At 68.5% G+C, this 55983-nt stretch carries 51 protein-coding genes, 1 rRNA gene and 3 pseudogenes (1 of these 55 only partly in view); 19 read left to right on the forward strand and 36 right to left on the reverse strand.

Going from position 1 to position 55983, the window contains the following annotated elements; translation table 11 throughout:
• The 3 genes from EV643_RS26255 to EV643_RS26265 all read right to left on the reverse strand — a co-directional run.
• Positions 1-94 (reverse strand): 16S ribosomal RNA (locus EV643_RS26255); the annotation flags it as partial.
• A 555-nt stretch (positions 95-649) separates the two neighbouring features.
• A complete protein-coding gene (gene tyrS / locus EV643_RS26260; protein ID WP_133802822.1) occupies positions 650-1954 on the reverse strand; it encodes a tyrosine--tRNA ligase in 1305 nt (434 codons plus the stop codon).
• A gap of 52 nt (positions 1955-2006) precedes the next feature.
• Positions 2007-3044, reverse strand: a complete 1038-nt coding sequence (locus tag EV643_RS26265; RefSeq protein WP_133802823.1) for an App1 family protein phosphatidate phosphatase — start codon at positions 3042-3044, stop codon at positions 2007-2009.
• A 76-nt stretch (positions 3045-3120) separates the two neighbouring features.
• Here EV643_RS26265 and EV643_RS26270 point away from each other — a divergent pair, with 76 nt between their 5' ends.
• On the forward strand, positions 3121-4068 hold the full coding sequence (locus EV643_RS26270; protein ID WP_238165813.1) for an LLM class flavin-dependent oxidoreductase: 948 nt from the start codon (positions 3121-3123) through the stop codon (positions 4066-4068).
• A gap of 40 nt (positions 4069-4108) precedes the next feature.
• Here the strand turns inward: EV643_RS26270 and EV643_RS26275 are convergent, their stop codons facing one another.
• The 8 genes from EV643_RS26275 to argC all read right to left on the reverse strand — a co-directional run bounded on the left by EV643_RS26275 (position 4109) and on the right by argC (position 12141).
• A complete protein-coding gene (locus tag EV643_RS26275; protein ID WP_133802824.1) occupies positions 4109-4828 on the reverse strand; it encodes a DNA-3-methyladenine glycosylase in 720 nt (239 codons plus the stop codon).
• A gap of 71 nt (positions 4829-4899) precedes the next feature.
• Entirely contained in the window at positions 4900-6351 is a 1452-nt protein-coding gene (gene argH / locus EV643_RS26280; RefSeq protein ID WP_133802825.1) for an argininosuccinate lyase, read from the reverse strand.
• A complete protein-coding gene (locus EV643_RS26285) occupies positions 6348-6875 on the reverse strand; it encodes an arginine repressor (RefSeq protein ID WP_133802826.1) in 528 nt (175 codons plus the stop codon). Before EV643_RS26285 ends, argH begins: the two co-directional genes overlap by 4 nt.
• A complete protein-coding gene (argF, locus tag EV643_RS26290; protein ID WP_133802827.1) occupies positions 6872-7804 on the reverse strand; it encodes an ornithine carbamoyltransferase in 933 nt (310 codons plus the stop codon). Before argF ends, EV643_RS26285 begins: the two co-directional genes overlap by 4 nt.
• Positions 7801-9003 (reverse strand): acetylornithine transaminase, encoded by a 1203-nt coding sequence (locus EV643_RS26295; protein ID WP_133802828.1) that lies wholly within the window; start codon positions 9001-9003, stop codon positions 7801-7803. Before EV643_RS26295 ends, argF begins: the two co-directional genes overlap by 4 nt.
• Positions 9000-9893, reverse strand: a complete 894-nt coding sequence (gene argB, locus EV643_RS26300) for an acetylglutamate kinase (protein ID WP_133802829.1) — start codon at positions 9891-9893, stop codon at positions 9000-9002. Before argB ends, EV643_RS26295 begins: the two co-directional genes overlap by 4 nt.
• Before the next feature lie 17 nt (positions 9894-9910).
• On the reverse strand, positions 9911-11113 hold the full coding sequence (gene argJ / locus EV643_RS26305) for a bifunctional glutamate N-acetyltransferase/amino-acid acetyltransferase ArgJ (RefSeq protein WP_133802830.1): 1203 nt from the start codon (positions 11111-11113) through the stop codon (positions 9911-9913).
• The gene (gene argC / locus EV643_RS26310) at positions 11110-12141 is read right to left on the reverse strand and encodes an N-acetyl-gamma-glutamyl-phosphate reductase (RefSeq protein WP_133802831.1); all 1032 of its coding nucleotides are present in this window, start codon (positions 12139-12141) and stop codon (positions 11110-11112) included. Before argC ends, argJ begins: the two co-directional genes overlap by 4 nt.
• Positions 12142-12538: 397 nt before the next feature.
• Between argC and EV643_RS26315 the strand changes: the two genes are divergently transcribed.
• The 3 genes from EV643_RS26315 to EV643_RS26325 all read left to right on the forward strand — a co-directional run bounded on the left by EV643_RS26315 (position 12539) and on the right by EV643_RS26325 (position 14628).
• Complete coding sequence (locus EV643_RS26315; RefSeq protein WP_133802832.1) at positions 12539-13090, forward strand: carboxymuconolactone decarboxylase family protein; 552 nt, start codon at positions 12539-12541, stop codon at positions 13088-13090.
• Positions 13087-14043, forward strand: coding sequence for an RNA polymerase sigma-70 factor (locus EV643_RS26320; protein WP_133802833.1), 957 nt, complete (start codon positions 13087-13089; stop codon positions 14041-14043). The genes EV643_RS26315 and EV643_RS26320 overlap by 4 nt, the downstream gene beginning before the upstream one ends.
• Before the next feature lie 63 nt (positions 14044-14106).
• Entirely contained in the window at positions 14107-14628 is a 522-nt protein-coding gene (locus tag EV643_RS26325) for a GNAT family N-acetyltransferase (RefSeq protein WP_133802834.1), read from the forward strand.
• Between the two features lie 92 nt (positions 14629-14720).
• Here the strand turns inward: EV643_RS26325 and EV643_RS26330 are convergent, their stop codons facing one another.
• The gene (locus tag EV643_RS26330) at positions 14721-20567 is read right to left on the reverse strand and encodes an Ig-like domain-containing protein (protein ID WP_238165814.1); all 5847 of its coding nucleotides are present in this window, start codon (positions 20565-20567) and stop codon (positions 14721-14723) included.
• Positions 20568-20718: 151 nt separating this feature from the next.
• Positions 20719-23019 carry a hypothetical protein gene (locus EV643_RS26335; RefSeq protein WP_238165815.1) on the reverse strand — a complete coding sequence of 767 codons (2301 nt, stop codon included), beginning with the start codon at positions 23017-23019 and terminating at the stop codon, positions 20719-20721.
• Between the two features lie 29 nt (positions 23020-23048).
• Between EV643_RS26335 and EV643_RS45905 the strand changes: the two genes are divergently transcribed.
• Both EV643_RS45905 and EV643_RS45910 read left to right on the forward strand, forming a co-directional pair.
• Entirely contained in the window at positions 23049-23216 is a 168-nt protein-coding gene (locus EV643_RS45905; protein ID WP_238165816.1) for a hypothetical protein, read from the forward strand.
• 27 nt (positions 23217-23243) lie between these two features.
• A complete protein-coding gene (locus EV643_RS45910; RefSeq protein WP_238165817.1) occupies positions 23244-23567 on the forward strand; it encodes a hypothetical protein in 324 nt (107 codons plus the stop codon).
• Here the strand turns inward: EV643_RS45910 and EV643_RS45915 are convergent.
• The 6 genes and pseudogenes from EV643_RS45915 to EV643_RS26365 all read right to left on the reverse strand — a co-directional run.
• Positions 23537-24004: pseudogene (locus EV643_RS45915) on the reverse strand (glycosyltransferase family 2 protein); the annotation flags it as partial. The gene EV643_RS45910 and the pseudogene EV643_RS45915 overlap by 31 nt on opposite strands.
• A gap of 118 nt (positions 24005-24122) precedes the next feature.
• Positions 24123-25661 (reverse strand): gamma-glutamyltransferase, encoded by a 1539-nt coding sequence (locus EV643_RS26345; protein WP_166665586.1) that lies wholly within the window; start codon positions 25659-25661, stop codon positions 24123-24125.
• 16 nt (positions 25662-25677) lie between these two features.
• Positions 25678-28260 carry a phenylalanine--tRNA ligase subunit beta gene (gene pheT / locus EV643_RS26350; RefSeq protein ID WP_133802836.1) on the reverse strand — a complete coding sequence of 861 codons (2583 nt, stop codon included), beginning with the start codon at positions 28258-28260 and terminating at the stop codon, positions 25678-25680.
• Positions 28260-29369 (reverse strand): phenylalanine--tRNA ligase subunit alpha, encoded by a 1110-nt coding sequence (pheS, locus tag EV643_RS26355; protein ID WP_133802837.1) that lies wholly within the window; start codon positions 29367-29369, stop codon positions 28260-28262. Before pheS ends, pheT begins: the two co-directional genes overlap by 1 nt.
• Positions 29370-29474: 105 nt before the next feature.
• Entirely contained in the window at positions 29475-29957 is a 483-nt protein-coding gene (locus EV643_RS26360) for a hypothetical protein (RefSeq protein WP_133802838.1), read from the reverse strand.
• Between the two features lie 11 nt (positions 29958-29968).
• Positions 29969-30433, reverse strand: a complete 465-nt coding sequence (locus EV643_RS26365) for a hypothetical protein (protein WP_133802839.1) — start codon at positions 30431-30433, stop codon at positions 29969-29971.
• Here EV643_RS26365 and EV643_RS44290 point away from each other — a divergent pair.
• Positions 30432-30584: a hypothetical protein gene (locus EV643_RS44290; RefSeq protein WP_166665587.1), complete on the forward strand. Its 153-nt coding sequence runs from the start codon at positions 30432-30434 to the stop codon at positions 30582-30584. The two genes, EV643_RS26365 and EV643_RS44290, sit on opposite strands and share 2 nt — an antisense overlap.
• Positions 30565-31188 carry a vitamin K epoxide reductase family protein gene (locus tag EV643_RS26370; protein WP_133802840.1) on the forward strand — a complete coding sequence of 208 codons (624 nt, stop codon included), beginning with the start codon at positions 30565-30567 and terminating at the stop codon, positions 31186-31188. The genes EV643_RS44290 and EV643_RS26370 overlap by 20 nt, the downstream gene beginning before the upstream one ends.
• On the opposite strand, the gene EV643_RS26375 is transcribed toward EV643_RS26370, so the two are convergent.
• From EV643_RS26375 to infC, 7 genes and pseudogenes are all read right to left on the reverse strand, one after another.
• A complete protein-coding gene (locus EV643_RS26375) occupies positions 31189-32178 on the reverse strand; it encodes an MFS transporter (protein WP_238165818.1) in 990 nt (329 codons plus the stop codon).
• Positions 32136-33548, reverse strand: coding sequence for an RNA-guided endonuclease InsQ/TnpB family protein (locus EV643_RS26380; protein WP_202869769.1), 1413 nt, complete (start codon positions 33546-33548; stop codon positions 32136-32138). The genes EV643_RS26375 and EV643_RS26380 overlap by 43 nt, the downstream gene beginning before the upstream one ends.
• A pseudogene (locus tag EV643_RS44295) lies at positions 33545-33718 on the reverse strand (IS607 family transposase); the annotation flags it as partial. The pseudogene EV643_RS44295 and the gene EV643_RS26380, both read right to left, overlap by 4 nt.
• Before the next feature lie 36 nt (positions 33719-33754).
• Complete coding sequence (locus EV643_RS26385; RefSeq protein ID WP_238165819.1) at positions 33755-34540, reverse strand: TrmH family RNA methyltransferase; 786 nt, start codon at positions 34538-34540, stop codon at positions 33755-33757.
• Positions 34541-34599: 59 nt separating this feature from the next.
• Complete coding sequence (gene rplT / locus EV643_RS26390; protein WP_133802842.1) at positions 34600-34992, reverse strand: 50S ribosomal protein L20; 393 nt, start codon at positions 34990-34992, stop codon at positions 34600-34602.
• A gap of 110 nt (positions 34993-35102) precedes the next feature.
• Positions 35103-35297, reverse strand: coding sequence for a 50S ribosomal protein L35 (gene rpmI, locus EV643_RS26395; protein WP_133802843.1), 195 nt, complete (start codon positions 35295-35297; stop codon positions 35103-35105).
• Between the two features lie 76 nt (positions 35298-35373).
• Entirely contained in the window at positions 35374-36096 is a 723-nt protein-coding gene (gene infC, locus EV643_RS26400) for a translation initiation factor IF-3 (RefSeq protein WP_133802844.1), read from the reverse strand.
• Between the two features lie 285 nt (positions 36097-36381).
• On the opposite strand from infC, the gene EV643_RS26405 reads away from it, so the two are divergent.
• Positions 36382-36783, forward strand: coding sequence for a DUF1844 domain-containing protein (locus tag EV643_RS26405; protein WP_133802845.1), 402 nt, complete (start codon positions 36382-36384; stop codon positions 36781-36783).
• Positions 36784-36933: 150 nt separating this feature from the next.
• Here the strand turns inward: EV643_RS26405 and EV643_RS26410 are convergent, their stop codons facing one another.
• The 4 genes from EV643_RS26410 to EV643_RS26425 form a co-directional block, all read right to left on the reverse strand.
• On the reverse strand, positions 36934-38307 hold the full coding sequence (locus tag EV643_RS26410; RefSeq protein WP_133802846.1) for a galactose-binding domain-containing protein: 1374 nt from the start codon (positions 38305-38307) through the stop codon (positions 36934-36936).
• 61 nt (positions 38308-38368) lie between these two features.
• On the reverse strand, positions 38369-39286 hold the full coding sequence (locus EV643_RS26415; protein WP_133802847.1) for a carbohydrate ABC transporter permease: 918 nt from the start codon (positions 39284-39286) through the stop codon (positions 38369-38371).
• The gene (locus EV643_RS26420; RefSeq protein ID WP_238165820.1) at positions 39283-40131 is read right to left on the reverse strand and encodes a carbohydrate ABC transporter permease; all 849 of its coding nucleotides are present in this window, start codon (positions 40129-40131) and stop codon (positions 39283-39285) included. Before EV643_RS26420 ends, EV643_RS26415 begins: the two co-directional genes overlap by 4 nt.
• 29 nt (positions 40132-40160) lie before the next feature.
• Positions 40161-41450 carry an ABC transporter substrate-binding protein gene (locus EV643_RS26425; RefSeq protein ID WP_133802849.1) on the reverse strand — a complete coding sequence of 430 codons (1290 nt, stop codon included), beginning with the start codon at positions 41448-41450 and terminating at the stop codon, positions 40161-40163.
• A 256-nt stretch (positions 41451-41706) separates the two neighbouring features.
• On the opposite strand from EV643_RS26425, the gene EV643_RS26430 reads away from it, so the two are divergent.
• Positions 41707-42723, forward strand: coding sequence for a LacI family DNA-binding transcriptional regulator (locus EV643_RS26430; protein ID WP_133802850.1), 1017 nt, complete (start codon positions 41707-41709; stop codon positions 42721-42723).
• A gap of 37 nt (positions 42724-42760) precedes the next feature.
• Positions 42761-43927: a glycoside hydrolase 5 family protein gene (locus EV643_RS26435; protein WP_133802851.1), complete on the forward strand. Its 1167-nt coding sequence runs from the start codon at positions 42761-42763 to the stop codon at positions 43925-43927.
• A gap of 29 nt (positions 43928-43956) precedes the next feature.
• On the opposite strand, the gene EV643_RS26440 is transcribed toward EV643_RS26435, so the two are convergent.
• Positions 43957-44706, reverse strand: coding sequence for a TetR/AcrR family transcriptional regulator (locus tag EV643_RS26440; protein WP_133802852.1), 750 nt, complete (start codon positions 44704-44706; stop codon positions 43957-43959).
• 452 nt (positions 44707-45158) lie between these two features.
• Here EV643_RS26440 and EV643_RS26445 point away from each other — a divergent pair.
• The 5 genes and pseudogenes from EV643_RS26445 to EV643_RS26465 form a co-directional block, all read left to right on the forward strand.
• Positions 45159-45305: pseudogene (locus EV643_RS26445) on the forward strand (IS607 family transposase); the annotation flags it as partial.
• The gene (locus EV643_RS26450) at positions 45302-46660 is read left to right on the forward strand and encodes an RNA-guided endonuclease InsQ/TnpB family protein (RefSeq protein ID WP_202869770.1); all 1359 of its coding nucleotides are present in this window, start codon (positions 45302-45304) and stop codon (positions 46658-46660) included. The pseudogene EV643_RS26445 and the gene EV643_RS26450, both read left to right, overlap by 4 nt.
• 102 nt (positions 46661-46762) lie before the next feature.
• The gene (locus tag EV643_RS26455; RefSeq protein ID WP_133802853.1) at positions 46763-47194 is read left to right on the forward strand and encodes a hypothetical protein; all 432 of its coding nucleotides are present in this window, start codon (positions 46763-46765) and stop codon (positions 47192-47194) included.
• Positions 47194-47940, forward strand: coding sequence for an ABC transporter ATP-binding protein (locus EV643_RS26460; protein WP_133802854.1), 747 nt, complete (start codon positions 47194-47196; stop codon positions 47938-47940). Before EV643_RS26455 ends, EV643_RS26460 begins: the two co-directional genes overlap by 1 nt.
• A complete protein-coding gene (locus tag EV643_RS26465; protein ID WP_133802855.1) occupies positions 47937-50399 on the forward strand; it encodes an ABC transporter permease in 2463 nt (820 codons plus the stop codon). Before EV643_RS26460 ends, EV643_RS26465 begins: the two co-directional genes overlap by 4 nt.
• On the opposite strand, the gene EV643_RS26470 is transcribed toward EV643_RS26465, so the two are convergent.
• On the reverse strand, positions 50396-50908 hold the full coding sequence (locus EV643_RS26470; protein ID WP_133802856.1) for an SseB family protein: 513 nt from the start codon (positions 50906-50908) through the stop codon (positions 50396-50398). The two genes, EV643_RS26465 and EV643_RS26470, sit on opposite strands and share 4 nt — an antisense overlap.
• Positions 50909-51020: 112 nt before the next feature.
• On the opposite strand from EV643_RS26470, the gene EV643_RS26475 reads away from it, so the two are divergent.
• Positions 51021-51518 (forward strand): hypothetical protein, encoded by a 498-nt coding sequence (locus tag EV643_RS26475; RefSeq protein ID WP_133802857.1) that lies wholly within the window; start codon positions 51021-51023, stop codon positions 51516-51518.
• Positions 51505-52161, forward strand: a complete 657-nt coding sequence (locus tag EV643_RS26480; protein WP_133802858.1) for a uridine kinase family protein — start codon at positions 51505-51507, stop codon at positions 52159-52161. The genes EV643_RS26475 and EV643_RS26480 overlap by 14 nt, the downstream gene beginning before the upstream one ends.
• 46 nt (positions 52162-52207) lie before the next feature.
• Here EV643_RS26480 and EV643_RS26485 read toward each other — a convergent pair whose 3' ends face one another.
• The 3 genes from EV643_RS26485 to EV643_RS26495 are packed head-to-tail and all read right to left on the reverse strand — an operon-like array spanning position 52208 to position 54671.
• The gene (locus tag EV643_RS26485) at positions 52208-53032 is read right to left on the reverse strand and encodes a class I SAM-dependent methyltransferase (RefSeq protein WP_133802859.1); all 825 of its coding nucleotides are present in this window, start codon (positions 53030-53032) and stop codon (positions 52208-52210) included.
• A gap of 30 nt (positions 53033-53062) precedes the next feature.
• Positions 53063-54310 (reverse strand): RNA polymerase sigma factor, encoded by a 1248-nt coding sequence (locus tag EV643_RS26490; RefSeq protein WP_133802860.1) that lies wholly within the window; start codon positions 54308-54310, stop codon positions 53063-53065.
• A 7-nt stretch (positions 54311-54317) separates the two neighbouring features.
• Positions 54318-54671 carry a YciI family protein gene (locus EV643_RS26495; RefSeq protein ID WP_133802861.1) on the reverse strand — a complete coding sequence of 118 codons (354 nt, stop codon included), beginning with the start codon at positions 54669-54671 and terminating at the stop codon, positions 54318-54320.
• Positions 54672-54771: 100 nt separating this feature from the next.
• Here EV643_RS26495 and EV643_RS26500 point away from each other — a divergent pair, with 100 nt between their 5' ends.
• Entirely contained in the window at positions 54772-55662 is an 891-nt protein-coding gene (locus EV643_RS26500) for an aldose 1-epimerase family protein (RefSeq protein ID WP_133802862.1), read from the forward strand.
• Positions 55663-55694: 32 nt separating this feature from the next.
• On the opposite strand, the gene EV643_RS26505 is transcribed toward EV643_RS26500, so the two are convergent.
• Positions 55695-55983, reverse strand: the 3' portion of a protein-coding gene (locus tag EV643_RS26505) for a PH domain-containing protein (RefSeq protein ID WP_238165821.1). 158 nt of this gene lie beyond the right edge of the window; the window shows 289 of its 447 coding nt (coding positions 159-447); its start codon lies off the right edge, out of view — the gene reads right to left on this strand; it ends in the stop codon at positions 55695-55697.

A 55983-nucleotide genomic window follows, 5' to 3' on the forward strand; every position in this document is an offset into this window, starting at 1 on the left:
CGCTCGTGTACCCCGAAGGGCCTTACCGCTCGACTTGCATGTGTTAAGCACGCCGCCAGCGTTCGTCCTGAGCCAGGATCAAACTCTCCGTTGAAATCTATATGTCAACCACGCGTGAGCGTGGATAACAGACTAACGAAAAACGATCCATTGCAATCAGAAACAAATCAAACTGACTTGAATCCAGAAAAATTACAAAGGAATCCGACACGAATCAACAATGAACAGATCAATCAACCTCGAAGAGGCCGACCGACCTACCCACCGAGACCCGTGAACGGGGTTAATGCATATTTCGGCATTGACTTTCGGCACGCTGTTGAGTTCTCAAGAATCGGGCGCACACCGCAACCGAACCTTTCGGCCAGGTTTCCGGGGCAACCTACGCTACTTTACCGGATCCGATCCACCCGGTCAAGTCCGGGTTTTTCTGACCCGCCACCCGCGTCTGACCTGCCGACCCGAGCCCGGAGGCGCGTTTCGGCTGCGGTAGCCTTTGGGGGTTCGGAGCGTCCGGCCGCTTTCGCGTCCCGCGCTCGCTCCAACAAGAAGAACATTACGTGGCCCGGAGGTAGCCGGTCAAATCGGTTCCCGGTGGGCAGCATCACATGGTTGTAATTTGCCTGCGGCATCGACTCTGTGGGATTGGTCAGCCGGCTGCCGAAGCGGCCAGAACCCCTGCAAACGAACGCTTCCCGCGTCGCAGCACGAGCGCTCCGCCGGGCAGCAGATCGTCGGCCGTCGGCACGTACTCGGGGTCGCTCACCTTGGCGTTGTTCAGGTAGCCGCCGCCCTCCGCGACCGTCCGCCGCGCGGCGGACTTGCTCGCGACCAGGCCGGACTTCACCAGCAGGTCGCCGTACGCCGGCATCGGTTCGCCAGCAGCGAGCTCCACATGCGGCGCTTCACGTAGTGCGGCCACCAGGGTCGCCCCGTCGAGTGCGGAGAGCTCCCCTTGTCCGAATAGCGCCTTCGACGCCTCCTGCACGCGTCGCGTCTCCTCTGCACCGTGCACAAGTGTGGTGACGTCCTCCGCGAGCACCCGTTGCGCCTCACGCGCATGCGGTCGCTCGGCAGTCGCCACATCGAGGACGGCGATCTCGTCCGCAGTACGGAACGTGTAGTACCGGACCAGCTGCATCACGTCTCGGTCGTCGGTGTTGAACCAGAACTGGTAGAACGCGTACGGCGTGGTCAGCTCCCGGTCGAGCCACACGGTCCCCGACTCGGTCTTCCCGAACTTGGTCCCGTCCGCCTTCGTCACGAGCGGGGTCGCCAGCGCGTGGGCCTTCCCACCCTCCGTCCGCCGGATCAGCTCGACGCCCGCTGTCAGGTTGCCCCACTGGTCACTGCCACCGGTCTGCAGAGTGCACCCGTGCCGCCTGTACAGCTCCAAGTAGTCCAGCGACTGCAGCAACACGTAGCTGAACTCGGTGTAGCTGATCCCCTGCTCCAGCCGGGCCTTCACCACCTCGCGGCCGAGCATCCGGTTCACCGGGAAGTGCTTGCCGATGTCCCGGAGGAAGTCGAGCGTGTTGAGGTCCTTGGTCCAGTCGTAGTTGTTCACCATCCGGGCCGGGTTCGGCAGCGACTCGTCGAAGTCCAGGAACCGCTCCACCTGGCTGCGGACGCGCTCGACCCACTGCTGGACGACGTCCTTGGGGTTCAGCACCCGCTCGGACGTCTCCTTCGGGTCGCCGATGAGTCCGGTCGCACCGCCGACCAGGCCGATCGGGTTGTGCCCGGCCAGTTGCAGGCGGCGCAGGGTGAGCAACTGCAACAGGTTCCCCATGTGCAGGCTCGGCGCGGTCGGGTCGAAGCCGACGTACGAGGTGATCGGGCCGGCCGCCATCGCGGCTCGCAGGGCGTCGGGATCGGTGGTGTGCGCGATCAAGCCACGGTCTGCCAGGTCGTCGAGCACCTGCGTGCGGCTTACGGTCCCGCTCTCGGTCACTTGGTCTCTCCTCGAAGTACGGCGAAATCAACCTCAAGGGTGCCAGGCTCAGTTACAACGCCTCTGGCCGGGACAGTACTGCGCGGAGTTGGGGCAGCAGGGCGTGTCCGTCGGGGCCTTGCACCGTGGTCGCGGTCGGGCGCTGTGGATCGTGGGCGCCCGGGTCCGCGTTCGGGACCGGGAGACCGTGCGACAGCACCTGTTCGGCCGGGGTGAGCTGGCGGATCCCGATCGCCTGCACGTGATCCGGATGCGTCTGTGCGAAGTCGCCGTACAGCTGGGGGTCGTGCTGACCGTCGTCCCCGACCAGCACCCACCGTACGTTCGGGAACTCCTTGGCCAGTCGCCGCAGTGCGGTCCGTTTGTGCTCCCGGCCGCTACGGAACCACCCGGTGTTCGTCGGCCCCCAGTCGGTCAGCAGCATCGGCCCCACCGGGTACCCGTGCCGCGCGAGGAACCGGGTCAACGTCGGCGCCGTGTTCCACGCCCCGGTCGACAGGTAGAAGATCGGCGCCCCCGGGTGGTCCGCCAGCAGCTCGGCGTACATCTCGGCCATCCCCGGTACTACGCGCCGCGCCTGCTCGTCCCGGACGAACGTGTTCCACGCGGCGATCATCGGACGCGGCAGCATCGTCAGCATCACCGTGTCGTCGATGTCGCTCACCAGGCCGAAGGTCTCCTCCGGATCCGGCACGTACACCTTGCCGCGGGCCTGCTGGTCGCCGTGCATGCCCAGGCTGATCTCGTGCCACCCCGGCGGCAGGACGACCGGTACGGCGAGGTCGACGAAGCCGCCGCGATCCGTCACGGCCTCGAAGCTCTGCCCGGCCACCGTGACCGACACCCGGACCTTCGTCGCCGGTGCGGTCACGAACACCCGCCAGCCACGCACCACCTGGTCCTCGTCGTACCGGGGCTGGTTCCGCGGGTCGCGGCTGAGCACCACGCGCGCGAGCACCCTGACGTACTCGGAGTTGCCGTAGCCGACGTGCGGGATGATCCGCTCGCGCCAGCCGCGCCGGCGCAGGACCGCCGACGCGCCGAGGTTGAACCAGTCCTCCAGCCGGGAGGAGTAGTGCGGACGGGCCATGCTCCGAAACCTACCCGGCTCGGGGGCTGGTACGCCCATCGGCGTGACTGTCGGTGCGGACCTTTACGTTCTCGGTATGACTTCTCTCGGTATGTGCTTCCCACGCACCTTCCCGGCCGCGCTGGTGTCGGACGTGGCCCGCCGGCTCGACCAGGGCGGCGCCGACGACCTGTGGATCATCGAGGACTGCTTCTACACCTCCGGCCCGTCGCTGGCGGCCACCGCGCTCAGCGTCTCCGAGCGGCTGACCGTCGGCATCGGCATCCTGCCCGCCGTCGCGCGGACCGCTCCCATCACCGCGATGGAGATCGCCACGCTTTGCGCGCTCGCACCGGGCCGGTTCCTGCCCGGAATCGGTCACGGTGTGCAGGAGTGGATGGACCAGATGGGTGTCCGGCCGACGTCGCCACTCACCGCCCTGGAGGAGGTCACCGTTGCGGTCAACCGGCTGCTGGCAGGCGAGAAGGTGACGATGGACGGCAAGACGGTCCAGTTGCGTGATGTGCAACTGGACGCGCCGCCGGCCGAGGTCCCACCGATCCTGCTCGGCGTGCAGGGGCCGAAGTCGCTGGCTCTCGCGGGTCGCGTCGCCGGTGGTGTGGTGCTCGCCGAGCCCGCCTCGCCGTCGTACGTGCGGTTCGCGCTGGAGCAGGCGGGGTCGCCGGAGGGGTTCGTGATGGCGGTGTTCAGCGCGTTCTGCGTGCGCGGCGACCGCAAGGCGGCGTACGAGTGGACCGCGCCGTGGTTGGGCGGGCTGATCGACGCGAAGAACCCGGGCCTGCGGACGCTGCCGTTCTACGACGACATGGTCAGCCGGTACGCCGAGTCGGGGGTCGCCGGGTTGGTCAGCATGCCGCACGACTGGTGGTTGGAGCTCGGCCCGATCGGCACCCTCGACGACGCGGCCGCACACCTCGACGCCCTCGATGCCGCCGGAGTACACCACATCGGCCTGTTCCCCGACCCGGAAGTCGAACACGGCCTCCCCCAGCTAGACCACGTCCTCGAACTAGCCAACCGCTGAGCCAGACCCACTCCGGCGACTCGTACTACGGGTCGCCGCGTCAGCGGCCTTTGGGGACGTGGGGGCGGTACGGCGAAACGGTGGGGTCGCCGGGGATCCAGAAGCGCCACGGGCGGTCGGCTGCCTCGCGGAGACCGACGCGGGGGCCGGTGGAGGGTTCGCCGTCGAAGCCCGGGCCGGGAAGCAACTGCACTGCGGAGTCCGATGCCAGTAGATCGATGCCGTTCGCTTCCCGGCCGATCCCCAGCGCGACGCACAGCCGAGCCGGACCCCGGGCCAAGTCGCGATCAGGGTTCACCACAGCACTTCTGCGTGAGGACGGCCCGGGCAAGACACCACCGAGCCGCGCCTTGGACGGTTGCGGTGCTTGGCCGTTGAGGGACTGGTTGAACTTTTCTTGGGTGGGGTTGGGGGTGCCTCGGCGGGTTCGGGCCAGGTCGAGGCCTTCGATGATTTCGCCGGCTCGGAGGAGGACGGCTGAGGGTTCGCCGTCGGGGCCGGCGCTGATGTTCATGCAGAAGTGCATGCCGTACGTGAAGTAGACGTACAGGTGGCCGGCGGGGCCGAACATCACGGCATTACGTGCTGTGCGACCGCGGTAGGCGTGCGAACCCGGGTCGTTCGGGCCGTCGTACGCCTCGACCTCGGTCAGTCGGACCGAGACGGTGCCCTCGTCCGTCGTACTGCGCAGCACCATGCCGAGCACTCTCGGCGCGACCTCGAGGACGGGGGCGGCCAGGAGCGCGCGGCGTACGGGCATGCCGAAACCCTAGGCGACCGCACCGACAGGACGCCGACCAGGCGACGCGGTCCCGGCGGGCCGAGGTGCGGTTAGGTGAGGCGCTCCGCGTGCGTAGCGGCTCGGGTGCGGAGTTCGGTTAGTTGTTCGGTGACTCGGGCTTGGGCGGTGCCGCCTCGGGCGTTGCGGGAGGCGATCGAGCCTTGGACGCTGAGGACCGAGCGGACCTCCGGCGTGAGCGAGGGGGAGATCACGGCCAGTTCCTCGTCGGTCAGGTCCCAGAGCTCGATGCCGCGCTTCTCGCACGCCTGGACGCAGGCGCCCGCGAGCTCGTGCGCGACCCGGAACGGCACCTGCTGGCGGACCAGCCACTCGGCGATGTCGGTCGCCAGCGAGAACCCCTGCGGCGCCAACTCCTCCAGCCGTGAAGTGTTGAACCGCAGCGTCCGGACCATCCCGGTGAACGCCGGCAGCAGCACCTCGAGCGTGTCGACCGAGTCGAAGACCGGTTCCTTGTCCTCCTGCAGGTCCCGGTTATACGCGAGCGGCTGCGCCTTCAACGTCGCGAGCAGGCCGGTCAGATTGCCGATCAGCCGGCCGGACTTGCCCCGGGCCAGTTCGGCGATGTCCGGGTTCTTCTTCTGCGGCATGATGCTCGACCCGGTCGAGTACGCGTCGTCCAGTTCGACGAAGCCGAACTCCTTGGTCGCCCAGATGATCACCTCCTCGGCCTGCCGGGACAGGTCGACGCCGATCTGCGCGGCGACGAAGGCGAACTCGGCCACGAAGTCGCGCGCGGCGGTGCCGTCGATCGAGTTCGGCGAGGAGTCGGTGAAACCCAGTTCGGTGGCGACGAACTGCGGGTCCAGCCCGAGCGAGCTGCCCGCGAGCGCCCCCGACCCGTACGGCGAATCGGCGGCGACCCGCGCATCCCAGTCGGCCAGCCGATCGAGATCGCGGATCAGCGGCCACGCGTGCGCCAGCAACTGGTGGGAGAGCAAGACCGGTTGGGCGTGCTGAAGGTGAGTCCGACCGGGCATCGCCACGCCGAGGTGACGCTCGGCCTGATCGGCGAGGGTGGTCACCTGGTCGAGGACGAGCCGGGCGATGATGCGGCCGTGGTCGCGTAGGTAGCTCTTGAACAAGGTGGCGACCTGGTCGTTCCGCGATCGGCCGGCCCGCAGCCGGCCGCCGAGCTCGGCGCCGAGGCGGTCGAGCAGGCCGCGTTCGAGGGCGGTGTGCACGTCCTCGTCGTCCTCAGCTGCGACGAACCGCCCGGCCAGCACGTCGGCCAGCAGTTCGTCGAGACCGGCCAGCATCTTCGTCAGGTCGTCGTCGGTCAGCAGCCCGGCCTGGTGCAGCACCTTGGCATGGGCCTTGGAGCCGGCGATGTCGTACGGAGCCAGTCGCCAGTCGAAATGCGTCGACTTGCTCAACGCCGCCAGCGCGTCCGCCGGCCCGCCACCGAACCGCCCACCCCACAGCGCCGAACTCTGGGCCGCACCCTGGCCCGCGCTCTGTTGAAGGCCTTCTCCCGTGCTCATGTGGTCTCTTCCTGCTTGTGATCGTTGCGGTCCGCGAGGCTGAGGAACCGGGCCGCGAGCGCCTCGCCGCCGGTCGGGTTGCGGGACACGACCATCACCGTGTCGTCGCCCGCGATGGTGCCGAGTACGTCGTCCAGTCCCACGTGGTCGATCGCCGACGCGAAGTACTGGGCCGCACCCGGCGGGGTTCGCAGGATCACCAGGTTCGCGCTGCCCTCGGCGGACACCAGCAGCTCGGACGCGACCCGGCCCAGCCGTGCCTCGAACGCGGCTGCCTCGCCGGCTCGCGGCGTACGGTCACCACCTTCACCCGGTACGGCGTACACCAGCTGGCCGGCCGAGTCCCGGACCTTGACCGCACCGATCTCGACCAGATCGCGGGACAACGTCGCCTGGCCCACAACGAGTCCGGCGGACGCGAGCAACTCGGCCAGCTCGGTCTGCGAGCGAACCGGTTGCCGCGCGAGCAGGTCGACGATCCGCTGCTGCCGGGCGGTCTTCGTGGTCGGTACGGCGATGGTCATGAGCTGAAATTCCTCGCCAGTAGCCAGGCGAGCAACGCCTTCTGGGCGTGCAACCGGTTCTCCGCCTCGTCCCAGACGACCGACTGCGGTCCGTCGATCACCGCGGCCTCGATCTCCTTGCCCCGGTACGCCGGCAGGCAGTGCAACACGATCGCGTCGGCGCTTGCCTTGGACAACAGTTGCTCGGTCACCGCATACGGGACGAACGGGGCCTCCCGTTCGGTGGCCTCGGCCTCCTGGCCCATCGAGACCCAGGTGTCGGTCGCGACCACGTCCGCGCCGTCGACGGCCTCCAGCGGATCGTCGGTCCACGCTGCCGAACCACCTGTTCCGGCAGCGATGTCGACAGCCTTGGCCAGTACTGCGGTATCCGGCTGGTAGTCGGAAGGCGACCCGATGACCACGTGCATCCCGGCGGTCACGCCACCGAGTAGGTACGAGTTCGCCATGTTGTTCGCGCCGTCGCCGAGGTACGCCAGCTTCAGCCCGGCCGTCGATCCCTTGTGCTGACGGACGGTGAGCAGGTCGGCGAGGATCTGGCACGGGTGGAACTCGTCCGTCAGCGCGTTGATCACCGGCACCCGGGCGGCCGCGGCCATCTCCTCGATCCGGGTCTGCGCAGACGTCCGCCAGACGATCGCGCCGACCTGCCGGTCGAGCACCCGCGCGGTGTCCGCGATCGGCTCGCCGCGACCCATCTGCGAGGTCTGCGCGTCGATGATCAGCGGTACGCCGCCGAGCTCCGCGATGCCGACCGCGAACGAGATCCTGGTCCGGGTCGACGTCTTGTCGAAGATCACCGCGACGGTCTGCGGCCCGGCCAGCGGCTGGTGCCCGAACCGGTCGCCGACCAACTGCTGCGCCAGCGTCAGCACCTCGCCCTGCTCGACCGGACTGAGGTCGTCGTCCCGCAGGAAGTGCCTGGTCATACGCCCTCCACCTGATCCAGCAGCCCTGGCAGAGCCGCGACGAAGCTGTCAGCGTCAGCCTTGCTCAAGATGTACGGCGGCGCCAATCGCAACGCGTCCGGAATCGGATTGTTCACCACGAACCCGGCCTCCAGCGCGAGCTCGGCGACCTGGTCCGACACCGGCTTGGTCAGCTGGATCGCCAACAGCAACCCACGACCCCGGACACCTTGCACCAGCGGGTGATCGAGCGCCTCGATGGCCGACACCAGGTGGTTGCCGATGGCATTCACGTTCGCGAGCAGGCCGTCCCGCTCGATCACGGTCAGGACGGCGAGCCCGGCGATCGCGGCGACCGGGTTGCCGCCGAACGTCGTACCGTGGTTTCCCGGCTGGAGCAGATCCGCGGCCGGGCCAAAGCCAAGACACGCGCCGATCGGGATGCCCGCGCCGAGACCCTTCGCGACCGTCACGATGTCGGGCGTGATCCCCGACTCGAAGTGCGCGAACCAGTCGCCGGTCCGGCCGACACCGGTCTGGATCTCGTCGATCCACAGCAGCGCGCCGTGGTCCGCGGTGATCTGCCGGGCCGCCTGCAGGTATCCGGCCGGCGGCACGATCACGCCGTTCTCGCCCTGGATCGGCTCGAGCACGACAGCCGCCGTCTCGTCGTCCACAGCGGCGGCGAGCGCGGCCGCATCGCCGTACGGGACGAACGTCACGTCACCCGGCAGCGGGGCGAACAGCTCCCGGTACGCCGGTTTCCAGGTCACCGCGAGCGCGCCCATCGAGCGGCCGTGGAACGCCCCGACAGTGGAGACAATCTTGGTCTTGCCGGTCCGCCGGGTGATCTTGAAGGCGGCCTCGTTCGCCTCCGTACCGGAGTTCGTGAAGAAAACCTTGCCATCCGCATCAAAGAGGGACAGCAACTTCTCGGCCAGCGCGATCTGCGGTGCGGAGGCGAAGAAGTTCGACACGTGGCCGAGGGTGGCGAGCTGACTCGTCACCGCGGACACCACGAACGGGTGGGCGTGACCGAGGCAGTTCACCGCGAGCCCACCGAGCAGGTCGAGGTACTTGCGGCCGTCGGCGTCCCACAGGTACGCGCCCTCGCCGCGGACCAGCACCCGCTTCGGGGCGCCAAAGGTGTTCATCAAGGCGGTGGTGTACCGCTCGGTGAGGGCCGACTGGGTGCCGTCGACGGTGAGTAGTTCGGTCATGACGGAATCACCTGAGTCCCATTCCCGGCGTCGGTGAAGATCTCCAGCAGCAGCGAGTGCGGCACCCGCCCGTCGATCACGGTCGCCCGGGACACCCCGGACTGGACCGCCCGCAGGCAGGCCTCCATCTTCGGCACCATCCCGGACGCCAGCGACGGCAGCAGCACGGCCAGCTCGTCGGCGTCGATCTCGGTGATGATCTCTTCGCTGTCCGGCCAGTTCCGGTACAGCCCGGCGACATCGGTCAGCACGACGAGCTTCTCGGCTCCGAGCGCGACTGCCAGCGCGGAGGCCGCGGTGTCGGCGTTCACGTTGTGCGCCAGGCCGTCCTCGTCCGGCGCGATCGTGGAGACGACCGGGATCCGGCCCGCGTCGATCAGGTCGACCACCGCCTCCGGCCGGACGTCCACCACATCACCGACCAGGCCGATGTCGACCGCCTCGCCGTCGACCAGCGCAGTACGGCGTTCCGCGGTGAACAGGCCCGCGTCCTCACCGGACATGCCGACCGCGAACGGCCCGTGCGCGTTCAGCAAGCCGACCAGCTCGCGGCCGACCTTGCCGACCAGGACCATCCCGACGACGTCCATCGCCTCGGGCGTGGTCACCCGCAGGCCGCCGCGGAACTCGCTGTCGATGCCGAGCCGGCCAAGCATCTCGCTGATCTGCGGACCACCACCGTGGACGACGACCACGCGGACACCGCAGTGCCGGAGGAACACGATGTCGGAGGCGAACGCCTGCTTGAGCTCGTCGTCCACCATCGCGTTGCCGCCGTACTTGACCACGATGGTCTTGCCGTGGAACTGCTTCAGCCACGGCAACGCCTCGGTCAGCACGGCGGCCTTCTCGACGGCGGTCTCGTGGGCGGTGGCTGGGGTGATCTTCATGGGCTGTTCCGTCGCGGTCATGAAGAGTAGGCCGAGTTCTCTTCGACGTAGGCATGCGACAGATCTGTGGTCAGCACCGTCGCGGAGGCCGAGCCGGCGTGCAGGTCGATCACGACGTCGATCTCGGTTCCGCTCAGGTCCGCCTCGGACCGGTCGACACCCTTGCCGCCGGCAACGCAGATCGGCGCGCCGTTCAGAGTGATGTCGAGCAGCTGTGGGTCGAACGCGGTGGGCGCGTTGCCGACCGCCATCGCGATCCGGCCCCAGTTCGGGTCGGAGGCGAAGAAGGCGGTCTTGCAGAGGTTGTCCTCGGCTACCACCTTGGCGGCGGCGACCGCCTCGGCCTCGGTGGCGGCATTCTTGACCGTGATGCTGACGTGCTTGGTGACGCCCTCGGCATCCGCCTGCAACTGCTTCACCAGGTCAGCAGCCAGGGTGGTCAATGCGGCCTCGAACGTCTCGGGGGTCACGGTGACGCCCGAAGCACCCGAGCTGAGCAGCAGCACGGTGTCGTTGGTCGACGTACCACCGTCGACGTCCAACCGGTTGAAGGTCTTGCCGACCGCGTTCCGCAGTACGTGGTCGAGATGTGGCTGGTCGATCACCGCGTCGGTGGTGATGACACTGAGCATGGTCGCCATGTTCGGCGCGCACATGCCCGCGCCCTTGGCGAATCCGCCGATGCTCCAGCCGTCGGGGTGAATGAGCACTGCCTGCTTTGCGACGTTGTCCGTGGTCATCACCGCGGTCGCGGCGTCGAGGCTGTGCTGCGGGGTGCTGCCGAGTACGGCGACAGCCGCGTCGATCCCGGGGAGCACCTTGTCCATCTGGAGCCGCTCGCCGATCAACCCGGTCGAACAGACACCGATCTCGGCCGCACCGACCCGCAGTACGTCGGCCAGTTTCTCCGCCGTCTTGTGGGTGTCCTGGAAACCCTCCGGCCCAGTGCATGCGTTGGCGCCGCCGGAGTTGAGGACGACGGCCTTCAACTTGCCGGCGGTGAGGACCTGCTGGGACCACAGGACCGGGGCCGCCTTCACCTTGTTGGTGGTGAAGACGCCTGCGGCGGCGTACTCGGGGCCGTCGTTGACCACGACCGTGAGGTCGGGTTTGCCGGACGGCTTGATCCCGGCGATCACCCCCGCCGCACGGAAGCCGGCCGGCGCGGTGACTCCGGCGCTCCGATCGACTTGGGTGTGCGGGGTGACAGCCAGGGTCACGGTGCTACTCCGATCAGGGGAAGGGCCAGGGTCTCGTCGAGCCCGGTGGCCAGGTTCATGCACTGCACGGCGCCGCCGGCGGTGCCCTTGGTGAGGTTGTCCATCGCGGCCACGATCACGGCGCGGCCGGTGCGCTGGTCGAGGGTGACTTGGAGTTGCACCGTGTTCGCGCCGAGGGTGGCCTGCGTCTGCGGCCACTGCCCGTCGGGGAGCACGTGCACGAACGGCTCATCGGCGTACGCGTCCTCGTAGCTCTGCCGGAGCGCGTCGGCCGTCGTGCCGTCGGTGACGGGCGCGCTGCAGGTCGCGAGGATGCCGCGGGCCATCGGGGCAAGGACAGGGGTGAAGGAGACGGATACAGGCTGGTCCGTTTGGGGGGCCAGGTTCTGCTCGATCTCCGGGGTGTGCCGATGCACGCCGCCCACGCCGTACGCGGTCGCGGATCCCATCACCTCGGCACCCATCAGATGCGGCTTCGGTCCCTTGCCGGCGCCGGATGTCCCGCTCACCGCGACGACCACCAGCTGGCCGGGATCGACGATGTTGTTCTGTACTGCGGGGAGCAGGGCGAGCGTGGAGACGGTGGGGTAACACCCCGGTACTGCGACCCGGTTGGCGCCGCGGAGTTTGTCCCGCTGGCCGGGGAGCTCGGGGAGTCCGTACGGCCAGTGGCCGGCGTGTTTGCCGCCGTAGAACTCCACCCACGCCTCCGCATCCACCAGCCGGAAGTCCGCGCCGCAGTCGATCACGGTGACGTCATCGCCGAGCTGTTCGGCGATCTCGGCGGACTGTCCGTGCGGGAGCGCCAGGAACACCACGTCATGCCCAGCGAGCTTCGCCGCGGTGGTCTCCTCGAGGGTTCGCCCAGCTAACGGTGTCAGATGTGGGTGGTGCTGCCCGAGGGCGCTGCCCGCGTTACCGCCCGCGGTCAGCGCACCGATCTCCACCTCGGGATGCGAGGACAGCAACCGGAGCAACTCACCCCCGGCATATCCACTCGCCCCTGCCACCGCAACCTTCAGCGTCATATGAATGAGTATGTCACACCCTGGAAAAACATCCAACCAAATACCCCCCCACCCCGGCTCCGGCCCACCGGCTCCGACCCCACCGGCTCCGACCCCACCGGCTCCGACCCCACCTCGGGGCGCCCCGCTCCGGGCGCGCCCCGGTCCGGGCCACCAGCATGCCCGCACTCCACCCACCGTGCCCCACCATCGGCGGGTTCACTCACCGCTGGCGGGTCGTTGTGTCGCTGGCGGGTTGCAACAGGTCAGCGGTGATGCAAGAGGCCTGTGGCGTGTCTCCTGGTGTGGGCGGGGGGAGGTGGGGCAGGGGTTGGCTGTCGGGTGTGAGGGGGGTCATGTCACAAGGGGGGTGGTAGGGCGTGTCCGGGTGGGTGAGGACGGAGCTGAGGAGGCGGAGATGGCGCGGGTTTCGTTGGTGCATGAGCGGACGTGGGTTGTTCGGGTGATGGAGTGGGTCAGCCGGAGGAAGTATGGGCAGGTGCTGGATCCGGGGAGGGCGGCTATGCACAACGGGCGGGTGTTGGCTACGAGTGCGGTGGTGGAGTTGACCGCGGCCAGGTGGAACAAGGTGGATCCGACGTTGAAGGCGCTGGCCGGGATGGTGGCGTCGGGGCGGATCGGGTGCAGTTGGTGCACGGACTTCGGGTTCTGGGAGTACCACCACCGGGGGATCGACCCCGTGAAGCTCCGCGCTGTGCCAGGGTGGCGGGACAGTGCGGTCTACACGGACTTGGAGCGTGCGGTGATGGACTACGCCGAGGCGATGACGGCGACCCCGCCGGAGGTGACGGACGGGCAGGTCGAACGCCTCCGCCGCGATCTGTCCGATGCCGAACTGGTCGAGCTCACCGCCCAGATCTCACTGGAGAACTTCCGCTCCCGTACGAATGCGGCTCTCGGCCTGACGAGCCAGGGCTTCAAGGACACCTGCGAATTGAGGCCAGCGTGAATCCGGACCAGCCGAACCAGACGACCGGGACGACCGAGACGAACCACGCCACCGAGACGAACCAGACGACCGCCGAGTTGGCGCGGGAGTTCGCCGAGCATCGGGAGGTGCTGGTCGGAGCGGCGTACCGGGTGGTTGGGAGTGTGGCCGATGCCGAGGACGTTGTGCAGGAGGCGTGGTTGCGGTGGACGGGAGTGGATCGCGCCGAGGTACGGGATGCGCGGGCCTACCTGATCCGGATCACCACGCGGCTGGCGTTGAACCGGTTGCGGCAGCAGAAGTCGCGGCGGGAGCAGTACGTCGGGCCGTGGTTGCCCGAGCCGATCGCGGCTGCTCCGGCCGGCGACGACCCGGCGGCCGTTGCCGAGGTGGCGGACTCGGTGTCGATGGCGATGCTCGTCGTACTGGAGACGCTGTCGCCGTTGGAGCGCGCCGCTTTCGTGATGCGGGAAGTGTTCGACCTGCCGTTCAGTGAGATCGCGGAGACGCTGGGGCGCTCGGAGGCCGCGGTACGGCAGCTCGCGCACCGGGCCCGGGAGCACGTGCACGCGCGGCAGCCGCGGCATCGGGTGGACAAGGCGCAGCACACCGAGGTCACCACCCGGTTCCTCGAGGCAGCGTGGTCCGGGGATCTCGACCAGATGATCTCAATGCTCGCCCCGGATGTCGTCCTGGTGACGGACGGCGGCGGCAAGAAGCGGGCCGCGCTCCGGCCGATGCACGGGCCGGACAAGATCGCCCGTTGGGTGGCCGCGATCGCCGCCGCCGACGCGGCCGGATTCGACATCCGGATCACGACGCTGAACGGCGAGCTGGCCTTCGTCGCCTACGACGGCGAGGAGGTGGACAGCGTCGGCTTCGTCGAGATCAACGCGGCCGGCCTGATCGACCACCTGTACGTCGTCCGCAACCCCGACAAACTCACCACCATCCCACCCAAAGACCAGCTCTGAGCTGCCGTTCGAGGCGTCGAACCAGATAGGCTAGGTGCAACTTAGTCGCATTTGGGAGGGCTTGTGGAGTACGTCGTGATCGAGCCGGACGCGGTCTCGGAGCCGAATCTGAGGGCGGATCTGCTGGACACCTGGATCGCGGCCACCGACGCCGGTGGGAGCGTCGGCTTCACCGCACCGGCTCCGGTTCACCTGGTCGCCGAGACGCTCGATCTCGCGCTCGATCGCGTTGCCGCAGGCAAGGATCTGCTCGGTGTGCTGCACAACGGCGAGCGCTACGTCGGGATGGGCATGCTGGTCAGCAGCAACAGCCCGCTGAACCCGCACTGGCGGACCGTACTGCGGGTCATGGTGCACCCGAAGTACCAGGGCGGCGGCGCCGGGCGGATCCTGATGGACGGTCTCCGCCGATCCGCCGTCGAACTGGGGCTCGAGCAGTTGATGCTGACGGTCCGCGACGGCAACAGCCTGGAGCAGTTCTACGGCAAACTCGGCTACCGGGTCGTCGGCACCCACCCCCGCGCCGTCCGGGTCGCCGAGGACGACTACCGCGACGAACTCATGCTGGTCACCGACCTGACCTGATAACAAGCGGCGACTGGGTCCCGCTCCTCAGCGGGGCCCAGCCGTCGCGGCTCTCCACGCGGGCGCGCGCCGGCGACCCGCAGTACGAGCACTCAATCCGAGCGGTTTCGGCGGGCGATGGAGAGCAAGGCGAGGCCGAGGGCGGCCAGCAATCCGCCCAGAGTGAGCAACATGACCGGCGGCCCTCCTGTGTCCGGCAGGGCGGCGCCGCCCGCCGGGGTCCGGATCGCGGGCGGTTGTCCGCCCACCATCACCTTCACCTGCGAGTCGACCGTCACGCCGTTCGTGTCGGCCACCCGGTACGTCACCTTCGCAATCCCACCGAATCCAGGTGAAGGCACCAGCCGGATCGTCCCGTCCGCGCCAACCGTCCACACCCCCACGGCCGGCGACACCACACGCTTCTCGCAGAGCGCCGGCCCAGTCACGAGGCACACACTCGCCGCATCCCAGCGCGCACCGGACGTCGGCGCGTCGTTCAGCAGCGGATTCACCACCACCGGATTCCCGAAGCTGCCGGTACCGCTGTCCGGGATGGCCTTCGCCCCGGCCGGAGCACCAACGGTGACCTCCAGCCGGGCCGTGTCCGACGTCCCGTTGGCATCGGTCACCCGATAGGTGAGCGATCTGGTCGTACCGACGAACCCCTTGACCGGTCGAAACTCAACCGCCCCGTCCACCACCACAAACGATCCCTCCCCCGGAACCGTCACCGCCTTCTTGTCCACCGCATCCGCCGGATCCCGCAACACCACCGACGACGGCACCAGCGGAGCCGACGCATCGCCCGCCTTGTCGTTCCCGAGCACGCGCACCACCACCGGTACGCCGTACGCCGTCCTCGCCTCGTCATCCGCAGCCACCGGCCGTACCGGCACAACCGTCACCGTCACCGTCGACCGGGCCGCGTTCCGATTGCTGTCCTTCACCTCGTACTGCGCCGGCCGGGCGCTGCCCGTGAACCGAGCCACCGGAGTGAACGTGATCTTGCCGTCGGCAACGGCATACGTCCCCTGCCCGGGCACTGTCACCTTGCCGACCAGCACCCCGGCGCCGTCGACAAGCAACAACGTCGCCGGATCCAGCGAAGCGCCCGGCCCCGGCTCGTCGTTGCCCAGCGGGTCGAACGTCACCGGCCGCGCCTGCTTCGTCTGCGCGACATCGGGCTGCGACACCGGCCGCGCCTCCACCGTCACGGTCAACGTCGCCGTGCCGGTCGTCCCGTTCGCATCGCTGACCTGATACGTCACCGGCGTCCGCGGCCCGCTCGTCCCCTCGTCCGGCGCCAACCGCACTCCCCCGTCGGGCTGCACGGTGTAGACGCCCTGCCCGATCACCCGCAGAGACGCCAGCGCATCACCTGTCGCCGGATCGATCAGCCGAACAGTCCCCGGCACCAGCGGAGCCGAAGGATCACCCGCCTTGTCGTTCCCCAGTATCCGCGCGGTCACCGGGGTGTCGAACGCGGTCGACACCGAGTCGTTCACCACCTCCGGCACGATCGCCGTCACCGTCGCGGTCACGGTCGACATCGCCTTGTTCCCACTCGTGTCCGTCACCTGATACGCGACCGAACTCAGCCCGCTGTACGCCGGCATCGGGTCGAACGTGATCTTCCCGGTCAGCTCGTCGACCCGGAACGTCCCCTGCCCGGCGATCGTCGCAGTCCGCCCCCAACCGGTCCCGAACACCTTGACCGACGTCTTCTCCAACTCCGCCGCCGTCCCCGGCCTGTCGTTGCCGAGCGGATCCATGGCGATCTCGACGTTCTGCTTCGTCGTCACGGTGTCCGGCACCGCCTCCGGACCCTTGCCGACGGTCAGGAACAGCAGCCCCTCGGCGGTCGACCCGTTGTCGTCGGTCACCCGGTACGTCGCGGGAGTGGTCACGCCCTGATAGTCCTTCGCCGGGGTGAACGTGATCGTCCCGTCGTCGCCCGCAACGTAGGAGCCCTCGCCGGCCCGCGTCACCTTCTTCTTGTACGCCCCGCCGGCCGGATCCTTCAGCACCAGACTGCCCGGGACCAGCGGCGCACTCGGGTCACCCGGTTTGTCGTTCGCCAGCACGTTGACGGTGATCGCCCGGTTGTACGGCGTGATGCCGGAGTCGTCCACGGTGAACGGCTGGATCCGGGTCACCGTCATCGTCATCGTCGCGATCGCCGTGCTCTTGTTCGAGTCCGTGACGCGATAGGTCACGGGCCGCGCCCGGCCATGGAAGGTGGGCAGAGGATCGAAGACGATCATGCCGGTCGGCTGCACCGTGTACGTGCCCTCACCAGGCGCCGTGATCCGCTTGACGAACCCGTCCGCTCCCGAAGCAACTGTCGACCCGCTGCCCGACTTGGCGACGACGTCCCGCAGTACGACCGAGGCTGGATCGAGGCGGGCGTCCGTGCCTGGACTGTCGTTGGACAGCACGTTCACGCTGACCGTGACGTCCTGCTGGGTGGAGGCGAGATCCGGCTGGGCGATCGGCGGCGCGCCGACCGTGATTCGCAGTACGGCGGTCGCGACCATCCCGTTGTCATCGGCAACTTGATAGCTCAGCTCGGGCACCGAACCGGTGAAGGACGCGAGCGGATCGAAGACCACCGCACCGGCCTGCACCTTGAACACACCCGTCCGGGCAATCGTGACCGAAGGCTTGAAGACCCCGTCGACCGGATCGCGAAGCAGCACACTCCCTGGGACCAGCGGCGCACTCGGGTCGCCGGCCTCGTCGTTGGCGAGCACGTCGACAGTCGCGGTCGTGTCGTACGGCGTCGCCGTACTGTCGTCCACAGCCGTCGGGGTGATCGGCGTGACCGTCACAGCGACAGTCGAGCGAGCCGCCTGGTCGAACCAGTCCGAGACGCGATAGGTGAGCGTGGTCCCGGTCCCCGTGTACGACGGGATCGGGTCGGCCGTAATCGTGCCGTCCGGGTTGACCTGATAATGGCCCTCCCCCGGGATCACCACGGTCTTCTTCAGCGAACCGTCCGCCGGGTCGATCAGGACCAGGCTCATCGGGTCCAGCCCGGTCCCCTGTCCGGCCTCGTCGTTCGCCAACGGCTCCAGTGTGGCGGTGATGTCCTGCTTGACCGTGACGGTGTCCGGTTTGGCGATCGGGACCGGCGGTTTGGCGATCGTGACGGTCAGGACCGCCTGCGCCAGCGTGCCGTTCACGTCCGTGACCCGATACATCACCGGCGTCGCGACACCTGTGAACGTCGGCACCGGGTCGACCTCGACTGTGCCGTCAGGCTTCGCCGAGAACGTCCCCTCACCGTCAACCGTCACGACCTGCTGAGGCTTCTGAGTCCTGGGATCGACGAGCCGCACGCTGCTCGGCACCAGTGGTACGGCGGGGTCGCCGGCCGAGTCGTTCGACAGCACCGAGACCGTAGTGGTCGTATCGAAGGCCGTAGACGCAGTGTCGTCGGTCGCGTCGGGCTGCACCCGGGTGACCTCGACCGTCAGCGTCGACCGGCCGATCGCCCCGTTGCCATCGGCAACCTGATACGTGACCGGCGTGGCCTTGCCGTGGAACGACAGGATGGGCTCGAAGAGGATCCGGCCGTCCTGCTTGACGGTGTACCTGCCTTGGCCGGGGATATCGATCGACGGACCGGGCTCGCTCCGCGGCGCGGCCGGGACCAGGCGAACGCTGTCGGGAACGAGCGCCGAGCCAGTCGGGCCGGGCTTGTCGTTGTCCAGCACCGCGACCAGGATCGGAGCACCTTGCAGGGTCGTCACCGTGTCGGGGTTCGCCACTGGCGGACCGGGTGCGTCGACCGAGACGACCAACTGCGCGCGGGCCGCAGTGCCGTTCTGGTCCAGCACCTGATAGGTCAGCGGTTTGGTGCTGCCCTGGAACCCGTCGTTCGGCGCGAAGGTCACCTTCCCGTCCGACACCTGGTAGACGCCTTCGCGGCTGACCGTCACCTTGTCGACGAGCCCACCGGTGACCGGGTCGACCAGCTTCAGGGTGTCCGGATTCAGTGGTGCATCTGGTGAGCCCGGCAGATCGTTGTCGAGCACCGGGACGACGACGTTGGTGTCGAACGGGGTGCTGACCGAGTCGCCGAGCGCCTTCGGGACGACCGGTGTGACCGTCACGACCAGCGTCGATTCGGCGGACTGCTTGGTACTGTCAAACACCCTGTACCCGATGGTCGTCGCGATCCCGGTGAACCGCGGCAGCGGGACGAAGTCGACGCCACCCGACGGCTTGACCGTGTACGTCCCCTCACCGGCGATGACGACCGTCTTCTTGAAGGCCCCATCAGCCGGGTCACGCAGTACGACGGACGCGGGGTCGAGGGTGACGCCTAGGGCAGGCTTGTCGTTGGTGAGCGGCTCGACGGTGAGGCTGACGTTCTGCTTGGTGGTCGCGGTGTCGGGGTTGGCGACCGGCTTGTCGGGCAGCGACACCGTGATGGTCAGGGTTGCCTTGGCCGTTGCGCCATCGCTGTCGGCGATCCGGTACGTGACCGGTTTGCCGCGGCCGACGAATCCGGGCACTGGTTCGAAATCGATCCGGCCGTCGGTCTTGGCGACGTACTTGCCCTGGCCGACGACGTGCACCATCTCCTTGCAGGTCTCCCCCGCGACCAGGCAGAGCGAGCCGGGCTGCAGCGGCGTACTCGGGTCGCCGGGCTTGTCGTTGCCGAGGACATCGGTCGTGATCCCGGTGTTGTACGGCGTGGTGGCGACGTCATCGGCAGCGACCGGCGGAGGTGGCGGCGTGATCGCGACCTGGTAGTCCTCCACCTCACCGGCGTCGGCCGCGCCCGTCGGCGTCTCGACCTGCTCCGCCGTGTACCCGACCCGGACCCGCCCGTACGACGCGCCGGCGACCGGGCGCGGGAAGTCGGTCCAGCTCAACGTGGCTGCGCGCTGCCCCGCGGCGAAGGTCCCGCAGGTCCGCTCGGCCGGCTCGAACTTGCCGTCCCGGTCGAGGTCGATCCAGCCACAGACGCGCCCCGGTTTCGTCACACCAGCGAGGGTGACGGGAGCGGAGTACGTCTTGGTGGTGGTGAGCAACGGCTGGAACGTGACGCCGTCGTCGGCCTGGTCCGCACCGGTCGGGCCGGCGGTCCCGTTGGCGATCGACGTGTTGTCCGCGCTCACCTCGGCACCCAGTTGCACGTCGCTCAGCACGGACCAGGCGGCGCCGTACGACGTGGGCGCGTCGCCGAAGTCCTCGCCGGTCGACGCGACGACCGAGAACGCGTCGCCCGAGGAGGGGGTGTTGAAGGCGGGCAGCGACGGGTTCTTGGTGAAGGCTGCGGTGAGGTCGAAGGCGACGGTCTTGGTGACGCCGTTGACCTGGACCGAACCGCACGCCGCGGTGGCGGTCGAGTCTGGGCCGTCGCCGGTGTCGGTGTTGATGCAGTTCGGGCCCGCATCGGAGTTGGCGGCCGTGACCGTGTCACTGGTGACCTTGAGATTGTTGCCCTGGCCGAGCTTGCGAAGGCTGAGACCGGCGGTGGTGAGCTTGAGCACGGAGTGCAGCTCGGACTGCGCGCGCGGCTTGCCGTTCACCGTCTGGGTGGCGGCGCCGCCGATCCCTGCGAAGTGCAGGATCGGGTCGCGCACCGGCTGCGAGAACGTGATCGTCACCGTACCCCGGTCGCTGCAGCCGCCGGTCGGGGCGCAGGTGCCGGTGTTGACGACGAGATCCTCGCCCGGAGTCGTCCGGGCCAGCGCCGGCTCGTACGTCGTGGCCGTGCTGCCGCGGACACCCGTCGTCGTTGCGTCGAGCAACTCGGTCTGACCGGTGACCGCGATCGTCTGGGTGAGCCCGGATCCGGGCATCCTGGCCGTGGCGGTCTGGCCTTGGCTGAACGGTTCGGCCGGCACCTGGTACGCCTCGGCCGGACTCGTGCCGGACGGACTGCTGACGGCCGCGCCCACGACTGCGAGAACCAGGCCAACACCAACGACGCGGCGCACCCCGGGCAAGCTGCGTGTGACCCGCTTGCCGGACTTCCTCCCCGCCATCCCCCGCCCTCCCGAGCACAGACGTCTCCGCTTGCGTCGGCCTCGGGGCGAATCGGGCCAGCGTAGAGCTAACGTTCCACGCCAGTTCGATGTTACGGGGAAATCAGCGAGTCAGTTCGTAGATCCGGATCATGCCGACGCTGTGTCGCCGGACGGCCAACCGATCGAGCTCGGGCGACACCGGTCCGTCGTGGAGATCGCCGTACAGCAAGCGGACGCCGTACTGATTCCGGAGTCGCTGGAGGACGAGTGGGGTCGGTTCGTAGAGGGCCTGGTTGGTGATCGCGACGCGGTCCGGCCAGGGGGACGGCTGCTGGGTGTACCGCTTGCCGCCGACACCTTGCCGGGCCATCGCCTGCTGGGTGTACGCCCAGCCTTCGATCAGGGTGCGGCGGCCTGCGATACCGCTGACGATGTAGCCGCGCGCGTCGCAGCCGGGTCGTTGCGGCCCGGCCGGACGGCAGTAGGTGTTGGCGGCAACGATGTCGTCGGGATCGGAGTTCTTCGCCAGCCACAGGGCGGCGGCCGCTTCGTCCGGGTGCACCCGCCACTGCGGTGAGCTGAACGTCTGCGCCTGCTTACCTCCGTTGACCTGGAGGCTGAGCACGAAGGTGGACACAGTCGGCACGGCGAGGACTGTCACCACCGCTACGAGTCCGCCCAGCCCGCTCCAGGGAAGGCGTCGCCAAAGCAGTACGAGCACGACTGTCACTGTGAGGACAGCGAACAGAGGAAGCGCAACCAGGACGATCCGATCGAGCTGGTCCCCCCGTGGTCGGATCCTGGTCCCCAGCAGCGCACCGGAGTACACGACAGCAAGACCGACACCCAGTACTGCGACGGTCACGGCCGCGCGTCGCCGGTCGTCGACCTGTCGCATCCACCCCGCTGCCATCCACCCGACAGCGGCCAGGCTGAACGGGACGACACTGCGGACGAAGTACGACTCACTGGCTGACGGGTGGTCGACCAGGAGGTAGCCCGCCCAACCAGCGATCAGTCCGCCGAGCAGGAACCAGCCGAGCGGGTCACGCCGGAGCTGACGGCGGCCGAGTACGCCGTACCCAACCAGGGCCGTCGCCTGACCAACCAGGAGGAGCCCGAAGACAACCAGGGCACCGACGATCGAGAGGAGGCGGCCGGAGCTGAGCGCGGGCAGGATCAGACCGCCCATGCCGCCCGGGGTCGCATCCCTGGTCGCTGCTCGGTACCCCGCTTGCAGTTTGACCACAGCAAGGAGTTGAAGCCCCGAGCCACTGGTGCTGCCCGCGACGCTAACCATCGTGCCGACGCCGGACGCCAGCAGTAGTGCACCGGCCGCGATGAACCGGGCGGGCAGCCGGCGGTCGCGCGCAAACAGGTAGAGCGCCGACAAGCCGACCGCGCCGACCAGGATGGGCAAGATCGTCGGCTTGGAACCGCCGCCGACGAGTGCCGTGGCAATGGCGAGCACCCACAGGGTTTTGGAGCGCGCACCACGGAACAGCAGCTCGACAAGGAACACTGCTGCCGCCGTCCCAGCGAGCATGCCGAATGTCTGCGACGGGCTGACCAGACTCAGCGGCGGCGACAGGTCCACCTTGGTATCGACCAGCAGACCGAGTTGCGGGCCGGCCAACGCGGCGGCGGCCAGTACGCCGGTCCACCACGCGCGGCTGACGGTCCGGGCCAGCGTGGCGCAGACGAGCAACGTGATGACGACCAGTGGGATCAGCCAGAGCCGGTACAGCACAACGATCGGGGACAGCTTGGTGATGTCGACGGCCGCGGCCATGTCGGCGTTCGCGAACCAGTGATAGTCGAGCGACTGTCCGGCCGCCTGCGTTAACTCCGGCGGCACCGACCGGGTCAGCTCGTTCACCATCGACAAGTGATAGAGCAGGTCCGGATAGTACGCCGTACCGTCGGGTGGCATCGGGTGGTATGCGTACACACCGAAGGCGGCACCGGCGACTGTGATCGTCGCGGCGGCCACCAGTCCCCAGGTCCACAGGATCGGCAACGGCTTGGGCTCGCCGATCCGCCAGTGCCCCCGCAACCGCGGTACGGCCGCGAACGCTGCGAGCAGCAACAGCGGCCACAGGACCAGCCAGCTTTGTGCACCGACGAGGGTGAACAGAGCCCAGCCGGCCATCTGGTGGGTGATACCAACAACCGCACCGAGGCCCACGTCCTCGGGCCAGTTGCCGGTGGTCCGCCACAGCGCCCGGAGCAGGAGTACGCCGGGCAGCACCACGCAACCCGCGAAGTACAAGGTGTAGAGCGCGATCGATCCGAATGGCACGTTGACCGTGAGCAGGCCGACCACCGCGACAACCAGTGGGACCGACCAGGGCCAGAGCCGTGCGACCGCCACTGGACTGCGGACCAGTGGGCGGATGGGCGGCATGTCGACGGTGGTCAAGTGCGGACTGGTTCCCGGTCGAGCGGCTGATGCCCGGGGTCCTCCAGGCTGTCGTACCCGACCAGGAACTGCGGCCGCTTCTGGCTCGACTGGAACAACCGGGCGACGTACTCTCCCAGCAACCCGAGACACAGCAACAGATCGCGCCGATCACGCAGACGGCCAGCACGGTCGACGTCCAGCCCGGGATGCTCTGACCGGACGCCTTGATCACCAGCGCGCCGATGACGAACCCGACCGACAGCAGCCCACCGAGCAGCCCGAGCCACGTCGCCAGCCGCAACGGCGCCGCCGAGAACGCGGTCACGCTGTCGAACGCGAGCCGCAGCATCTTGCTCAGGTTGTACTTCGTGGTTCCTGCCGCCCGCTCGGCGCGCACGTACTTCACCTCGGTGCTCGGGAATCCCAGCCACGGGATCACCAGCCGGAAGACCCGGCCGTCCTCGGGCAGGGCGTTCACGGCGTCGATGACCCGCCGGGAGACGAGTCGGAAGTCGCCGGCGTCGAACGGGATGTCCTTGCCGACCAGGCGACACATCAACCGGTAGTAGAGGCGCGCGGTGGTCCGCTTGGCCCAGGTGTCACTCGAGCGGTCGGAGCGGACGCCGTACACGACGTCGACATCCCTCTGGCGCGCGGCGGTCAGCAGCTCGGCGATCACCTCGGGCGGATCCTGCAGATCGGCATCGATGGTGACCACGTACCTGCCCCGGGCGCGACGGAATCCGGCGGACAAGGCGGCCTGGTGGCCGGAGTTCCGGAGAAGGCGAACCAGCCGCAGCTCGGGCCAGTCGACCGCGGCCGCGAGTAGCAGGGAGGCGGTGCCGTCGCGGCTGCCGTCGTCGACCACGAGCACCTCGTAGCCGATCCCCAGCCCGTCGAGCAGTGGCCGCATCCGCTCGAAGAAGATCGGCAGCACCTCTTCTTCGTCGTACATCGGCACGACCACCGAGAGTTCGGGCTCGGCTTCCGGCATCTCGGGCATCCTCCTGCTGGTGCTGGTCTGGTCCGCTACACCTGGTATGAACGCCGCAACCCACCGAAAAGATGCTTCCGCCAACAAATTGGCAGCTTTTTGCCGCAGAGCCGAAACACGCCCTGGGTCAGTCGGGGGAGATCGCGGTGGCGCCGGTGCGGCGGGGGTCGCCGACTGCCTGCAGGCCGTCGGCCGGAGCCCAGAAGGCGGCGGCCACCCCGCCGAAGTACATCGAGTGAGGTGGCATCGGGCGGGCCGGCAGGTTGGTCGAGCCGGAGACGGGCAGGTCGTCCTCGTAGTCGACGACGACGTCCTCGCGGACCCGGACGTGCACGCGCGGGTGCTCGACGGCATCCTCGAGCGACAGGCCGCCGTGGGTGTAGAGCGCGTAGACCTGGGCCAGCGCGGTCGGGATCCGGTCCGAACCGGGCGAGCTGATCGCGAGCACCGCGCCGTCGCCATCCCGCCGGGCCACGCTGGGCGCCATGTTCGAGGTCAGCCTGGTCCCTGGTACGAGACTGTGCGGGCCGCCGGGCAGGAGTTCCTGTTCGCCGAGCGCGTTGTTCAGCCAGATCCCGGTCCCCGGCGTCATCACGCCCGACCCGTAGCCGGACGACACCGTGATCGCGCACGCGTCACCTTCGTCGTCGACCACCGAGACCGTCGCCGTACTGGGTGAAGTCAGCGCCCGCAGATCGCCGGCCGCCGCGAGATCGAGCAGCTTCTGCCCTTCGAGCTGGCGGACATCCTCCTCGTCGAGCTCGGCCAGCCGGCGCCCGAACACGGCGTGCTGCACTTCGACCAGCCGCTGCAGTTCGCTCTGATTCCACCCACCCTGAGCCGGTACGCCGTCCAGCAACGCAAGCATCGCCGCGACCGCCACCCCACCGACGGCCGGCGGCGGATTCGTCGCCAGGGTCCAGCCGTTCTGCTTCAGCACCAGTGCGGGCCGCACGATCGCCTCGTACGCCGCGAGGTCCTCGGCGGTCAGGATCCCCTCGTTGTCCGCCATGTCGCGAACGAGCAACTCGGCCAGCTCGCCGGTGTACATCGTCTCGGCACCCGCCTCGGCGATCAGCTCCAGCGCCTCGGCCAGCTCTGGGATCAGCACCGTCGTCCCGGCCTTGATCACCACGCCGTCCTCGTCGTGCACGACCCGGTGACTCGGCCGGTGCCAGCCGAAGATGATCTCGTGGGTGTAGCCGAGGTAGTACCCCGAGGTCCGGCTCAACGGGAACCCTTGCCGTGCCACGTCGATGGCGGGCTGCACGACCTCCCGCCACGGCGCCTTCCCGGACCGCTGATGGGCCAGGTCGAGCGCCTTCATCCCACCCGGTGTCGCAACGGACCCATGCCCCACGGTCGTGGTGGTCCCGCCGCCGTAGTCGGTCGACACGTCCCACACGGCCCGGCCGAGCCGGTCTGGCGGTAGGCCGCGGCCCGGCATCTCCACCCAGCCGTCGATGGTCACCGGTTCCCCGCCGGCCACCTGCAACGTCACGAACCCACCCGACGCGGGCGACACGACGCCGATCTCGTTCACCATCGTGACGAGCGTCGCGGCGATCGCGGCATCCACCGCGTTCCCGCCCTCGGCCGCAACCCGCACCCCAGCGTCAGCCGCCGCCCGATTAGGCGCCGCAACCGCAACCCTGGGATGCGCCATCAGGACCTCCCGCGACCTAGCCGACTCGCTGGACGGCGCCGAAGCGGTCGACGGTCACCTGGACTGCGGCCTGGCGCGCAGCCGCGACCTCGGTCTCGGTGAGGGTCCGGTCCGTGGCGCGGAAACGCAGCGCGAAGGCGAGCGATTTCTTGCCCTCGCCGATCTGCTCGCCGGTGTACAGGTCGAACAGCCGGATCGACTCCAGCAGCTCACCCGCACCCTCGACCAGCGCCGCCTCGACCTCGGCCGCGGCGACCTCGGCCCCGACGATCAGCGCCACATCCTCCTTGGCCACCGGGTACGACGAGAACGGGCGCGCCACCACCGACGCCGGGCCGACCTCGATCAGGCGATCCAGGTCGAGCTCGATCGCCACCGAGCGCGCGGGCAACCCGTACGCCGTACAAACCTTCGGGTGCAGCTCACCGGCATACCCGAGGACCACGTCGCCCACGAGCACCTCCGCACACCGCCCCGGGTGCCACGGCTCCGGCTCGGCTGCACGCAACACCGGCACCGCGCCGACGGCCTCGACCACGGCCCGCGCGAGCTGGACCGCATCCGACCAGCTGACCGGCTGCGCCTTGCCCCACCAACCGGCCGGAACCCGGGCACCCGTCAGCACCGCCGCGAGGTGCAACGGCTGATCCGGCAACGCCGCATCGAGGGTCGCGATCTCCTCATCGGTCGGCCGCTGCGCCACCGACGGCAACGGCGCGGCCCGCTGATCCGGCTTCGGCAGGAACACCAGTCCGGTCTGGAACAGCGCGAGATCCGTGCTCCCCCGGCCGACGTTCCGCTCGGCGGTCCGCAGCAGCCCCGGCAGCAACGTCGTCTGGAGGAACGGCTCCTCGTCGGACAGCGGGTTGGTCAACCGCACCGCGTTTCGCCGCTCGTCGCCCTCGTCCAGCCGGAGCGCCTCGAAGTCGGCCTCGCCCACGAAGGGATACGACACGACCTCGGTCAGCCCGGCGCCGACCAGCGCGGTCGCGATCCGGCGGCGGCGCTGCTGCGACACCGTCAGGCCCTGACCGCCCGGCGCCTTCGGCAGCACCGACGGGACGTTGTCATACCCGAACAGCCGGATGACCTCTTCGGCGAAGTCGTTGGGGTCCCGCAGATCCGGCCGCCAGCTCGGCGGGGTCACGGTGATCAGATCGGCCGTCGTCGCGGTGCTCGCCCCCACCGCCAGCGGCGCGGCCACCGGACCTTCGGTCGCCGTCGATATGCTCACGCCAGCCGCCAGCGGCGCGGCCACCGCACCTTCGTTGCTCTGGGCAACCTCACAGCCGACCGAGGTCAGGTGCCGGATCGACTCCTCGACCGAGATCGGCGCCCCGGCGACGCGCACGGCATGGTCGGCGCGGATCGTCACCGGCTCGGGGGCCGGGTGCGTGTCGACGACGGTCCCTTCGGTCTCGATCGTGCCACCGGCGTACTCGGCCAGCAGTTCGGCGACCCGCTGGGCGGCGTACCGCGGCAGGGCCGGATCCACCTCGCGCTCGAACCGGCGCGACGCCTCCGACGACAACTTGTGCCGCCGCGACGCCCGGGCGATCACGATCGGGTGGAAGTGCGCTGCCTCGATCACCACGTCGGTGGTGGTCTCGGAGATCTCGGTGGACGCGCCACCCATCACCCCGGCGATACCGATCGGGCCGGAGTCGTCGGTGATCAGCAGGTCCTCGGCGTCCAGCTCACGGCTCTGGTCGTCCAGCGTCATCAGCTTCTCGCCGGCCTTGGCCCGCCGGACCACGATCTCGCCGCTCAGCCGGGCCTTGTCGTAGCCGTGGATCGGCTGACCGAGCTCGAGCATCACGTAGTTCGTCACGTCGACGCCGATCGAGATCGGCCGCATCCCGGCAGCGATCAGCCGGCGCTGCATCCACCGCGGCGACAACGCCTTCGCGTCGATCCCGGAAACCGTCCGGGCGACGAACACACTGCACCCCTCGGCATCGTCGACCCGCACCGGATACCCGCCCTGCCCCGACCCGGTGAGCGCCAGCTCGGCCGGGTCCTTCAGCTCCACCCCGTACGCCGTGGCAGCCTCGCGGGCGACACCGCGGATGGACAAGCAGTACCCCCGGTCGGGCGTGACCGCGATGTCCAGGGTGTCGTCGCGCAGGCCGAGCAACTCGATCGCGTCGTCGCCCACCTTCGCCTCACCCGGCTCGAGCACGACGATGCCACCCAGGCCGTCGTCGCCCAGACCCAGCTCGGCGCTGGAGCAGATCATCCCGTTCGACACGTGGCCGTAGGTCTTGCGCGCGGCGATCGCGAACCCGCCGGGCAGCACCGCACCCGGCAGCACGACGACGACCAGGTCGCCGACCTCGAAGTTGTGCGCGCCGCAGACGACCCACTGCGGCTCGTCCTTGCCGATGTCGAGGGAGCACCAGCGGATGGTCTTGCCGTTCTTCTGCGGCTCGTTCTCGTAGGTGAGGACCTTGCCGACCACCAGCGGGCCGGTCAGGTCGGACTCCTCGACGGTCTCCACTTCGAGCCCGGCCCGGATCAGCTTCTCGGCGACCTGCCGGCCGGTCACCCCGGCCGGGAGCTCGACGTACTCACGAAGCCATGACAGTGGGACCCGCATCAGATCTCCATCCCGAACTGGCGGCTGAACCGCACATCACCCTCGACCATGTCCCGCATGTCCTCGACCCCGTTGCGGAACATCAGGGTCCGCTCCAGGCCCATCCCGAACGCGAAACCGGAGTACCGGTCGGTGTCGATACCGCAGGCCTGCAGGACGCGCGGGTTCACCACACCGCAGCCGCCCCACTCGATCCAGCCCTCGCTGCCACACGTCCGGCAGGGGCGATCCGGGTTGCCCACCGACTCACCGCGGCAGACGAAGCATTTCAGGTCGACCTCTGCCGACGGCTCGGTGAAGGGGAAGAAGTTCGGCCGCAGCCGCGCCTCCAGGCCCTCGCCGAACATCGACACGACGAAGTGGTCCAGCGTGCCCTTCAGGTGCGCGAGCGTGATGCCCTCGTCCACCACCAGGCCCTCGACCTGGTTGAAGACCGGGGTGTGGGTCGCGTCCAGCTCGTCGGTGCGGAACACCCGGCCCGGGCAGATCACGTAGATCGGCGGCTTGCGGGTCAGCATCGAGCGCGCCTGCACCGGTGAGGTGTGGGTCCGCAGCACCGTGCCGGACCCGGCCGGCTCGACGAAGAAGGTGTCCTGCATCTGCCGCGCCGGGTGGTCGGGCTGGAAGTTCAGCGCGTCGAAGTTCAGCCACTCGGCCTCGACCTCCGGGCCCTCGGCGACATCCCAGCCGAGCGCGGTGAAGACATCCGCGACCTGCTCCGAGATCAGCGACAGCGGATGCCGCGCGCCGAGCTGCGGGGCGGTCCAGGGCAGCGTCACGTCGACCCGCTCGGTGACGAGCATCCGCTCCTCGTGCTCCGCCTCGAGCGCGGCCAGGCGGCTCGCATACCCCTCGTTGATCGCCTTGCGGGCCGAGCCGATCCGCTGCCCGGCCTCCTTGCGGCCCTGCGGCGGGAGCGCCCCGATCTCCCGGTTCGCCAGCACGATCGGCGACCGGTCGCCGAGGTGGGCCTGCTTGGCCTCCTGCAGCGCGGCCAGGTCGGCCGCCTTGGCGAAGGCGTCGAGAGCCTCGTCGCGCGTCCGTTCGACCTCGTCGGCGTGCAACGGTGTCACCTCGACGGGGTCGTAGTTCTTGTTGGGACCGGACATGGCTCCCTTTCGGGGTTGCGGAACTGAAACTTGCTGCTGGCAGTCTAGGAACCTCCCGCCCCGGAGCGTGAATCGGTCGTCCACAGGCTGGGTGGACCGGCCGGATCAGGCGATGCGACGCAACCGGGTCAGGCTGGCTGCCAGGCAGAGCAGGCCGATCAGCAGGGCGGCGAAACCGACGGGGTAGGAGACCGTCAGATCGCCGTACATGCTGGGCGGAGGGGGCTCATCGGTCAACTCGACCGGCTCGGCGGGCTCGACCAGGATGGTGCCGACCACCAGGTAGGCCGCGGCCAGCACCGCCATCAACCCACCGGCTGCCACCCCGCTGATCGGCGGAATGGTCTCGGCCGGGATCACGTCCCGGCGGGCCAGGATCGCCAGCGTCACCGACGCGGCGATCGGGCCGAGGACCACGACGTACCACGCCAGCACCTCGATCGTGCTGGGCCCGAAGCCGGGGCCACCTAACAACACGGGGTATGACCCCATCGACAGCACCGTGCAAAACAGCACGGTGGCGATGACCAGGACCGTCTTCACGACACCGCGGTCCGGCCTGATCCGCCCGAGGGCGAAGGAGAGCACGGCGAACGGAATCAGTACCAGCGCGGCCCAGAGCAGGAGGCCGAGAATCGACTGGTCCGGGTGGGCATAGTCGGTTGGATCCGGGCCAGTTCGCGCTTGCTGAGTCCGGATCGGCGGGCCCAGGGGGCGAGGATGACCGGGTCCATGGCGTCGATCCTGGCCAGGTTGGCGGTGGCCGCGATGCGTCGTACCTCGTCGTGGTGGCCGGAGGCGCGCATCAAGTGGGCGACCGCACAGTGGCGGCCGTCTGTGTCGACGAAGTACGGCGTGCTGGGCAGTTCGGTGTCGTTGCGCGGGTACTGCCTGTTCTTGCGGTACTCACGCAGTACGTCGAGGTTGTCGCGGCGGGCCTGCAGTGCGTCAGCGTCCGCATCGGATGGTGAGCGGTGACGGATCTGGAGTTCCGCTGACCAAAGGTGGATCCGGGTCGGCAGGTCGATCAGCCAGCGCCGCATCGGGCTGCACCGTCTCGTCATGAACGACATCGTGGCAGCGACCCGGTCCACCGCTCACTGTTCGTACGGTCGTGCGGACAGGCTGTCAGACAGCGACTACCGGTGGCTGGCAGAATCGGGGGCAGAGACCGAACTCACCGAAAGCAGCGCCGATGACGAACTCGCCGGTTGACCTCACCGACCCGGCAGCGACGCCCGCGACCCCGGCCGATCCCGCGGGCGGCCCCCCGCGTGGCACCTTCGACCGGGTTGTGCCCTGGCTGCTGACCGTCGGCGGTGCGATCGGCTTCCTGGCCGCGTTCGTGCTGACGGTCGAGCGGTTCAAGTTGCTCACCGACCCGTCGTACAAGCCGAGTTGCAGTATCAACTCGGTGCTGTCCTGCGGATCGGTGATGACGACACCGCAGGCGGCGATCTTCGGATTCCCCAACCCGCTGCTCGGCATCGCGGGCTTCGCGATCGTGACGACGCTCGGCGTGGTGCTGCTGACCGGGGCCCAGCTGCCACGGTGGGTCTGGCTCGGACTGCAAGCCGGCGTGACCGCCGCGGCCGTGCTGATCCATTGGCTGATCTACCAGAGCATCTACAGCATCGGCGCGCTCTGCCCGTACTGCATGGTCGTCTGGGCCGTGACGATGCCGACCTTCTGGTACGTGACGCTGGCCAACTTCAAGGGCCTCAGGCAGGCGGTCGGCCGCTACCACCTGGTCGCGATCGCCGCCTGGGCCCTGTTCCTGACCGGCATCATCCTGACCCGCTTCTGGCTGGGCAACTAGTCAGCCGTCGGTCGGGGCGGTCGAGGCCAGCACTTCCTCGGGCGACCCACTGTCGGTCGAGCGACGGGGCAGGGCGACCAAGGCGACCAGTGCACCGGCGGCTGCGCCGACCATGCCGACGGTCATCGCGACCGACATCGCGTCCGTGAACGCCTTGCCCGCCGCCGCCACGAACTCCGGGCCGAGGGCGAGGGTGTCGGCGATCGAGTTGCGGGCCTGCTCCGGGACCGAGTCGGGAAGGGCCGACGAGTAAGCCGCGGCAAGCACACTGCCCACTACGGCGACCGACAGCGCCGCGCCGGTTTGCTGCACCGTGTCGTTCATCGCTGAGCCGACACCACGGTGCTCCGCCGGCACCGACTGCATCAGCAGCGTGTACGCCGGCGGTCCGGCCAGGCCGCCACCGACACCCATCACCAGCAGACCGGCGATGAGCAGGCCGTATCCGGACGAGGCGGACACCTGCGTCAGGATCCCGAACCCGGCGGCGATGACCACCAGACCGGCGGCGATCAGGGTGCGGTCGGCCACCTTCTTACCCAGGGTTGCGCCAAGACCGTTGAAGAGCGTGGCCGAGACGGCGTACGGGGTCAGGGCGAGGCCGGCCTTGAGCGGGGAGTAGCCCAGTACGAACTGCAGGTACTGGGTGAGCGCGAGCAGCAAACCGCCGGCCGTGAACGACAACAGGACGATGGAGAAACTGGTACCGCTGAAGTTGCGGTCCTTGAACAGCGCGAGCGGAACCATCGGATGGGCACTCCGCCGCTCCCAGAGCGCGAAGGCGACCAGGGCGACGACGCCCACCGCCAGTCCGCCGAGCACTCTGGCCGAGCCGAGTCCGTCCACGGGGATGGAGATGATCGACCAGACGACCGCCGTCATCCCGATGATCGACAGCACCGCGCCAAGCGGATCGACATCCCGCGCCGGTCCGCGAGACTCCGGGATCAGCACGACCGTGCCGATGATCGCCAGCACCGCGATCGGCATTCAGCAGGAAGATCGAACCGTTGAGTGAGTCTCGGCGATGTTCTCGCTTCGGCTCTTCCTGCTTCGCTGACCGCTGCCGACTCCGGAGAGTGAGGTCTTACGTGGTCTCCGCAAGCGTTTCGGCTCTCCGGGCAACTTCCCGGCGAGGTCGTACTTGTTCGGTCTGCGAGCATCGCGGCGAGCAGGTTGCCTGCCGCGTTCTCGTCTCGGTCGTGCAGGACGCCGCAACCGGGACACATCCAGGCGCGGTCCGCGAGCACCAGGGCCCGGTTGATGCGTCCACAGTCCCCGCACGTCTTGGACGACGGGAACCAACGGTCGGCCCTCCAGATGCGGGAGCCGTACCAGTCGGCCTTGTAGTCCAACTGGCGAACGAACTCGCCGAACCCGGCATCGGCGATCGAGCGGGCGAGCCGGCGATTCCTCACCATTCCCTTGACGTGCAGGGTCTCCACCGCGATGGCCGACTTGGTTCTCGTCAGCCTCGTGGTGGTCTTGTGCAGGAAATCCCGCCGCCGGTCGGCCACCCTCAAATGGAGTCGGCCGACACGCTTGCGGGCTTTGGCCCGGTTCTTGGAGTCGTCCGCGCTGCGGGCGAGCTTGCGGTTGGCGCGCTTCAACGCGCGCTGTGCGGCCTTCAGTGGCTTGGGGGCATGGACCTCCTCGGTCGTGCCGTCACTGTTCTTGATGACGGCGAACGTCTTCAAGCCCAGGTCGATACCGCATGCGGGAGCCTCGGCGTCGACCTGACGGCGCTTGTTGAGGTCGTCTCGGTCCACTTCGATCTGAAACGAGATCCACCAGCGCCCGGCCTGCTCCCGGACAGTGGCGCCGAGGATCCGCGCCTGACCTGTTGCCATCCGGTCGGTGAGCCAGGACATGTCCTCACGCGTCGCGACGTCGCCGACCGCGGGAAGGCGCACCGTGCGGGCATCCCGCGGCTTGGCCCGATCGGCGTCGTAGCGGAACCGCGAACCGTGCTTGCGCTTGCGCCACGAGGGGAAGCCCATCCTCGCGCCCCGGCGTTCGCCCTTTTTCGACTTGAGGTAGTTGGAGAATCCGGCGGCACGGACCCGGCAGGCTTCCTTCGGGACACGAGACGACAGCTTGTTCTCGGTGAACCACGGGAACCGCACAATGTGGGCGGCGCGCCACTCCTTCTCCAGCGCGGGGGCCGACCACGGCACCGTGGTCAGGTCGTCGCCGGTGATGCCGTAGGACTCCTCCGCCTTGCGCTGCGCCCACTTCTTACGCACCGTCTCCAGGCAGAAGTTCTCCACCACCCGCGACAGGCCACAGTGACGGCCCATGAGTACGGACTGATCGGCGTCCGGAGCGAGTTCAACCCGGATGCCTTGCTTGTGACTCACGCGCCCTCACCCGCCGCAGCGACGAGTACCTTCTTCGCCCGGTTCCGGGCGGCGGGCTCGCCGTAGAGGTGGGCGCAGAACGAGGTGAGCGCGTCGGTCATGTCGCGCACCAGATCGTCTTCGGCTTCGCCTTCATCCACAACCAGCACGGTACGGCCCTGCGCCGACAAAAGCGGCCTCGATATAGTCCACCCCAAACCGCTGAATCAGTCGGTACGGCGTTGGGCGCGGGCCGAGGCGTACAGGCAGACGGCTGCGGCGGTGGCGAGATTGAGTGACTCGGCCCGGCCGTAGATCGGGACCTTCACCGACCGGTCGACGATCGCGTCGAACCCGTCCGGCAGCCCGTGTGCCTCGTTGCCGAACAACCACACCGTCGGCTTGGCCAGCGTGCCGTCGTCGATGCACTCGTCCAGGTCGAAGCTCCCGTACCCGTCGGCCGCGAGCACCTGGATCCCGAGGTCTCGCCACGCCTTCGCGGCCGCGGGGATGTCCACCTCGGTCGCGATCGGCAGGTGGAACAAGCTCCCGACGCTGGCCCGGACCGCTTTCGGATTATGCGGGTCGACCGATTCGCCCGACAGGACGACGGCATCCGCGCCGGCCGCGTCCGCAGTACGGATGAGGGTTCCGGCGTTGCCGGGGTCCCGCACCTGGACGCCGACGGCCACCAGGCGCGCAGTACGGCGTACCGCTTCCTCCAGGGGAACGTCGACCAGGGAGCAGACGGCGACCACGCCCTGGGAGGTGACCGTCTCGCTCAGTACCTCGATCGCGTCCCGGTCGACCTCGTACCACTCGACGCCGGCCACGGTCGCCAGGTCCCGCAGGTCACGGTGCCGGGTGGCGACGTCGGGTTCGGCGTACACCTCGATCACCAGCTCGCGGTGTTCCAGGGCCTCGCGAACCGCCTGCGGGCCCTCGACCAGGAACCGGCCCGACTTGCGCCGGAACGCACGAGTGGCGAGCCTACGGGCCTGCTTGATCCGCATGGATTGTGCGGTCAACAGACCTCGGCTCGCCACTGGTGGTGCTACTGCTGAATGCCGGGTCAGGCCGCGGCGTCGCTCTTGGCCGCGTTCACGTCGGCCGGCAGCGCCGCCTTCGCCACGTCGACGAGAGCGGAGAACGCCTTGGCGTCGTTGACGGCCAGGTCGGCCAGGATCTTCCGGTCGACCTCGACCTCGGCCAGCCGCAGGCCCTGGATGAACCGGTTGTAGGTCAGGCCCTCGGCGCGGACCGCGGCGTTGATGCGCTGGATCCAGAGCTTGCGGAAGTCGCCCTTGCGCGCCTTGCGGTCCCGGTAGGCGTAGACCAGCGAGTGGGTGACCTGCTCCTTGGCCTTGCGGTACAGCCGCGAGCGCTGGCCGCGGTAACCGCTGGCCTGCTCGAGTACGACCCGGCGCTTCTTGTGGGCGTTGACTGCCCGCTTCACGCGTGCCATGAGGTGTTACTCCTTGTATTTCTGCGCCGGAGAGAGGATGCCCACTCGGCGGGGGATGTTCGGGGGAAGGGACGGATGGGGCCAGAAAACAGATGGGGCCCTGGTGCAGCTCAGATACCGAGAAGCTTCTTGGCCTTCTTGGCGTACGACGGCGCGACCTCGACGGTGCCGGACAGGCGGCGCTTGCGCTTCGACGACTTCGCCTCGGCGAGGTGGCGGATACCGGTCTGCTCGCGGCGGACCTTGCCCGAGCCGGTGATCCGGACGCGCTTCTTCATCCCCGAGTGGGTCTTCATCTTCGGCATGGCTATGTACTCCTGGTTTCTTTCGTCTGACTCGACCGGGCGGGATTGCTCCGGCCTCGTGGGCCGGAGCGCTCCATCACTCCGGGTCGAGGTTGTCTGCCGGACCCTTCGGCTTCTTCGCCGAACCGGCTGCGCGGGCGGCCTCGTGCGCCTGGGCCTGCTCGGCCCGCTCGGCGCGCTCCGCCTGCTCCTCGGCGTCACGCTCGGCCTGCCGCTTCGCCTTCTCGGCTTCCACGTCGACGCGCGCCTCGGACTTCTTCTTGTGCGGTCCGAGCACCATGATCATGTTCCGGCCGTCCTGCCGCGGCGACGACTCGACGAAGCCGAGCTCCGTGACGTCCTCGGCCAGCCGCTGCAGCAACCGGAACCCGAGCTCGGGCCGGGACTGCTCGCGACCGCGGAACATGATGGTGATCTTCACCTTGTCCCCGGCCCGCAGGAACCGGACCACGTGACCCTTCTTGGTCTCGTAGTCGTGCGGGTCGATCTTCGGCCGCAGCTTCATCTCTTTGATGACGGTGTTCGTCTGATTCCGGCGCGACTCACGGGCCTTCTGCGCGGTCTCGTACTTGTACTTGCCGAAATCCATCAGCTTGCAGACCGGCGGACGTGCCGTGGCCGCGACCTCGACCAGGTCGAGATCGGCTTCCTGGGCCAACCGCAGTGCGTCTTCGATCCGGACGATGCCTACCTGCTCACCGTTCGGTCCGACCAGTCGCACTTCGGGAACGCGGATGCGCTCGTTGACGCGCAAATCAGTGGTGATGGGTCCTCCTGGGTTGTTCGTTACTGGTGCCACCTCGTGGCCGCCCGTTGGCTTCTCGCCGGAAACGACGAAAGGCCCCCGTGCGTCCACACGAAGGCCCAAATCCCAGATCGACGGCAGCACCCTCGCGGGTACGCCGTACGCTCGTCTCGATCGCCGGCACTGAGCCGGAGACCTCGACGTGACCGGGACCCGCCGACTACTCATCGGCCGGGTGGGAGGTGGCCCTCCGCTTAGACCTGAACCACCGGCTTCCCCGTCGTATTCCGCTCAGGGGTCACCATCAGACCAGGTCGGTCGCCGTGCAAGAGTAGCAGCATGACCGACCCAGTCTCCACTCCACAAGATCCCGCCGCCGAACAGCCCGGGGTGGACCCGTTGTCGGCGGTGTCGCGCGACATCGCCGAGGTGCCGAGTGTGGAGATCATCTCGACCGCCGCCCTGCACCTGATGAGCGCCGCCGCCGTCAACCTCGGGCTGGCCGAGGACCTCCCGGACCACAAGGACCTGGACGAGGCCCGCTCGCTGATCACCGCCCTGGCCGGCCTGCTCGACGCCTCCGCCCAAACCCTCGGCCACCACCACGCCGCCCCGCTCCGCGACGGCCTCCGCACCCTCCAACTCGCCTTCCAGGAAGCCTCCACCATCCCCGACACCCCAGGCGAAGGCCCCGGCGAGAAGTACACCGGCCCCGTCCACCCCACCGCCTCCCACCGCTGACCCTCGCAGCCGCCCTGCACCCGCTGACCCGAACAATTAGCACGGAAACTCTTGGCCGCTGTGTGGCAATTTGTCGCCGTGTAGATGCGGCACGACGACCGCGCGTGGCGGCAGCCCCGGCCAGGAATCCGGCCGGGGCTGCTCTTGTGACTAGGCGAAGACCTTCAGTTCGTAGATTCGGGTTGCTGGGTCGGTTCCCTGGGTTGGGGTCGTGATGTTCAGGCGGATGTACCGGGCCGTGACCCCGCTCAACGAATGCGTGGTGACGGCTGCGGTGTTGTTGGTGACGGTGGCTCGGGTGGTCCAGGACGAGCCGTTGGTGGAGGTCTGCACGGTGAAGGCGCGGGTGTTGTACGACGCCGACTCACGGCCGGCCGAGGCGTGCGAAATCTCGGCGCTGCCCAACGCCTGCGACGACCCGAGATCCACCTGCAGCCACTTGGACGAAGCCAGGGAGCAGAACTTGTCCGTGTTGCCGCCGGACACGCTCCCGTTGACCGCCTTCGCCAGGCCCTCGTTCGCGTTGCAGGCCGTCGAACCGGTGGCCGGCTTGTTCAGGGCGAGGTTGGCGGGTCCACCAGTACCGCCGGACAACGCGGACGTCATCTCCCGCGCCCACTGCCACGGTGCCGCCGTACCGCCCGGGTCGGAGTTGAAGTACTCCCAGCCGTCGACACCGCCGAAGTTCGGGTACTTCGCGACCAGCGCGGCCAACGTGTTCTTCAAGGTCGGCAACGCCACATAACCACCACAGTTCGCCGAGTTCGTGACGACGCCGGTGACGACCTTGTTGGGGGTGAAGACGCCCCGGTTGATGATGTTGTCGTAGCCGCTGGTGTTCGCCATCGAACCCCAGCCGCAGTAGAACTGCGCGTTGTACCAGTCGATCTTCGCGGCGCGGTCCCGCTCGAGGGTGTCGTAGTTGAACCCGGACAGGTTGCCGCCACCGCTCAACGCCGTCGCGACCGGAGCCAGCGTGATGATGAAGTCGGCGCCGAAGTCGGTGGTCAGCTGGTCGATCAGCCGGTTGATCCCGGCCTGCGACATGTTCTCCTCGACGTCCAGGTCGAGACCGTCCAGCCCGTACGTCGTGACGAGGTTCTTCAGCCGCGGGTAGTACGTGTCGAACTCGGTGTCGAGCCGCTGGAACGTTCCTTGCGCGGCGCCGCCGACGAAGGCCGAGACGTGTACGCCCAACGCCTGCATCGCGTGCAGGTCGGCCCACATCTGGGTGAACCGCGGGTCCGACGGCGGGTGGTCGTTCAGGTGGGTGGTGCCGTCACCGTTGAGGTGGATCGCGCCGACCAGGACGTCAGTGATCCCGGTGTTGTTGTCGGTCAGCGCCTTCGGCGAGACGTACGTCCCGTTCAGGTACTGCGTCTGGTAGTAGACGACGACTCGTTTGCTGTCGGCCGTACTGCTGCTGTCGGCCGTACTACGGGTCGGCGCCGCTTGGGCGGGCGCCGTCAGCAGGCTGCCGCCAAGTACGGCGGCAGCGACCAGAACCATTGCCTTACGCAACATCGTTGAACTCCTTCGAACCACACCAGATGGGCGGATGGGGATGGTCGAACAAGCAATGCACTTACCCCTTGACGGCGCCCTCCTCCACGCCTTTGAAGAAGAATCGTTGCAGCGTCGCGAACACGATCACGATCGGGATGAACGCGATCATCGTCCCCGCGGCGATCAGCCGGGGGTTGTTGCTGAACGTGCCGGACAGGTACTGCAACCCCACCGTCAGCGTGTACTTGTCCGGGTCGGTCAGCACGATCAACGGCCAGAGGAAATCGTCCCAGGCACCGATGAACGCGAAGATCGCCACCACACTCATGGTCCCCCGTACCGACGGCAGACCGATGTACACGAACCGCTGCCACACGTTCGCGCCGTCCACGATCGCGGCCTGGTCGACCTCGATCGGCAGCGACCGGAACGCGTTGTACATCAGCAGCACGTTCAGCGCGCCGATCATGCCCGGCAGGGCGACCCCGAAGAGCGTGTTCGCCAGCCCGAACTCCCGCACCGTGACGTACTGCGAGATGATCGTCACCTCACCGGGCAGCACCAAGGTGGCCAGGAACAACCCGAGCACCACCCGGCGGCCGCGGAACTGCAGCCGGGACAACGCGAACCCGGCCAGCGACGACCCGATGATGTTGCCGCTGACAACCAGTGCCGCGACCACCAGGGAGTTGCGGGCGTAGTCCCAGACCGGGATCGTGTCGGTCACCGCGCCGTAGTGCTCGAGCGTCGGCTGGGACGGCAGCAGTCGCGGGATCCGGGTGTAGATGTCCTCCCCGGATCCCTTCAGCGACGTGGACAGCTGCCACAGGAACGGCCCGATCGTGATGATCAGCACGAGCACGAGCAGCGCGTACCGGACCACCTTCTCCCGCGGCGAGATGGTGTTGAAGCCAAAGGATCCCCGTCGGCGGCGTCCCGGCGTACCGGAATCTGACGGTACGACGGCCGGCCGCGGCGGATCGGTGACAACGGTCACGCCTCAGCTCCTCTCCGATTGAGCCGGGCCAGCACGAGCATCGGTACGACGGTGACGAAGAACAACACGATCGACAGCGCCGACGCGTACCCGAGGTTGCCCTCGAATCCCTGGCTGTACTGCTGGATCAGCATCACCACCGAGTTGTCCCGGCCACCCGGCCCGCCCTTGCCACCGCTGAGGATGAACAGTTCGGAGAAGACCCGCAGGGCCGACACCGAGATCAGGATCGAGATCAGGATCATCGTCCCGCGCACGCCCGGGATGGTGATGTGGACGAACCGCCGGAACGGGCCGGCGCCGTCGACCGCGGCCGCCTCGTGCAGCTCGCGCCCGACGTTCCCGAGAGCGGCAAGGTAGATGATCATGTAGTACCCGAGCCCTTTCCAGATCGTCAGACTGATTGCACTCAGCAACAACAGCCACTGGTCGGACAGGAACGGCAGCGGCCCGGAGATGACGCCGAGCTTCTCGGCCAGGCCGTTGACCAGGCCGCGATCGTCCAGGATCCACTGCCAGATCAGCGCCACTACCACCGCGGACGCCACCACCGGGGTGTAGAACGCGGTCCGGAAGAAGGTGATCCCGGGCAACTTCTTCTCCACCAGCACGGCGAGCAGCAGCGGCAGGACGGTCAGGAACGGCAGGCAGACCACCATGTAGATGACGCTGTTCAGCAGCGCCCAGCGCAACTGCTCGTCGTGCAGCAGGGTCTCGAAGTTCCTCAGCCCGACGAAGGTGCCGCCGCCGAGCGGTTTGGCATTGGTGAACGACAGGATGACCGTGTTGATCGACGGCCACAGGTTGAACACCAGCAACCAGGCGAGTGCCGGGACGACCAGCACCCACGGAGTGAACCAGCGCTGATAACGCATTACTGAGTCAGCAGCTGGTTGGCTTTCGCCACCGCGGCGTCGAGGGCCTGCTGGGACGAGATCTTGCCGGCGATCGCGAGCGAGATCTGCTGACCGATGAAGTCGTTGGTGGCACCGCTGATGATCGGCGGGGTGAGCACCTTCGCCTTGGCCAGCGACTCGAACGCGAGCACCTTGGCATCACTCTCCGGCGTACCGTCGCTCTTGGAGAAGTACGGGTCCTGAGCGGACGCCTTGGTGGACGGGAAGATGTTGACGATCTTGGCGAACGCGGCCTGGTTCTCCGCGTTGGTGACGAACCGGGCCAGCGCGATCGCGGCCGCCTGGTTCTTGGTCTTCGCCGACACCGACAGGCCCTGCACGTACAGCGGCGGGGTGTCCAGCGCGGGCGACGGGACGACCTTGCCCTTCAGCGACGGGTTGTCCTTGACGAAGTCCTGGATCGCGTTGCCGCCGCCGGTGGTCCAGGCGACCTTGCTCTGGGTGAAGAGCTTGGAGTTGCCCAGGTACTCCTGGGTCAGGATGTCCCGCGGCAGGTAGCCGGCCTTGTACGCGTCCCGGTACTTGTCCAGCAGCGCGGCGGCCTCGGGGGTGTTGAATTCGAACTTCTTGCCGTCGTCGGACAGGATCTTCACCCCGGCGTTGGTAAAGTCACCGATACCGGGCAGCCGGCTCATCAGGTACTCCCGGCCGCCGGTCTTGTCGTGCATCACCTTGGCGGCCGCCAGCAGCTCGTCGAACGTCTTCGGCGGGCTCTTCACGTCCAGCCCGGCCGCGGCGAACTTGGTCGAGTTCCAGTAGTCGATGTCGGTGTTCAGGTACCACGGGTAGCCGAAAGTGCCGGTGAGTCCCTGGTACTGGTACGCCTGTACGCCGCCCTCGACGTACTCCTCGGAGATCTTCGGATCGGCCGCACCGACATCGAGGAGCATCTGCTGCTTGGCGAGCGGGAGGGCGAAGTCCGGCGGCAGGTTGACCACGTCCGGCAACTGGCCCGCGGAAGCCTGGCTCAGCACCTTCTTGTCGTACCCGTCACCCGGCTGGTCGAGCCAGTTGACCTTGGTCCCCGGGTACTTCGCCTCGAAGGCCTTGATCACGCCCTCGACGTACGAGGTGAACTTCGGCTTCAGCGCCCAGGTCTGCAGGCTGACCTCGCCGGTGACCTGAGCATTGGCATCCACGGTCGGCTGCGAACCGGACGACGTGTCGGCCGAGCCGAGGCCGCAGCCGGCCAGGGTGAGGGCCGCGACGGCAAGAGCTGCCACCGGAGTGAGACGACGACTGCGCATGGAATCTCCTGAAGTGATAAACCGGTATAGCTCCTGCACTATCCACATCGTAGAATCCGATGTCAAGGGAGTGCCCCCGTGTTCGGCGACCTTCGAGCACCTGCGGTGTCCAGGTAGGTGCATCGCAAGGCGGAGGAGGGGCCTCGATGCGGTGTTCATCGTGGCCTCTCCTCCAACGCAGCGAGGTGCCTGCCTGGACACCGCAGGTGCCGGAGGGCGCCGAACACGGGGGCACTTGACTCAAGGAGGAACAGCGATGGCGAGACCGACGATCGCGGACATCGCGAACCGGGCGGGCGTCTCGAAGGGCGCCGTCTCGTTCGCGCTGAACGGCCGGCCGGGGGTCAGCAAGGAGACTCGGGCAAGGATCCTCGAGATCGCCGAGCAGATGAGCTGGCGGCCGCACAGCGCGGCGCGGGCGCTCGGTGCGTCCAGGGTGGATTCGGTCGGCCTGGTGATCGCCCGCCCGGCCCGGACGCTCGGGGTCGAGCCGTTCTTCGCGCACCTGTTCTCAGGTCTGCAGTCGGGCCTGTCGGCGCACTCGATCTCGCTGCAGTTGCTGATCGTGGAGGACACCGAGGCCGAGATCGAGGTGTACCGGCGCTGGTCGTCTGAGCACCGGGTGGACGGCGTGATCCTGGTCGATCTGGCCGTGAAGGACCCCCGGGTCGAGGCGGTCAAGGCGCTCGAACTGCCGGCCGTGGTGATCGGCGGCCGCGGCGGGAAGGGCGCGCTGCCGTCGGTCTGGGCGGACGACCGGGACGCGATGCTCTCGATCGTGGAGTACCTGGCCGCGCTCGGCCACCGGCGGATCGCGCACGTCGCCGGCACCCCGAACTTCCAGCACACCCAGCGCCGGATCCGCGCGGTCCGGGACGCCGCGCCCCGGCTCGGGCTGATCGACGCCCCCTCGCTGCCGACCGATTTCAGCGACGCGGAGGGCGCCGCGATCACCCGGAAGCTGCTGTCCCAGGCCGTGCGGCCGACCGCGATCGTCTACGACAGCGATGTGATGGCGGTGGCCGGGCTTGGGGTGGCGATGGAGATGGGCGTCGCGGTGCCGGGCGAGCTGTCCGTCGTGGCGTTCGACGACTCGATCCTGACCCAGCTGATGCATCCGGCGCTGACCGCGCTGTCTCGGGACACCTTCGACTTCGGCCGGCAGGCGGCCGAGGTGTTGCTGGAAGTGATCGCCGATCCCACCACGGTGATCAACCGCCGTACCGCGGACCCGGTGCTGACCGTCCGCGAGTCGACCGCGCCTCCGGCTTAGTTTGCTCGGCCGCCTAAACCGATTTAGCATCCTCGGCATGCGTTCGGATCCCGTCATCCCCCGATTCGGGGCGAACTATGTCCCGTCGGCCGGCTGGTTCTACAGCTGGCTGGACTACGACGGAGCCGCCGTCCGCCGTGACCTCGCCGACCTGGCCGGACTCGGGCTGGACCACATCCGGGTGTTCCCGATCTGGCCGTGGATCCAGCCGAACCGGGCGATCATCCGGGAACGCGCGATCGAGGACCTGCTGGACACCATCGACGCCGCCGCCGAGCACGGCCTCACCGTCGCGGTCGACCTGATCCAGGGCCACCTGTCGAGCTTCGACTTCCTGCCGTCCTGGATGCTCACCTGGCACCGGGCCAGCCTGTTCGAAGACGACACGATCCGCGCCGGACTCACGTCGTACGTCGATGCCGTGGCGCGCGCGGTCGCCACCCGGCCGAACGTCTTCGCGATCACCCTCGGCAACGAGGTGAACAACCTGTGGCCGGACAGCCCGACCACGTTCGAGTCGTCCACCGCCTGGGCACGGGAGCTGCTGGTGACCGTGCAGAAGGCGGCGCCTGGCGTACTCGCGCTGCACTCGGTGTTCGACGACGCCTGGTACCGGGCGGACCACCCGTTCCATCCGCTCGACGTGGTCGAGTTGGGTGCGCTGAGCACCGTCCACTCGTGGGTTTTCAACGGGGTCTCCCGAGTGGACGGGCCGCTCGGTCCGGCGACCCTGACGCACGCCGACTACCTGGTCGAGCTCGCCGCCGCCACGTCGCTCGATCCAAACCGACCCGTGTGGCTGCAGGAGATCGGCGTACCGGGGCCGGACATCCCGGTGGAACTGCAGGGCGAGTTCACCCGGCGGACGGTCGAGCTGGTGGTGCAGAACCCCGCGCTGTACGGCGTGACGTGGTGGTCGTCGCACGATATCGACCGGCGGCTGCTGGACTTCCCGGATCGGGAGTACGACCTCGGCCTGTTCACGGTCGACCATCAGCGCAAGCCGGCCGCGACCGCGCTGGCCGAGGTGATCGCGGAGGTGCGCGCCAACGGGATCCACCCGGCCGAGGCGACCACATTGACAGCTCCGTACAACCTCCGCACCGAACCACACCGCCGCCCCGAGATCGCCCCCGGCAGCGCCTTCCACCTCGAGTGGGTTGCCGCCCGCGCCCACTCCCCCGTCCGCATCGTCCTCCCCTGACAACCCCGTTGCGTCCGAAGAACCGAGCGCTATGACCCTCGATTCTTCGGACGCAAGGAGATCAGGACCTGGATGCCGTCGAGGATTCGGGTGAGGCCGAACTCGAGGTCGTCGTCGACACCGTCCTCGTCGACATCGTCGGAGTACTCGGCGGTCGTGTAGAGCTTGGTCAGCATCGGGTAGTTGCCCTCGGCAAGTCTCGGAACGAGGAACCGGCCGACGTCCTCCGACTGCACCGGCTCCGCGTCGCTCGCGGCCAGCTGCCGCATCAGGCTCGCGTGTGCCCGGACGAACCCGTCCAGCAGCAGGACGCAGCCGAGATTGTCGTGGTGGCTGAGCCCGGTCCCATCAAGAGCCTGGAGCATCACCTCCGCCCACCTGAGCAGATTCGGCGTGACCGGAGCGCCGTGGATGGGCATGTCGAGCAACCACGGCCGCTCGCCGTACCGGTCGAGCTGCGCGCGGACCCAAGCGGCCGAATCGTCCCGCCACCCCGTGCCCGGGAGCGGCGGCGGTGGTCCCCAGGCGGCGTCGCGGACCAGGACGAGCAGCTCCTCCTTGGACCTGACGTACCGGTACATCGCGTTCGTCGTCACACCCAGGTGAGCCGCGATCTTCTGCAGCGAGATCGCCTCGAATCCCTGGGTGTCGCCGAACTCGATCCCGGTCGCGACGATCCGCTCCACGCTCAGCGCCGGCTTCGGCCCACGCCGCTGGACCGGGTAGACACCCCAGGACAGGGCCAGTCCCGGTGGCAGCCGCACCCCGTCCTCCCTCATGTCCCCATCCTCGCGCAGTCCACCGGCAGGGGCTGCCAACTGATGCGCTGTTCGTCAGTGTTCATCAGTTTTCTCTGTTGTGGTCTACGCGTGCGACTCAGCGATTGGGCGCACATTCAGGGCGTTCACTATCGGACCACCTGGAAGTGGGCACATGAGGGCAAGATGCCCGTTCCGGTAGTGAAGACGGCGACCTGCCGGTATCTGGCGCTCACGGAGAATGCACCATGCCGGTGCGGGTGCTGCCTTGTACGCACGGGTAGCCTCCGCCGACCAGAAGCCTGCAACCGGCCGCACTTGATGAGGTCACAACCGGTACGTGTCGACGGCGGGCTTTCCTTTTGCAAATAAGGCGAAGTCGGCGACGCCGATTTGATGAGTCGAACATATGTTCGATAGAATCAGTGCATGTTCGAGGAGACTTGTCAGGGCTCACCGCGGCCGAGGTACTTCGTACCGTGCGGGTCGTGGACGAAGGCGATCTGGTGCGCGACATGATCGACGTGCTCACCTTGTTCTGCGCCCGCCTGTACGGCAAGCGCGCCGCCCGGAACCGGGCGAAGAAGGCACTCGCCGCTGCGGCAGGTGAGGGCGCATGAATCACACGCAAGGCATCCGCTTTGAACTCGCTCCCGACGCCGATCAGTGCGTACTCATGGGCCGGCACTGCGGCCTGTCGCGGGTAGTTGAGAACTTCTGCCTGGAGACGGTCTGCAAGAAGTGGGCGCAGCGCAAGGCGGAGGAGTCCTACGGCGTCACCGGCGACGACCTGACCAAGGTTCCGTGGTCGGCCCCGGCGTTGGAGAAGGAGTGGCGCGCCGCCCACCCCAAGCGGTTTCCGTGGTTCGCCGAGAACAAGCTTTCCTCTCGTGTCCCGAAGGAAGCGTGCCGGGTTCGTGCCGCCGGGTTCTCCAACTATCTGAAGTCGAAGAAGGGTGAACGCCGGGGCGCGAAGATGGGCTTCCCCTCGTGGCGCAAGCGCAAGCACGGCTCCCGGTTCCGCTACGACGCCGACCGGGCCAAGCCGCTGAATACCCGCACCGTGCGCCTGCCCGCCATCGGCGACGTCGCAACCCGCGAGGACATGTCCTGGCTCACCGACCGCATCGCAACAGGTCAGGCGCGGATCCTCGGCGCCACTGTCCGGGAGCAGGCCGGACGCTGGTGGATCTCGTTCCAGATCGAGGTCGATCGCGACGACCTCAACAAGCACCGTCAGGCCGACGCCGAGGCTCCCGCCTGCGGGATCGACCTGGGCCTGAAGACGTTCGCCGTCATCAAGAACAGCGACGGCACCACCGAGGAGATCCACGCCCCCAAACCACTCAAGGCCGCACAGCGCGCGCTGAAGCGCGCCAACCGCAAACTCGCCCGCAGCGCGAACGACTCCAAAAACCGAGCCAAAGCCCGCACCCGTGTCGGCCGACTCCATCTGAAGGTGGCCGACCGGCGCCGGGATTTCCTGCACAAGACCACCACGAGGCTGACGAGAACCAAGTCGGCCATCGCGGTGGAGACCCTGCACGTCAAGGGCATGGTGAAGAACCGCCGACTCGCCCGCTCCATCTCCGATGCCGGGTTCGGCGAGTTCGTCCGCCAACTGGACTACAAGGCCGACTGGTACGGCTCCCGCGTCTGGAAGGCCGACCGGTGGTTCCCGTCGTCGAAGACGTGCGGGGACTGCGGACACATCAACCGCGCCCTGGTCCTCGCGGACCGCACCTGGGGGTGTCCCGGCTGCGGCGTCCTGCACGACCGAGACGAGAACGCGGCAGGCAACCTGCTCGCCGCGATGCTCGCAGACCGAACAAGTACGACCTCGCCGGGAAGTTGCCCGGAGAGCCGAAACGCCTGTGGAGACCCTGTAAGACCTCACTCTCCGGAGTCGGCAGCGGTCAGCGAAGCAGGAAGAGCCACAGCGACAACATCACTGAGACTCACTCAACGGTGCTAGGTCCACCCCGACGGGGGTCCTACAACCCTCTCCAAAGAAACTGTTCAATCCTTACGCTATTTCCAGTCAAGCACACCACACCAGACCGGAAAGGCACTCGAGATGAACACCCTGACCGCTACCCTCGGCCCGCTGCTCTCGCCCGACGAGGTCGAACTGACCGCCGACGACAAACAGGCCGCCCACAACAAGATCGACAGCGCGATCCGACTGGGAGGACTGTCCCCCCAGCAGGCCACCGATCGGCATGACCTGGTCGGCGCCGCCCGGACCCGCGGCGAACTACGCCGGATCTTCGACGGATTCGCCGACGCCGTCCCAACGTACGGGCTGACCCTGGCGTTGCGGGTGGCCAGTGCCGTCTGGCTGGTCGCCTGCGTCGTCCAGTTCATCGTCTGGTCCACGCTCGCCGTTTTCGGTCACTTCGACTGGCCCTGGTGGCTCTGGTCCGACCTCGGTCTCGGCGCGGTCGTCGCGATCCTGTGGTGGACCAACGAGTCGTACCACCGCAAGTCGAACCTGCGGGAGATCTGATGCCCGCCCCGGTCCAGCTGACCGAAGTCCGCAAGGTCTACGGCACCGGTCCCAGCGCGATCTCCGCGCTGGACGGTGTCAGTCACACCTTCGAGGAGGGCACCTTCACCGCGGTGATGGGGCCCTCCGGCTCGGGCAAGAGCACGCTGCTGCACTGCGCCGCCGGCCTCGACGAACCCAGCGCCGGCGAGGTCTCGCTCGCCGGTACGACGCTCCGCGGGCTGACCGAGACCGCGCTGACCGAGCTCCGCCGCGAGCAGGTCGCCTTCGTCTTCCAGGCGTTCAACCTGATGCCCGCGCTGACCGTCCGGCAGAACGTCGCCCTCCCACTCACCTTGGCCGGCCGCTCCCCCGACCACGCCTGGGTCACCGAGGTGATCCGCCGGGTCGGCCTCAGCGACCGCAGCGGGCACCGCCCGGGTGAACTCTCCGGCGGCCAGCAGCAGCGGGTCGCGATCGCCCGGGCCCTGGCCGCGCGGACCGCGATCACCTTCGCCGACGAGCCAACCGGCGCACTCGACACGCAAACCGCGCTCGAGGTGCTCACCCTGCTCCGCGACCAGTCGCGCGCCGCCGGGCAGACGATCGTGATGGTCACCCACGACCCGGTCGCCGCCTCGTACGCCGACCGGGTGGTCTTCCTGGTGGACGGCCGGATCGTTGCCGAGTCCGCGTCGCCGACGGCCGAAGGGGTCGCCGCCGAACTCGCCCGGCTCTCTCGTTCTTCTTTGAAGGTGACCTCATGATCCGGCTCGCTCTGACCGGCCTGCGGTTCCGCGCCGCCGCGTTCCTCGCGATCTTCATCGCCGTACTCCTCGGCAGCGCGTTGCTCGCGGCCGCCGGCGGACTCCTCGAAACCGGCCTGCGGCTGAACGCTTCGCCCCAACGCCTCGCCGCCGCGCCGATCGTGGTGACCGGCCGGCCGGCGTACCAGCCACCGAACGGCAACGGCTCAGTCCCGTACGCCGAACGGCACTCGGTCGACACGGCGCTAGTTTCCGACCTCGCCCGTACTGCGGACGTGGCTCGGGTGGTCCCGGACGTGTCGTTCCCGGCCGTGGTTGCTCCGGGCAAGGACACGTTGCTCGGGCACGGTTGGGCGTCGGCCGCGTTGGCGCCGTACGAGTTGATGAGTGGACATGCGCCTGGGGTCGGTGAGGTGGTGGTCGATCGGCGGCTGGCTTCGTCGGACGTCGGTTCGCGAGTGACTGTGATCGTGCGCGGGGAGCCGCGGGAGTTCGTGCTCGCTGGGATCGCTTCGGGTGCTGTCGAGACGCCGTCGATCTTCTTCAACGATGTGCAGGCGCGCGAGTTCTTAGCGCGGGCTGGGCGGGTGGATGCGATCGGGGTCTTCCCGGCGCGCGGGGTGTCGGCCGCGGAGCTCGCCGAGCGGCTGGAGTTGCCGGCCGGGGTGGTGGCGCTGACCGGGGACGATCGGGGCGCGGCCGAGTTCGCCGGGGTCGCGACGAGTCTGCCGTTGATCATCATGTCGGGGGTCTTCGGCGGCATGGTCGCGGTTGTGATGGCGCTGGTGGTGTCGGCGACGATCGGGCTGTCCGTCCGGCAGCGTCGCCGTGAACTCGCGTTGCTGCGGGCGAGCGGGGCGACACCGGCGCAGGTGAAGAAGCTGGTGGTCGCTGAGACGATGCTGGTTTCGCTGCTCGCGTTGGTGGCCGGGCTGTTGCTTGGCCGGACGATGGGTTCCTGGATCTTCGGTTTGCTCACCGGGAGCGGGATCGTGCCGTCGGCCCTGCGGTTCGGCCAGGGGGTGTTGCCGTTCGCGGGTGCTGCGGTGCTGACGATCGCGGTGGTGCGGGTGGCCGTGGGGGTCGCGGCTGGGCGGGCTGCGCGGATTCGGCCGATCCAGGCGTTGGCGGAGGCTGCGATTCCGCCCGTGGTGGTGGGGCGGGTCCGGTTGATCATGGGGGCCGTGTTTGCGGCGTTGACCGTTGGGGTTGGCGGGTCGACCGTGTTCATGAGTCCGACGAACGCGGCGGCGATCGGCGGGCCCGCAGTACTGACCGGGTCCATCGCGGTGGCGGTGCTCGGGCCGGTGGTGATCCGGGCGATGCTGATCCCGCGGATCACGGCGTGGCTGGAGCGGCGTGGGACGAGTGGGGTGCTCGCGGTGATCAATCTGCGGGTGCGGGCCGTGCAGTTCGCCGCGGTACTGGTGCCGATCATGCTGGCGACAGCGATTGCGGTGGGCAACATCTACTCCACGACGACCCAGCAGAAGGCCGCGGTCGAGGCGTACACGGACAACCTGGCCGCTGATGTCGTGGTGACCAGTGGCACTGGTGGGACTCCGTCGGGGTGGATCGAGCGGGTGCGTTCGGTGGAGGGGGTATTGGCGGCATCGGAACTGGTTCGCAGCAAGGGGTGGATCGAGGAACCGTACGACACGTCGCACACGAGCGATCCGTGGCCGTTGCTTGGCATCGACGGGCCGGTCTATCGGGGCAAGGTGCGGGCTGGTTCGCTGGATGAGCTGACCGGGGATACCGTCGCGCTGCCTCCGGGCGTGGCGAAGCAGCTGAAGGTCGGGGTGGGGTCCGAGATCGGGGTGCGGCTCGGGGATGACGCGCTGGTCAAGGTGCGGGTGGTCGCTCTCGTCGAGGGGCCTTCGGGGTACGAGTCGTTGTTGCTGCCGTCGGAGTTGCTTGCGGCGCATACGACTGCTGGGATGGCAGATCAGATCCTGGTGCGGACGTCCTCTTCCGTGGATGAGGTTCGGTCGGCGCTCGCCTCGTTGCCTGGGGCAACCGTGGGATCACGGGAGCTGCTGGCGGCGGAGTACGACGCGGGGCTCGGGGTGGACGCGTGGATCGCGTATCTGCTGGCGGGGATCGCGATCGCCTATGCCGCGATCGCCTCGATCAACACGATCGCGGTCGCGGTGCTGGATCGGCGGCGGGAGTTCGGGTTGCAGCGGCTGACCGGTTCGACGCGGCGGCAGATCGGGCGGATGCTCTTGCTGGAGAGTCTGGTGGTCGCCGTTTTCGGGCTGGTCCTGGGTCTGGTCGCCGCGTGCTTCAGCATCTTCCCGATCGCGATCGCAACTCGCGGCTGGCCGCTTCCGTCGGGCCCGCTGTGGATCCTGCCGACCTGGATCGCCGTAGTCCTCCTCCTGGTCCTACCCACCACAGCCCTAACCGCCCGTCTGGCTATGCGCCCCCGCCCCATGGACGCCATCACCACCTAACCGGCTGGCTGGATCCAGCCGTAGCCGCCGTCTTCCAGGCGGATGACCTGGAGGCCGGCGGCCAGGCGGCGTACGTCGTCGGTCTCCAGGACGCCGGTTGCGGGGCCCGCCACGTCGATCACGATGGCCGCGGCACCCTCCTGGATCGCGGCGGTCGCGACCAACTGGGACTGCGCGGGCATCGGCCGGGCCTCCGGACTCCACCGCGCCAGGGTCTCGGTGCTACTGAACGCGAGCAGCGCGTTCCGCCCGTCCTGCCCCTGGAGCAGCGCGACGGCCATGTCCGAGGTCTTGTCGTGCGCCAGCCCGTTCTCGTCGTACTCGACCTCGTCGAGCATCGCCACCACCGGCACCAGCAGCCGCGCCTTGGTCAGCGCCTGCAACATCGCCCCGTGATCCCCTGCCAGCAGCGCACCCGCCAACGCCGGATCCGCCGACCCGTCATCGTTGTCGAACCCGGTAAACGCCAGCCGCCGCTCTCCTTGCACCCGCCAATCCTCCCTCACCATGTCCTTCCACCTCCCCGCACCCTCCCCGGGCGAGCGCCCGGAGTCCGGTTTCAGGGAAGTGTCAGGGCTGTTCCCCCCTTGGTTCCGCGACACACTGTGCGAGCCTGGGAGTGTGCCCGACTTCAATGATCTGTCGCTGCTGCCGTTCTGTGTGGGACTCACGCTGCTCGGCCTGATCGGCTCGTGGGCCGCCTGGCGGCGGCGCGGGGCCGCGGCCGGTGTTCGCGGCGTTGCCTGGTCCCTGCTCCCGGTCTCGCTCTACCTGACCGGGCTGCTCGAGCTGGTCTGGGACATCGTGCGGTCCGCCAGCAGCTGGGTCACGCACCTGATCTTCTCCCCCACCGTGTGGGCCGGGGTCGCGCTGTTCGGCGTCTCCGTCGTGCTGTACGTCGTATCCGGCGTCGCCCGCGGCCGCCGTACCCCGGCTGCCAAACCACCGAAGTCCAAACCGGCCACCGCCGGCGAACTGACCGCGACCGGCCCCGCCCCCGCGTCGGCCGCACCGTCCGCCAAATCAGCCAAGCCCGCCAAGGCTCCGAAGGCCTCGAAGCAGGAGTCGTCGGAGTTCGACGAGATCGAGGACATCCTGAAGCGCCATGGAATCAACTGAAGCCGACATCCTGACCATCGACAGCCTGCTGGATCACGTCCAGGCCGGACCCGCGCAACTCGGACGGACCCGGCTGATCAGCATCGACGGTCCCGCCGGTTCCGGCAAGAGCACCCTGGCCGACCGCTTCGCCGCGCGTGCGGAGGCGCGCGGCCTGCACACCCAGATCCTGCACATGGACGACCTGTACGACGGCTGGGACGGCGCGGTCCGCGGTTTCGCCCTGCTCCGCGATCACGTGCTCAAGCGGATCGCGGACGGCCGGGAAGGCCGCTACCGCCGGTACGACTGGCACCAGCGCGCATACGCGGAACTGCACCTCGTCCCGGCCACGCTGGACCTGCTGATCGTCGAAGGCGTCACCTCGGCGGACCGCGAGGCCGATCCGTGGCAGTCGCTACGAGTCTGGATCGAGACCAGCAACGAGGTCCGGCTCGACCGCGGCATCGAACGCGACGGCGAGGCGCTCCGCGACCGCTGGCTCGACTGGATGCGCTGGGAACGCGACCACTTCGCCGCCGAAGACACCCGGGCCCGCGCCCACGTCATCGTCGACGGAGACCCGTCCACCCCCCACGACACCGCTGTCGAACTGGTCGCCAAGTCGGTCGCCTTACCCCCACACGACTCAGCCGCCTCTTAACCCGGTACCCCGCACGACTCGGCCGCCGCTTGCCCCATGGACGGCGTCAACGCTGTACGACGAGGATGCGGGCGCGCGGGTGGTGCGTCCATTCGCCGGTCGGAGCCTTCTCGAGAAACTCGTCGCGAAGTCGCGCCATGAACTCGTCGCCCCGGGCGATCCCCAGCGCCCGGAGTGAACCGGCCCGGTTGGCCGCGTCGAAGTACGTCGCCGCGTCGGCGTGAGTCATCGGGAAGGACAACTCCGCATCGCGCAGCACGACCCCACCGGCATCCACCAACGCGATCGCGAGGCGCCCCTCCCACGAGCTGTCGCCGGCCGGCACCTGTGCTCGAACCACGTCCGCCATCACCGCGAACGGCCCGTCGTCCTCGGTCTTCGACGGCCAGTAGACGACAGACAGACGCCCACCCGGACGGAGTACAGCCAGCCAGGATCGGACAGCCTGCTCGGGATCGGGTAGCTGCTGGAGCCCGAAAACAGAGACCACCGCGCCACAGCGACCCGACCACTGGGGATCGAGAGTCGCCGCGTCGCCCTCGACGACGCTCACCTGCGGGTGTCCTTCGACCCGACTGCGCGCCAGCCGGACCATGCCTGCGGATAGATCGATGCCGACGAGCTCCCGGTCCGGGAAGCGTTCGATCAGCGGCTCGACCTCGGGGAACGTCCCGCAGCACGGGACCAGGATCGGCCCGTCAGGCAGGACGCCGTCGGTGATCGCATCCACCCCCGCGCGCAGCCAGGGCGCGAACCGCGGCACGAAGTACGCGTCATACCCCTCCGCCACCTCGTCCCATCCCCGCGCAACCCGCGCCCGCCGCTCAACCTCCGCAGCCTCATCACGGCCCACCCCACCGTTGGCAGTCATCTCGCGAACATACCCGAGCCGGCCGTCCATTCAGCTGGTCTCGACGGTCTTCAATCTCTCCCGCAGATGGGCTCGCTCGGGCTCGGTCCGGGCCAGCGCCAGCGCCTCGCGATAGGCAGCCGCAGCCTCCGGGAGTCGCCCGAGCCGCTCCAGCAGATCCGCCCGCGCCATCGGATACGGGTGGTACTCGCGCAACCGCGGCTCCCCGGCCAACTCGTCGAGCAGCACCAGCCCCGCCTCCGGCCCGTCCCGCATCGCCATCGCGGCCGCCCGGTTCAACGCCACGATCGGCGACGGCTCGAGCGCGAACAGTACGTCGTACAAGGCCACGATCTGCGGCCAATCGGTGCTCGCCACGTCCGCGGCCTCGTCGTGCAACGCCGCGATCGCCGCCTGTACGCCGTACGGCCCGGACGCTCCACCCGTCAGCGCGGCGACCACCAGTGCCTGGCCTTCCTCGATCATCGGGCGATCCCAGCGGCCGCGATCCTGATCCTCGAGCAGAACGAGTTCGCCCACGGCTCCGGTCCGTGCCTCGTGCCGGGCGTGAATCAGCAACATCAGCGCAAGCAGCCCCGCGACCTCACGTTCCGCGGGCAGCAACCGGCGCAGGATCCGCGCCAGCCGGATCGCCTCCTCGGCCAGATCGATCCGCTGCAGCAACGGCCCCGAACTGGCCACATATCCCTCGGTGAAGACCGAGTAGATCACCTGCAGGACCCCCGGCAACCGCTCCGGCAGCTCCTCCGGACCCGGCACCCGGAACGGAATCCGCGCCTCCCGGATCTTCTTCTTCGCCCGCACGATCCGCTTCGCCATCGTCGCGTCCGGGACGAGATACGCCCGCGCGACCTCCGGCGTGGTCAGACCCGCCAGACACCGCAGCGTCAGCGCACCGCGATCCTCGGCGGCCAGCGCCGGATGAGCGCAGGTGAAGAACAGTTGCAACCGCTCATCCGGCAGCTCGCCGGCCACGGTCGGGGCAGGGAACGGGTCGGCCCGGTCGGCCTCGACCTGGAGTACGGCGAGTTTGGCGGCGTACACCTGGTCGCGCCGCAGCCGGTCGACCGCCTTCCGCCGCGCGGTGGTCATCAGCCACCCACCCGGGTTCGGCGGCACCCCGTCGACCGGCCAGCGCACCAGCGCAGCCTCGATCGCCTCCGAGGTCACTTCCTCGGCCAGGTCGAGGTCGCCGAACCGCCGGGCGAGCGCAGCCAGCAAGCGCCCACGCTCCTCCCGGAACACCGCCTCCACCGACGCCTCGACCCGCCCGTTCATCCGCTGGTCAGCCGCCCAGGAACTCGGCGACCGGGCGTACGTCGATCGACCCGCCGCCCCGCGACCCGGGGCACTTGGCCGCCCAGTCGAGGGCGACATCGAGATCCGGTACGTCGATCACGTAGAACCCACCGAGCACTTCGCGCGTCTCGGCGAACGGGCCATCGGTCACGGTCCGCTTGCCGTCGTTCGCCACCTGCACTCGCGTCGCGGTCACCAGATCGGCCAGGGACTCGGCCGCGACCACCACGCCGGAGCCCTGGATCTCCTTGTCGAACCGCATCCAGTCCTCCGGCTCGCACCCCACCACATCGCCGCCGCCGTCGAGCTCACCTGCGTTGATCAAGAGCAAGTACTTCACTTCGAACCTCCTGTCAGCGTGTCTACAGCATGACTACGAACGGGTCAGCCACGGATGGACACGCACCAGGGTTGAAATCCTCATGGGTGAGGATGGGGGCATGAGCGTGTTGCCATCTGGGGAGCAGTGGACCATCCGCGCGGGTGAGTACGCCGGGACCGTGGTGAGCGTCGGCGGTGGGCTCCGCGGCCTCACCTACGCCGGACGCGAGCTGCTCGTCGGGTACGCGGATGACGAACCCGCACGCGCCGGACTGGGCCAGCACCTGATCCCCTGGCCGAACCGCATCACCGACGGCAAGTACACCTTCAACGGCAAAGCCCAGCAGCTCTACCTGACCGAGCCGGCCAGGCAGAACGCGATCCACGGCCTGACCCGCTGGGCGAACTGGGATCGCACCGACGACGGCCTGGACGAGTCCGTCGTCGACGTGGCGCACCGCCTGCACGGTCAGCCCGGTTATCCCCATCAGCTGGACCTGTCGATCCACTATCGCCTCGATCCCGACACCGGGTTGACCGTGACCGTCACGGCGACGAACCTCGGTGCGGGCGACGCGCCGTACGGGTTCGGGAGTCACCCGTATCTGACGGTCGGGCGGCCGCTCGACGAGTGCGAGCTGGAGTTCCGGGCCGAGAGCTGGCTGGAGGTGACGCCGGACCGGTTGACGCCGATCGGGTTGCGGCCGGTCGCGGGTTCGCCGTACGAGTTCGGCGGCGGGCGGCGGATCGGGGAGCTCGAAATCGACAACGCGTTCACCGGGTTGCCGGAGCAGTGGGTGGTGAGGCTGACCGATCCCGAGAGCGGCAACCGGGCGGTGCTGAGCGGCGACACCCGTTGGCTGCAGCTCTACACCGGCAGCGCGATCGGCCGGACCGGGCTCGCGGTCGAACCGATGACCTGCCCGCCCGACAGCTTCGTCACCGGCGAGGACTTGATCGTCCTCAACCCCGGCGACCACCACAGCACGACGTACAGGGTCAGCGTTTAGGCCCTAGCCGCCGCAGTTGGTCCGCGGTTGCTTCAGCCGGCGCCGTGGTTGCGGGCGATCGCGGCGAGTTCCTTGGCGGCGCGGCTGGCTCGGACGCCCTCCGACGCCTGGACGGCGAGGATGCCGAGCCGGTTGCCCTCCGCATCGAACATCTGCAGCCACGGATCACCCGGCAGGAACCGCAGCACCTTTACCGTCGACCAGTCGAACCGGTACGACTTGAAGACGTTCCGCACCCGCAGCCCGTCCTCGTACGCCGACACGCGGACCGTCGCCATCCGGTAGAGCAGGTACAGCACGGTCCCGAAGAACGCCAGCAAC

This window comes from Kribbella caucasensis (assembly GCF_004361855.1).
GTDB classification, from domain to species: Bacteria; Actinomycetota; Actinomycetes; order Propionibacteriales; family Kribbellaceae; genus Kribbella; species Kribbella caucasensis.

What these genes read in the sequence shown, in the direction of transcription:
- EV643_RS26460 (WP_133802854.1), top strand. Translation starts at nt 47,194, where the DNA reads ATGCCCGCCCCGGTCCAGCTGACCGAAGTCCGCAAGGTCTACGGCACC.
- argH (WP_133802825.1), bottom strand. Translation starts at nt 6,351, where the DNA reads ATGAGCACGGGAGAAGGCCTTCAACAGAGCGCGGGCCAGGGTGCGGCC.
- EV643_RS45905 (WP_238165816.1), top strand. Translation starts at nt 23,049, where the DNA reads ATGCCCGGGGTCCTCCAGGCTGTCGTACCCGACCAGGAACTGCGGCCG.
- argB (WP_133802829.1), bottom strand. Translation starts at nt 9,893, where the DNA reads ATGAAGATCACCCCAGCCACCGCCCACGAGACCGCCGTCGAGAAGGCC.
- EV643_RS26365 (WP_133802839.1), bottom strand. Translation starts at nt 30,433, where the DNA reads ATGACGAGACGGTGCAGCCCGATGCGGCGCTGGCTGATCGACCTGCCG.
- rpmI (WP_133802843.1), bottom strand. Translation starts at nt 35,297, where the DNA reads ATGCCGAAGATGAAGACCCACTCGGGGATGAAGAAGCGCGTCCGGATC.
- EV643_RS26370 (WP_133802840.1), top strand. Translation starts at nt 30,565, where the DNA reads ATGACGAACTCGCCGGTTGACCTCACCGACCCGGCAGCGACGCCCGCG.
- EV643_RS26385 (WP_238165819.1), bottom strand. Translation starts at nt 34,540, where the DNA reads ATGCGGATCAAGCAGGCCCGTAGGCTCGCCACTCGTGCGTTCCGGCGC.
- EV643_RS44290 (WP_166665587.1), top strand. Translation starts at nt 30,432, where the DNA reads ATGAACGACATCGTGGCAGCGACCCGGTCCACCGCTCACTGTTCGTAC.
- EV643_RS26315 (WP_133802832.1), top strand. Translation starts at nt 12,539, where the DNA reads ATGGCGCGGGTTTCGTTGGTGCATGAGCGGACGTGGGTTGTTCGGGTG.
- EV643_RS26265 (WP_133802823.1), bottom strand. Translation starts at nt 3,044, where the DNA reads ATGGCCCGTCCGCACTACTCCTCCCGGCTGGAGGACTGGTTCAACCTC.
- rplT (WP_133802842.1), bottom strand. Translation starts at nt 34,992, where the DNA reads ATGGCACGCGTGAAGCGGGCAGTCAACGCCCACAAGAAGCGCCGGGTC.
- EV643_RS26470 (WP_133802856.1), bottom strand. Translation starts at nt 50,908, where the DNA reads ATGGTGAGGGAGGATTGGCGGGTGCAAGGAGAGCGGCGGCTGGCGTTT.
- EV643_RS26285 (WP_133802826.1), bottom strand. Translation starts at nt 6,875, where the DNA reads ATGACCATCGCCGTACCGACCACGAAGACCGCCCGGCAGCAGCGGATC.
- argF (WP_133802827.1), bottom strand. Translation starts at nt 7,804, where the DNA reads ATGACCAGGCACTTCCTGCGGGACGACGACCTCAGTCCGGTCGAGCAG.
- EV643_RS26405 (WP_133802845.1), top strand. Translation starts at nt 36,382, where the DNA reads ATGACCGACCCAGTCTCCACTCCACAAGATCCCGCCGCCGAACAGCCC.
- EV643_RS26485 (WP_133802859.1), bottom strand. Translation starts at nt 53,032, where the DNA reads ATGACTGCCAACGGTGGGGTGGGCCGTGATGAGGCTGCGGAGGTTGAG.
- EV643_RS26465 (WP_133802855.1), top strand. Translation starts at nt 47,937, where the DNA reads ATGATCCGGCTCGCTCTGACCGGCCTGCGGTTCCGCGCCGCCGCGTTC.
- EV643_RS45910 (WP_238165817.1), top strand. Translation starts at nt 23,244, where the DNA reads ATGACGAACCCGACCGACAGCAGCCCACCGAGCAGCCCGAGCCACGTC.
- EV643_RS26480 (WP_133802858.1), top strand. Translation starts at nt 51,505, where the DNA reads ATGGAATCAACTGAAGCCGACATCCTGACCATCGACAGCCTGCTGGAT.
- EV643_RS26450 (WP_202869770.1), top strand. Translation starts at nt 45,302, where the DNA reads ATGAATCACACGCAAGGCATCCGCTTTGAACTCGCTCCCGACGCCGAT.
- EV643_RS26410 (WP_133802846.1), bottom strand. Translation starts at nt 38,307, where the DNA reads ATGTTGCGTAAGGCAATGGTTCTGGTCGCTGCCGCCGTACTTGGCGGC.
- pheS (WP_133802837.1), bottom strand. Translation starts at nt 29,369, where the DNA reads ATGTCCGGTCCCAACAAGAACTACGACCCCGTCGAGGTGACACCGTTG.
- EV643_RS26455 (WP_133802853.1), top strand. Translation starts at nt 46,763, where the DNA reads ATGAACACCCTGACCGCTACCCTCGGCCCGCTGCTCTCGCCCGACGAG.
- EV643_RS26295 (WP_133802828.1), bottom strand. Translation starts at nt 9,003, where the DNA reads ATGACCGAACTACTCACCGTCGACGGCACCCAGTCGGCCCTCACCGAG.
- EV643_RS26270 (WP_238165813.1), top strand. Translation starts at nt 3,121, where the DNA reads ATGACTTCTCTCGGTATGTGCTTCCCACGCACCTTCCCGGCCGCGCTG.
- EV643_RS26490 (WP_133802860.1), bottom strand. Translation starts at nt 54,310, where the DNA reads ATGAACGGGCGGGTCGAGGCGTCGGTGGAGGCGGTGTTCCGGGAGGAG.
- EV643_RS26435 (WP_133802851.1), top strand. Translation starts at nt 42,761, where the DNA reads ATGCGTTCGGATCCCGTCATCCCCCGATTCGGGGCGAACTATGTCCCG.
- EV643_RS26275 (WP_133802824.1), bottom strand. Translation starts at nt 4,828, where the DNA reads ATGCCCGTACGCCGCGCGCTCCTGGCCGCCCCCGTCCTCGAGGTCGCG.
- EV643_RS26440 (WP_133802852.1), bottom strand. Translation starts at nt 44,706, where the DNA reads ATGAGGGAGGACGGGGTGCGGCTGCCACCGGGACTGGCCCTGTCCTGG.
- pheT (WP_133802836.1), bottom strand. Translation starts at nt 28,260, where the DNA reads ATGCGGGTCCCACTGTCATGGCTTCGTGAGTACGTCGAGCTCCCGGCC.
- EV643_RS26430 (WP_133802850.1), top strand. Translation starts at nt 41,707, where the DNA reads ATGGCGAGACCGACGATCGCGGACATCGCGAACCGGGCGGGCGTCTCG.
- EV643_RS26375 (WP_238165818.1), bottom strand. Translation starts at nt 32,178, where the DNA reads ATGCCGATCGCGGTGCTGGCGATCATCGGCACGGTCGTGCTGATCCCG.
- argC (WP_133802831.1), bottom strand. Translation starts at nt 12,141, where the DNA reads ATGACGCTGAAGGTTGCGGTGGCAGGGGCGAGTGGATATGCCGGGGGT.
- EV643_RS26345 (WP_166665586.1), bottom strand. Translation starts at nt 25,661, where the DNA reads ATGGCGCATCCCAGGGTTGCGGTTGCGGCGCCTAATCGGGCGGCGGCT.
- EV643_RS26500 (WP_133802862.1), top strand. Translation starts at nt 54,772, where the DNA reads ATGAGCGTGTTGCCATCTGGGGAGCAGTGGACCATCCGCGCGGGTGAG.
- EV643_RS26425 (WP_133802849.1), bottom strand. Translation starts at nt 41,450, where the DNA reads ATGCGCAGTCGTCGTCTCACTCCGGTGGCAGCTCTTGCCGTCGCGGCC.